Raw genomic sequence first — 54,793 nt, forward strand, 5'->3', positions numbered from 1 at the left:
CCAGCGTTCGTTCTGAGCCAGGATCAAACTCTCAAGTTGAAAGGCACGTATGCCTATCCTTGACGTTGAACCTCTGCACATCTTCAACAGGACCCGGCTAAGGAATTCCTGCTGAAAGTCATCTGTTTGACCGTGCTTCAGTAACCAAAGTTACAGAAGAACCGTACAAACAGTGAAGCTGACACTCTATCATCGGCCGAAGCCTAAGAGCGCGATATGCAAACGTTCGTTCGTCGAAACGAGCCAAACCGCCCACATATCTCTTCAGTAATATCGATGTCAAAAAGCGCAGAGACAAAACGAACCAAGTGCGCCCTAACTTGAACGGCGCGCCTCGCCCGAAATACCTCTAATTTTTTCCAAACTTCCCAGCCATCCGACCGTTCCGTCCGCCCCAACCGCGCCTCAGCGCCGCCGGTGAAGGGGGTTCTAAGGTTATCACCAAGAAGCCGCAAGAGCGAAATGACGAAAAATGTAAAATTTCTGCATCAGCCAACAAAACAAGGTGTTTCACGTTCCAGACTGCCCAAAAATGCGCCGTGAATATCCGAAAATGGCTCCTACCCCCATCACTTTTCGCCCTTTGAGGGTGATGCCGACGATGCAGTCGCAGCAAATCTGGGAGACTCACCCCTTGGAATCGACAACGCGGTGACTCGCTCGACGCCACGAGTCGCCCGTTCGGCGCCCTGCCTCGACAGACGAAAAGAAGAACGAACCAATCCCATCGGGATTGGTTTAAATCACTTGATTATTTGGGAAGTTTGGCTCCGGCGGTAGGGATCGAACCTACGGCCAATTGATTAACAGTCAACTGCTCTACCGCTGAGCTACGCCGGAATATGTGGCGCTGTATAGCTAGGGTGCCAAAACGCTGCAAGAGGGTAAGGACAAGTTTTTTCCACCAATCTTCACAGAGGCTGAAACACAGCATCGACGGACAATACACCAACGGGTTCGATCCGCTTTTGTTGTGTTAAGTCAATAAGGTGGGCCACTACATTGCGCTTTGCTGCGAAATGAAGGCTCGCATCGACATCGGCATAGACCTTTGCGGTGATGCGATCTGCGGTATCTGCGCCCACGATAAGAGCGGACATGATTTGCGCTTCACGCTCTAACCGATGCGCGATCAACCAATCGAGCCGTGCCATGGGATCCTCAATCGGGTCACCATGCCCAGGCAGATAGCGACGCGCGGGAATAGACTGCAGCTTACGACACGACGCCATAAAGTCGGTGAGGTCGCCATCTGGCGGGGAGACAAGCGAAGTCGCCCAGCCCATCACATGATCACCCGAGAAAAGCACATCCTTATATAAGAGACAGATATGGTTCCCCATATGACCCGGCGTGTGAATAGCGCGGAAGTCACCAATAGCTTCACCATCGACGACCGTTCGATCAGGGGCAAAGTCGGTATCGGCCCCCTCCCCCCCTCCGATCGCGCCAACTAGGGTCTGCATCACTTCGCTTCGCCCCGCCATCGGGCCACCGAATGCAACGACGGGTGCGCCGCAGCGATCTGACAGCTGACGGGCCAAAGGCGAATGATCCAAGTGAGAATGGGTCACGATAATCGCATCCACTGGGCGACCATCGATCAACGCCAAAATCGCGTCGAGATGGCTCTCTATATATGGGCCCGGATCGATAACCGTTACGCGGTCGGTGCCTACTATATATGTATTGGTGCCTGTGAAAGTCAGCGGGGAGGGATTGGGCGCGCGAAGACAGATGATATCGGATTGAATCTGGATCATATGCTGCTTTCCTCTACGCTCGTGTCACGATAGCTTTGCCATATGGCAATCGGGTCGATCAAATCTTATCTCCCTCGCGGACTATATGGCCGAGCAGCACTGATCCTGCTGCTCCCGATCATATCGCTCCAAATCCTCGTCTCTGTTGTGTTTATCCAACGTCATTATGATGGGGTGACGCGGCGGATGACGCAATCGGTCAGTGGCGAGATTACCCTGATCCTTGATAGCCCATCCGTGCAGCAAGCCGCGCTCTCTGAAGCGCTCGGGTTTACGCTTTTGTCATCTGAAGCACCGCCCGAAGCTGATGACTATGGATTCTTGGATTTCTCTGGTCGTGCGATGATTGCGACCCTTCGGACCGACTTTAACGACCTACGCGCTGTTGATCTGTCGGATGACACCGAAGTTATGGTTTGGTTTGACCGTTCGGGCGTGAATGGGATCAGTTTCCCGCGGTGGCGGGTGACGGCGTCGAACCCTCACCAATTGATAGTTATTATGATGGTGATGGGGACGTTCCTTACTTTTGTCGCCTACTCTTTCCTGCGCAACCAACTGCGTCCGATCAAACGGTTGGCTCATGCATCCTCTGAATACGGTAAGGGGCGGATTGTCCCCTATTCCCCCGGTGGCGCGAATGAAGTCCGCGCGGCGGGCACCGCTTTTCTCGACATGCGGGCACGAATAGAACGTCAGACCCAGTCGCGCACGATGATGCTGTCGGGCATCAGCCATGACCTTCGCACGCCGCTGACACGGCTGCGGCTCGGTCTGTCCATGGTCGACGATGCCGAGGCGGAACCCATGGTCCGCGATGTAGAAGATATGGAACGCCTGATCGAAGCCTTCCTCGAATACGGGCGTGCCTATGCAGGCGATGCGGCTGAGCAAGTGGATGTCGTCGATTTGGTCACGCGGGTCGTCGACGACGCCCAACGCGGCGGGCAGAATGTAACCCTCTTGCCGATCGATCCAACGCTCAACGATGTTGCCGTGCCTCTGCGCCCTCTGGCCGTCCGTCGTGTCTTGGACAACCTGATTGGCAATGCCTTGCGGTATGGCGGTACCCAAGCTCAAGTGTCGGTCGCCCTCACCGACCGCACGCTCCGCATCACGGTCGAGGATGACGGCCCCGGTATCCCCGCCGACAAACGCGAAGAGGCAATGCGCCCCTTCACACGGCTTGACCCTGCACGGAACCAAAACAAAGGCACAGGCGTTGGCCTTGGCCTTGCCATCGTTGCCGATATCGCGCGCCTGCATGGTGGAGTTTTGCGGTTGTCAGATAGTCCCGCCTTGGGCGGACTCCGCGCCGACATTGTCATGGCACGCTGATATGAAACCAACCATCCGCACCCTTGACCATTTGGTCCTCACGGTCGCAAACATTGAAGAAACCTGCCGGTTTTATTGCATCGGTCTGGGCATGACACGGACAGCTTTCACCACCCCGTCTGGCGAAGTCCGCGAGGCCCTGACCTTTGGCACGCAGAAAATCAACCTCCACAAAGCGGGTGCAGAGTTCGCCCCATATGCTGCCTCCCCTACCCCAGGTTCTGCGGACCTCTGTCTGCTCTCAGACACCCCTCTGGCGGAATGGATTGATCACCTCGCGCTTTGCGGTATCCCTATCACCGAAGGCCCAGTGCATCGCACGGGCGCAACTGGACCAATCACGTCTATCTATATGCGTGATCCCGATGGGAACTTGATCGAAATTTCGAACGCACGCTAAACGCGTTGTGACGCGACCACCTCACACCACGACAACGTTGCCTCGTTTATGACCTGTCTCGACATAAGAATGAGCCTCAACCAGATCAGAAAGTGGATAAACTCGATCAATCACACGGGTCAGGTGACCTTGCTCCATCACGTGTAGAATATCCAAAAGCATAGCCCGCAAACGCTCAGGCTTTTCTAACCCCGTCGCTGCAAATATCGCGCGTTTTTTGCCCACAAGATTTGATAACAAGATCGCAGGCAGCCGCCCCAGCGTTAAGACAGGACAAAGGTAACGACCTGCCTCAGCCAATGCTGGTTTTGCCGCAGAAAATGACGTGACGCCCAAAGTGTCATAGATCACATCATACTCGGCGGCCTGTTTTAGCGCGTCCTCTTGTGTGTAATCGATCACGCGGTTCGCTCCGAGCCTCTCAACATTCCTCACGTTTCGGCCGCTACAAGTGGCCGTCACGTCAGCTCCCATATGCGCAGCGATCTGCACAGCCGCGCTACCGAGGCTCCCTGCCCCGCCCAAGATCAACACGCGATCCCCGCGTTTGACCTGACCTAAGTTGCGCGAGATGTCTGACATCAGCCCTTGTGGGACAGATCATCGGTTCAATCGCAATGATTACGGCTATCATCGCACTGGCATTTTTGCGCGTGCCCCTTGCGTTCGCCCTTATGGCCGTCTCCGTCCTTGGCATCGGTTTCGCTATCAATTGGAATATCGCGTTTCAATTGGTGCCACTTACCATTTCAGATGCAGTCCTGTCCTACGATCTCGCAGTGGTTCCGATGTTCATTCTGATGGGCAACGTTATTTCCAAAACGGGCATTGCGAATGATCTGTTTCGCGCTGCATTTGCCTTTGTCGGTCATGTGAGAGGCGGGCTGGCTCTTTCAACAATGATGGCAGTATTCCTTGTCCTCGGATGCGTCATGGACTCGATGGCAATCATCCTGATTTTCGTCCCGCTCTTCGCGCCGATCGTCGTATCCCAAGGCTTTGATCTGGTGTGGTTTGGTATCATCGTAATCGTTGTCACTGAGATCGCTCTCATCACACCGCCAGTTGGAATGAACGTGTTCGTTCTCAAAGCGGTGCTGCCAGACACGCCAGTATTGACGATCTTTAAAGGTCTTGTGCCATTCATCGCAGTCGACATTGTCCGGCTTGCGCTCTTGGTCGCCTTCCCCGCAATTACCTTATGGCTCGGTGCAACGATGGGATAATCTTACAGCATCCTCTGGAGCCCACTTTGGACCTTGCGCAGTGACGGCAGATAAAGGCCCACCATGGTGTCTGGAGGGTCTTGAGAGATGGCCATGCCGATGTTGAGTGCAGCAACGACGTGGCCTCTGCTATTCGACAACGGGACTGCGAGCGATCGTAGTCCCGTTTCGACTTCTTGGTCGATCACGGCATAGCCCGTTTCACGCGCAGAATGGATCGCATCCATGATCTCATTGGGTTCGGTCAGGCTGAAGGGCGTGCGCGGGGATAGGTCGGAAGCACGCAAAATGTCGAGGCACTCGGCTTCTGGAAGCCCAGCCAGCAAAACCCTACCCAAGGACGTACAATGTGCAGGAAGGCGCGATCCCGGTAAGAGGTTGATCGACATCACACGTCGTTGTGCCGCACGTGCGATGTAGACAATCTCGGTTCCGTCGAGGATCGCAACCGAACAGCTTTTCCCGATTTTGTCAGACAGTTGATCGAGCCATGGTTGAACAATTTGCACCATGGGTAATGATGCCAAAGCTGCCATACCCAAACGCAAAACCCGCGGTGTCAGGGTAAAGAACTTCCCATCATAATGCGCATAGCCTTCGTGCTCTAACGTTAGAAGGCAGCGTCTTGCGGTTGCGCGATCAAACCCAGTTTGCTCTGCAACGTCCGTTATCGTCAGGCGGGCGCGATCCGCCCCAAAACATTCGAGGACCGTAAGGCCCTTAATGAATGATCCAACAATGTCAGTGTTCTTTGCTTTCATAATGCAACCTTTGTTCAAAAGGCGAACATTTGTAAATCCCGCATCTGCCCAGCAAAAAGGCCGCTCGAGGCGGCCCTTCATTTGTTATACACGCTCCAGCGCGATGGCGATGCCTTGCCCCACACCGATACACATCATTGAGAGAGACCGTTTACCGCCCGTTTTCTGCAACTCAAGCGCTGCAGTCCCCGTGATCCGCGCGCCGGACATACCAAGTGGGTGACCAAGTGCAATCGCCCCGCCGTTCGGGTTGACCCGCGCGTCGTCATCCGCGATCCCCAGATCACGGAGCGTCGCAAGACCTTGAGACGCGAATGCCTCGTTCAGTTCGATCACGTCAAAGTCGGATTGCGCGAGTTTGAGACGCGCCATCAGCTTTTTCGCGGCAGGTGCTGGACCAAAGCCCATAATACGAGGCGCAACACCAGCAGTCGCACCACCCACGATGCGGGCAATCGGCGTCAGACCGTATTTCGCAGCCGCCTCAGCGGACGCGATAATCATCGCCGCCGCCCCGTCATTTACGCCAGAGGCGTTGCCTGCCGTTACGGTGCCGTCGGCCTTTACGAACGTCTTCAACCCGCTCAGGGCCTCAAGCGTGGTTGCACGAGGATGTTCGTCAGTATCGATCACTTTGGGATCACCCTTGCGCTGCGGAATGACCACAGGCGTGATCTCTTCGGCGAGGCGACCATTGGCCTGCGCCGCGGCAGCTTTGTCTTGGGACCGAAGCGCAAAGGCATCCTGATCCGCGCGATTGATACCAAAATCTTCAGCCACGTTTTCAGCGGTCTCTGGCATGGAATCCACGCCATACTGCTGCTTCATCAGTGGGTTCACGAAACGCCAGCCGATCGTCGTGTCATAGACAGCATTGTCACGGCTGAACGCAGTGGTAGCCTTGGGCATGACAAAGGGCGCACGCGACATGGATTCAACGCCACCCGCAATAATGATCTCAGCCTCGCCCGACATAATGGCTCGGGCTGCCGTGATGACAGCATCCATGCCCGAACCGCACAAACGGTTCATCGTGGTCCCTGGGACTTCGACAGGTAGGCCAGCCAAAAGAGCCGCCATTCGGGCGACGTTTCTGTTGTCTTCGCCCGCCTGATTGGCGCAGCCATAGATCACTTCGTCGATAGCCGCCCAATCAACCTTCTCGTTTCGCGCCATGAGTGCCTTCAACGGAACAGCGCCAAGGTCGTCCGCACGCACGGAAGACAGCGAACCACCAAACCGTCCGATTGGTGTGCGGATGTAATCGCAGATAAATGCTTCGGTCATATCTCTATTCCTCAGATCTCAGGGACGATCAGATCGGCCACGGGGCCGTCAGTGTGCAATGTGGCACCAGTGACGGCTTGCAGTTCGTCAAACGACAGCCCTGCGACCTTTTCGCGAAGAACGAAGTGACCGTTCTCAATGTCGATTACGGCAAGCGATGTGTAGATGCGTGTCACACAGCCAACACCCGTAAGCGGGAGCGTGCAGGCCTCAAGCAGCTTTGGCGCGCCTTTCTTAGTGACGTGATCCGTCAGGACGGCGACGCGCTTCGCACCGTGAACCAAGTCCATTGCGCCACCCACAGCGGGAACACCGCCAGCGCCGGTCGACCAGTTGGCCAGATCACCATTCTGCGCGACCTCATAGGCGCCAAGGATGGCGACATCCAAATGCCCACCACGCACCATCGCAAAGCTATCCGCATGATGGAAGAACGCGGTTCCCGGCTTGATCGTGATCGCCTTTTTGCCAGCGTTGATACAATCCCAGTCCTCTTCGCCCGCGATCGGCGCTTCACCAAAGTCGAGAACGCCATTCTCAGTATGGAAGATGGCCTGACGCCCCTCTGGCTGGAACTTTGCCACCATTTCTGGAAACCCGATCCCGAGGTTCACATAGGCGCCGTCTTCGATGTCTTGGGCCGCTCTCCACGCGATTTGCGAGTTCGAGAGCTTTACAGTCTGAATATCGGTCATGGGTAAACAGCCTCCGCCCGATTGAGGATTTCTTCTTGCGCGGGGTTCGGAACATGAACCACGTGGTTCACGAAAATTCCGGGGGTGACGACCTGTTCGGGATCAATCGCCCCAAGCGGGACAATCCGTGAGGCCTGAGCGATCGTCACCTTCGCCGCGGTTGCCATCAGTGGGTTAAAGTTCCGCGCTGCCATGCGGTAGGTGAGGTTGCCATGAGCATCCGCAGCCTCTGCTTTGATCAGAGCAAAATCGGCCTTGAGCCAGCGTTCTTGGACATACGAACGACCCTCAAACTCTCCGATCGGCTTACCCTTGGCGAGGTCGGTCCCAAAGCTGGTGGGTGTGTAGAACGCAGGAATACCAGCACCACCCGCCCGAATACGTTCAGCAAGCGTGCCTTGCGGCACCAATTCCAGCTCAATCTCACCAGCGAGATATTGCTCTGTAAACACGCGCGGATCGGCAGAACGCGGGAACGAACAGATCAATTTGCGAACGCGTTTCTGTTCGATCAAGGCCGCAAGGCCAACATGACCATTGCCCGCATTGTTGTTCACGACCGTCAGGTCTTTTGCGCCCTGATCAATGAGAGCGTGGATCAGTTCAATCGGCGCACCTGAGCCGCCGAAGCCACCGATCATCACTGTCGCACCATCGTGGATGCGCGACACAGCAGCAGAAAGGGAATCTAAAGTTTTATCCATGAGGCAGTCCTCCTGCCTCTTCGGTTAAACATCAGATGCACCACAATCCAGAGAATTGTTCATAATTTGAATTTTGTTCAAATTATTATTTCGCAAATTCGGAATGTGAACAAAAAATGCTATTAGATTGATCGAAGGTAGAAATTGAGCGGGAAGCGGGCATTCGCTGCACCAATAGTGGCTCGCAAAAAAACTTGAGCGGCCGTTAAGCAATACCGTTCAACGTGCGCGCTACTTTAGATCATCGAAGCGTGGAAGGCGGCATTTGCTAGAGCGGTGGAGCGCCACATATGGTTGCGCCTCCAGTTTCCCATTCCGAACCTCACTCCACGCTCAAGCTAGTGAGTCTGACAGCGCACAAAAGGAATAGCCGCCCACATTGAAAACGGACGGCGTTCATTTTCTTTAGGCCTTTGGATTGCGCGCTACAGCAACCATCTCTACCCGCATTCCGGGTCGAGCAAGGGCTACGCCACAGGTCGCGCGCGCTGGTGGATTTTCCTTATCAACCCATTCATCCCAGACGGCGTTCATTCCCTGGAAGTCAGCCATATCAGTCAGCCATACCTGAACAGAGGCAATATCTGCTTTAGATCCGCCAAGCTCTGCCATGACGGCATCCATCTCGGCCAAAACTTCACGGGTCTGCACTGTGATATCGCCGGTCAGCGTGGTCGGAATCTGGCCAGCCAAGAAGACAACATCACCAATGGTGACAGCTTCGCTCATTCGAGGGCCGGGATTAAGTCGCGAGAGGGTCATTGATCTTCCTTTAATCGTTATCAGAGGTTCCTGCACCAGCACCGCTGTTACGAGACTGTTCGGTGGCCGGAACGGTTGTGCGCATTGCCAAAGCATCGAGCGCGGCTATCGTATGTGGGGATGCCAGAGCAAACGAAGTCATCGTGCTGTCGGGGTCAAATAGGTCGCCAGATAGGCTCAGGCTGATTGTCGCAACGGATGCAGATAACAAAGCAGATAAGGTCTCAGCATCGGTTTTGATACCCTTGCCCACCACCAGTTTTCTCCCATCCCATTCGATAGCAATAGAACCGCCCATCGTTGCTGCACATTGAGCCATAAACGGGAGGAGCAGAACCGGCTGCCGAACCGGACCAACCTGAAGATGATCATCGTTTGCAGCGAAAATAGAGGTCGCGAAATCTGACAGTGCGGCACCAGTCATCAGCGGGCAAAGAGGTTTGCCGTCTGAGCTGATCCAAAAATCGTTGGACGTGTCTGGCGCATTGACTGTTGGGGCAACGATCGCGGCCAATAGGACTGCTGTCCCGTCGATACCATTCGCACACAGCCAGCCAACGGCATTCGCAGCTTCCTCGGCTATACCCCAACTATATCCAGCGCCGCGTGTTGCTTTGTAGCAAAGCGTCTCTGTCTCTGTGCGGCTCAACCTGAAACCGACCGGAGCATGGGCCGTTGCCGACATGAATTCAGTAGCTTCAGACATGTTCATGCTGCTCCCCCCGCATTTACTTCGAATGGATATGGCGCGCCACTGAACAGGCTGATGCGAACCCATTTATCAGATCGCGGGTCAAAGTGAGTGGCACCGAAAAACGCCAGTTTACACCGCATCAGGTCAATCGGGAGCATGTCGCGGGCAATAAGATTGTCGCGCACTTCAGCATAAGGATGCTTGGAGGCCTGCTGAGCGCGGCGCACCATCAGACGATGCTCAGGATGCGCCAACAAAAACTCAGCGACAGGCGCGGAAGGCGACCATGCCTCTAAGGCGCTATAGAGAGATTTAGCTAAACGTGCGACGCAAAGTGGCTGTTCAAGGTCAGCCCCCTCTTCCGCAAAACGTTCGCCCAGTCGCGGCTCAAGTTTTTCTTCCGAGACGTACCAGAACTGCGCGGCTTGGTCTTCTTGATCGAAATCGATTTCCAGCGCCCATGCATAGTGCTTTTTCAATATGTCCAACTGCGACTGGACGGATACCGCACCATCGATCCGAAACTGTGCGCGTTCATCAGCGCTCATACAATCGGCAAGGCCATCAATAAGATCGCCATGTGGCTCCAGGATGATCGAGACCAGCGCCTCTTGTCCTTCCTCGCTCAGGGTGTGTTCAGCCCACAGCCAAAGGTCGTTCCAAGGCAGGTCGCCGTTAGGCCATATCTCAAGGTGCGTTTTGATAAGAGCCAAGTCACGTCGAAGATCTTCTAATTTCGTGATTTGGATCGGATGCGAGGACTTCCAAGTTCGGGCATTTTCAATCGCGGCATCGAGCGCCCTATGAATATCTGACTTGGTCTTCTCAGTCACAGATGCCAAGGATCTGACCCGCGCAAGCGCCTCTTCGCGCGCAAACATCCAATTGTTGATAAGGATCGGGTGGCGCACCAAAAACGGTGCCATACCGAGCCCTGTCGAATTGCCAACGCCTAAACGACGGCAAAGGTCCATATCGAGAGCTACCGCACGTTCGCCGCCTTTAGATCGTGCGAGGTGATTGACGATATCAACCGTAAACCAGCGTATGAGCCATACCGATAGCATCTCTGCTTGAAATGGCGCTGAAAGCTCAGGTCGCCCTGCGATTGAGGCCCTGTCCGCTGCACCGAACTTACCGGAACCATATACCGCAGTTGTCCGCATCAAATATCCGACAGCGTCGATCTCTTCTGCGTCAGGCTGAACCCCTTGCGCCAGCGCATCGACGACATGTTCAAAAAGACGAACAGATCGGTTTGCGCGGCTCAATGAAAGTTCGCGGTCGGTGATCCGACCTGCCTCTTGATAGGGCACATTTGCTTGCAAACGATCCAGATCTTCTGAAGTTGGCACACCGTCAAAGAGCGTAAATGTCGCGTCCCATGCAGTCGCAATGACACGATCGGACCGCATTTCAGGAGGCAAATCATGGGAAAACGCGACGAGTGAGTAGGTGCGAACAGGACCACGGGCACAGTAAACAGCGCGACCAACACCCTTGGCGTCCACGTCCCAAACGTGCCGATCGAACACCCAACCTTCGGCTTCGACGCGGCGCATGAGGACGCGCAGGAACGACAGTCGCATCGGATGCGCGCTTCCCATACGTGACAAACGCATGACCTGATCTGGGCTCCGGTAGAACTCTGCCGGCGTCCTCGGAGAATGTTCAGTCGCGTGTACCATCATTTGATCCTATTCGAAAAAAGGGATCGGGGGCGGTAGAGATAGTATAGGGCTACCGCCCCCGATGGGGGAGTTATTTGCGGCCGAGGGCCAATGTGATACGTAGCGCGTCCCACAGTGATGGCAGCAATACCAACGATACAGGAACCGCTGTCACAACGATGAAGCTCTGGAGTTTACCAACGCCTCCACCGCCTGTTCCGATCAAGATCAGGGCCATCACAGCCATGGCGATCCCCCAAAACGCGCGGAGTGCAGCCGACGGGTTCTCGTCCGACATCGAAGCAGCGATCACAAAGCTCATGGAGTCCGACGTCGTAGCCACGAAAATCATCGTGAGAACGAGGAACAAGAGCGACAGGATAAAGCCCATAGGCATCGCCTGAGTGATCGCGAGCAGACCGGCAGGCAGGTTAAAGCCTTCGAACGGACCAGAGATTACTCCAGGGTTTGCCTGTTCCAGCGCAATGCCGCTGCCACCAATAATCGTGAACCAGAAGTTCGTGATGATCGGCGCAATGATTGCGAGAAGAATGATGATCGAACGGATCGAACGGCCACGGCTAATCTTTGCAATAAAGATCGCCATCAGTGGTCCGTAGCCTAGGAACCAGCCCCAGAAGAACACGGTCCACCAGCCCAACCAACCCGGTTCACCAAAGAGACCAGCGTCACCGCGGAACATAGCCATGTCGAAGAAGTTCGTGAGATAGGTGCCCATGCCACCAGCAAAACCCGTAAGGATCGAAGATGTCGGGCCAAAGACCAGCATGAACGCCATCAGTGCGAACGCCAGAATAACGTTGAACTTTGACAGAAGCTGGATGCCTTTGTTCAGACCCGAGATTGCGGAAACTGTATAGATACCGGCCAACCCAAGGATCATGATGGCTTGTGTTGCCAATGTGTCAGGGATGCCGAAAAGAGCATTCAGTCCGTAAGACATCTGCAGGCCAAGAAAGCCGATTGGACCAACGGTACCAGCAACAACAGCGATAATGCAGGACGCATCCGCGATGAGACCGATTGGACCATTGATCGCTTTGTCCTTGAACACTGGATACAGCAGCGTGCGCGGTGCAAGCGGCAGACCTTTGTCATAGTGATAGTGCATCATCATGACGGTCGTGAGAGCACCAAGGATCGCCCATGCAAGGAAACCCCAATGCAAGTAGGCCTGCGCCAAAGCTGCATTGGTCCGTGCGGTTTCGTCGGCACTCAGGTCACCAAAGAGTGGCGGCGTCCAAAGATAGTGCGCAATGGGTTCACCCGCTGCCCAGAACACACCGCCACCCGCAAGCAGCGTACACATGATCATCGAACCCCATTGGAAGCTCGTGAACTCCGGCTTGTCCAGATTGCCAAGGACAGCGCGCCCACCGGGGAGGACACATAGGACCAAGCCGATCAGGAACGTCGCTAGCAGCAACACTTGCCAATACAGACCAAAGTACTTCGCAGACCAGTTAAAGCCGGCATCGACCATGGCCGACAGGCCATCGAGGTCAAAAAGTGCCCAAGCACAGAAAAGAAGGATAAATCCGCCTGTAATGGCAAAAAGAGGTTTATCCACCTTGCCTAGGCCGGTGCCTTTGGCACCAGTTTGTGTCGTATCGCTCATCTAAAGGTTCCTCCCCTGAACGACAGTTTCTATTTTTGATGTGAGCCTATTCCGCAGCCCGTGCGACGCTTTCCGATCCACCAGCGGCGGGTCCGAAACTTTTTGCAAAAAACCGGTGCCAGTTGCCCCCCATGACACCGTCAACGCCCGCTTGATCCATGCCAGCGGCACGCAAACCGGATTCAATCGTCCCGAAATCACGATTGTCGTTGAACCATTCCGGCATGGGCGGGAACCCTGGATTGGCCGCACTACCTTCGCCGTAGTCAATTGACTTTGTCCAACGCCCAACGCGCATCCATTCAACGATACTATCGGGCTGGTCCTGACAAAGGTCCGTTCCGATCCCGATATTCCCGTGCCCAATCACATCAGCGGTCCGAACAATCATGTCGCAGAAGCTCTGCAGCGTGCATTTCGATCCGTCGCGCAAATGGTGTGGATAGACAGAAAAACCGAGCATCCCTCCCGTTTCACCCAGAGCCTTCAGGACAGTGTCTGATTTGTTGCGCAGCGCAGGATGCCAATCGTGCGGGTTAGCGTGAGTGATCGCGATCGGTCGGGACGAATATTCAATGGCATGAAGCGTGGAACGCTCACCTGAATGGCTCATATCTACGACCATGCCGACGCGGTTCATCTCAGCGACCACTTCGCGACCCATGCGAGTGAGACCCATGTCTTCGGCCTCGTAACACCCTGTCGCGAGTAGCGACTGGTTGTTATAGGTCAACTGCATAAACCGCATTCCGAGCGTGTGCAGGATTTCGATCAAACCAATGTCGTCTTCCATGCAGGACGGGTTTTGCGAACCAAAGAAGATCGCTGTACGACTTTCTTTCTGGGCCTTCTCGATGTCTGCGGCTGTGCGGCCCTGAAAGATGAGGTCTGGATAAAGTTCGAACCACCGGTTCCACTTTTCAATTTGCAGAACGGTCTCACGAAAGGTTTCGTGATAAGTGATGGTTACATGGACAGCGTCTACATTGCCTTCGCGCAACTGCCGAAAGATCTTCTCGGACCAGTTGGCATACTGAAGGCCATCGATCAGAGGCGCGCGTTTCATGCAGGCTCCCCCGATGCAACATAGGCGGTCTTAACGGTGGTATAAAACTCTGCAGCGTATCGGCCCTGCTCACGCGAGCCAAAGCTTGATGCACCACGACCGCCAAACGGGACGTGATAGTCGGTTCCAGCCGTCGGTAGGTTCACCATGACGCATCCTGCACGCATGTTGGCCCGGAAGTGATTGGCGCGAGCGAGGCTCGTGGTCATGATCCCCGCTGTCAGACCAAATTCGCTGTCATTTGCAATATCGAGAGCATCGGAATATCCGCCAGCTTTGATAACACAGGTGATTGGCGCGAACATTTCTTCACGGTTAATCCGCATATCGTTGCGCGTTCCTGCAAACACAGCAGGCGCCATGAAGTAGCCTTCGGTGTCGCGCTCCAATCTTTGTCCACCACACAGAAGCTCTGCACCCTCGGTCTGACCCAGCGCGATATAATCGAGGTTCTGCTTGAGCTGACCTTCGCTAACGACCGGACCGATCTGGGTCCCTTCTGCCAATGCATGACCCACATTGTAAGCCTGTGCGGCAGCGACGAGTTTCTCAACGAAAGCATCATGAATTTTTTCGTGTACGATCAGTCGGCTTGCAGCAGTGCACTTTTGGCCAGTTCCGCCGAATGCAGCACCAGCGGCATGCGCAACTGCCAAATCAAGATCGCAGTCATCCATGATGATCATTGGGTTTTTCGACCCCATTTCCATCTGGACCTTAGTCATATTCACGACAGCCGCCGCAGCGATACCACGACCAACAGGAACAGACCCAGTAAAGCTGATCGCATCAACTTTTGGGCTTTCCACAAGTGCCTGACCGACTTCGCGTCCAGACCCCATAACAAGGTTGAACAGGCCTGCGGGGATGTCTTGCTTTACGATGATTTCTGTCAGCAGGATCGCGCTCGCCGGGGTCACGTTCGCGGGTTTCCATACCACAGCATTGCCAAAAGCCAGTGCTGGCGCAATTTTCCAAGCTGGTGTCGCGACAGGGAAGTTCCAAGGGCTAACGATAGCGACAACCCCAACCGGTTCGCGGCGCACGTCAATTTCGATACCAAGGCGAACGCTTTCCGCCAGATCGCCCTGATTGCGAAGAACTTCCGCCGCGTAGTAGGTAAAGAACTGACCCGCGCGATAAACCTCTCCTTTGCCCTCGGCGAGCGGCTTACCTTCTTCGCGGGCAACCATTTCACCGATCTCTGCAGAGCGCGCCATCAGTTCTGTGCCGATTGCCATCAGTACATCATGGCGTTTTTGAATACCGGCAGCCCACCAAATAGGTTGCGCAGCACGGGCTGCGTCCAACGCAGATTGCAGCTGCTCCCCACTTGCTTGCGCATAGTGACCGATAAGGTCGGAAAGATCAGAGGGGTTGCGGTTTTCAATCTCGGTTTTGCCAGATTGCCACTGACCATTGATGTAAAGCTGCGTATTCATCCAGAAAGAACCCCTCTATTTCCACTTGCGTTGGTATTGGCAGCACGATTAACTTCAATCAATCTTGAAGTTTTGAACATTTTTTCAGGAAAACTGAATGGCACTGAAATTAGAGATGCTGCGCGTTTTTCAAACTGTCGCAGAACAAGGGTCACTTTCTCTGGCCGCAGCAAAGCTGGGGCGAACGCCCTCTGCGATTTCAATGATGCTGTCGCAGCTCGAGGACGACATTGGCGACCGTCTCTTTGAAACCGATCGAAAAAACAAACTCACCCCACTTGGCGCACTGGTCCTAGCGGAAAGCCGAAGAGCGAACGAGGCGTTCGTGCGCAGCACCGAAGCTATTCGTCGTCACGCAATGTCAACCGCAGGGTTGATCCGGATCGCAGCGGTGCCATCAGCCACTGTAACGCTCTTACCGAACGTAGTGACTTCGTTTAGAAAACACAGACCGGATGTGAGACTGGAAATCAGTGACGTCGATACCGCTTCGGTCGTGAGGCGAGTTCAATTAGATGAAGCTGACATTGGGATCATCTCGTCAGAAACAGACACAGGTCACGACGGCGAAATAATCCTCACGGACGAATTAGGAATCGTTTGCCACAAAGAGTCGGCCATCTCAGCAGCATGGGCAGAAGGCCGGCAGACCTGGGACGTTCTATCGCTTGAACCCTTCATCTCAAACCCACTTTGCTCGATCGTAAAAGCACCAGAAGTTCAGGCAATACTTCTCGAGTGCAACCTAGAAGCCAAGAACACGACGGCTCTCTTGGCGTTTGTAAGAAACAGGATTGGTGCGACGATCCTCCCCAAAAGTGCGATGATCACAGAACCAGATTTAATGTTCCTTTGCCCCGCCAACGATCAAGCGAAACGGCACCTAATCAAAATACACGCCCCCGATCGACAAATGAGCCCCGTCGCTCGGCAGTTTTGGGATCAATTGTAATCTCTCTCACATTCCGTCAAGCGGCACACGCACATCCAATTTTACTTTTACCCAACAGTGCAGATGCAAAACGAATGCCTTCTTATCGCCAAATCAGCAGGCAGCCTGAGCGAATGAAGCTGTAGAATAAAGGGCGGGAAAACGGACGTTCGCTGCGAGCGAGACGAACGTCCGCTTTGGGCCGAAAGTGCCTACACCTTTGGCGGACCCGCTAGACTTTTCAGTCCACAACAGGAAAGGTCGTAATTCACTTTCATATTTATGATCTTTCTCATGACCCAGACATTCCCCCTGCGCCCCACGCCAGTGCATCGCGAAACCATCCCCTCGTTCATCTCTCGCCTGGCTGCGATGCGCAAAACGACAACCCGAAAGTTCGCACTTCATATGGGGACCAGCCTTCGGAAACTGTCTCAAGATGACGACACTGCCCTTGCAGAGCTCGCATATTGGGGCGGTCTATCCGACGCTCAATTTGAAGAAATGAAGTCTTGGACTGGCATGAGCATTGGAGAGGTAAAACAGAGATTTAGAGGTGAGGATCACGGTTCTAGAACGCTTCGAAGCCCACGTGTTCGAGGCTGCCCCATTTGTCTTAGAGAAGACCATGAGGGTAAGAAGGGGACACCTGCAGAGAACATGGCGATGCGAGGCCACTGGCAACTACGAAGCGTCACAGCCTGCATACGTCATTCTCACCCCCTCGTGGTTCTTTGGGAGGCCGGCGCCGTATTGAAACGATAAAATTATCAAGCGCGGATCAACGAGATTGCACCAAAGATATTATCGGGGGCTTTCGATCAGGACACTTGCGAGATTACTGAATTCGATCTCTGGCTCGACACAAAGTTAGACACAGGTGCCGACGACACATGGCTGGCCAGCCAACCTCTCTATGCCTCGCTTACATTCGGTAAATTGCTTGGAGCTGAGGTGGAAAAGCTTAGAGGTCAGACCCTAAAGACAAAGACGCCCAATAGTTCGACCGCAAACAACACGGCCTTCGCAATTATGCGCAAGGGAGAAGCTGCAATCGAAGCGATACTCATTGAGCTTTCCGAGGCCACCCATTCTGGCTTACGGGATAAGAGTGCGACTTATGGCAAGCTTTACCACTCTTTTAACGAACTTTACTGCACGAACCCCGCATTCTCCACTTACCAGAGAATTTTCCGAGATGTGCTTTTGAAAATTTGGGATTTCGATGACGGCGAGATCGTCCTCGGGGAACCACTTCAGGAGCGGATCCTGCACTCCGTCACATCAGCCGCAGGTAAAGTCGGAACAAAACCTCAACTTATGGAAGCATACCTCATTAATGCAGGCGCGCTGCAGCACGACGATAAGCCTCCATTCAATAGAAAAACCTTCGACGCGAAGGAATACATACACATCATTGAAGAGGCCGCCAGCCTTGTGACAATCGGAGATGTGATCAAGACGCTCCATGCCACGAAAGCCGAAGTTGAAAAATTGATCCTTGAGGGGCACATCGTACCGCGCACATCTGATGAAAAAATTTGGAAGAAGTGGAGCGTCAAAGAAGCTACCGAATTCCTGGCATCACTGCAGAAAAATGTGATCCCTTTGCAGGACGCCCAAGGTTGGGAGCGCCTATTGCAATCAAGCAATCGGATAAAGAAACCACTCACTTTCCTGATTGATTTGATCCTGAACGGTGACCTGAAGGTTGGCCGTATGACCGAAGGGTTCAACGGCTTGGTCGTTCAGAAGTCAGACGTAGATAGATTCCGTGATGATATGGTCGATAAACAGACTAAATAATTGCTCACCTCAGGGTCCAGATAGATAAGCAAAATCATATAGATAAACCCAAACTCCCGCCCCAAATCGCCTAAAATAGGCAAAAAAGCGAGCAAGCTTATAGTTTATCAACAGATGGGGAAAAATTGGTAGGCCCGGCAGGATTTGAACCCGCAACCAAAGCGTTATGAGCGCTCTGCTCTAACCATTGAGCTACAGGCCCCCGTTCGCTTGCTACAATCCTGTGCCAGACGCGTCAATGCGGAACGCACATGAATTAATGGCGGATAAACGGTTGTGTATGTGGGGGAAATGGTGGGTCGTGAGAGACTCGAACTCCCGACATCTTCGGTGTAAACGAAGCGCTCTACCAACTGAGCTAACGACCCATGGCGGCGTAAGTAGCCGCAGATTCTCAAAGGGGCAAGACCCCAATGTCATCTATTTTTCAAAAATCTCATGTTGGCCGTTTTTTATCCGAAAAATAACGCCCTGCCCGCCGTCGACCTGGCCAATATCGTCAAGGCTCAGCCCCAACGCTCGCGTCCGCAAGAAGCGCGAGGTAAAACCATGGGTGATAATCACCGTGGGACGACGGATGTGGTCCAATACCTGACCAACACGCTCCCATAGTGCTGGAAAGGATTCCGCATTTGGGGCTCGACGGTAAAATTCGATGAAATGTTCATCTGGTGACGGCGCAGGCCATTTCGCGTCGATCTCTGATCGCGACAGCCCAACCCAATCTCCCATGTGGATTTCGCGCAAACCATCGACGGCGACCACAGGACAACCCGTTGCCTTTGATATCGGTTCAGCCGTAGCCAAGGCGCGACCCTGCGGACTGCTCCACAGATCATGAGTGTCTGGATGAATAATGCCCGCGAGCGTGGCAGCAACCTGATCCGCCTGCGCACGGCCCAACTCTGTCAGTGCCGAATCCAGCCCGCCCTGCATACGCGCAGCGCGGTTCCATTCGGTTTCACCATGGCGGATGATGTAGAGCTCAGGCAGGGTCATGGCGTGACTTATCCACCAAAAAACAAAAGGCGCAACCCGTGGGATGCGCCTTGTATTCTGGTGGGTCGTGAGAGACTCGAACTCCCGACATCTTCGGTGTAAACGAAGCGCTCTACCAACTGAGCTAACGACCCGTGGCGGCGTGATTACCCTTACTCGTCTTCATCCGCAAGAGGGGTTTCCGAAGAATTTCCATCAACCTTCACAACGGGCTTAGACAGTTTCACTTTCGCGATAACAACGGTGCCGTTTGCGGTGTCTTTGGTGCGGTTCACCATGATCTTACCGAAAGGCGGTAGCGACAGTTCTTTGTCCTCGGTCAGCTCCTCGCCCAGTTGGGCAAGGATCGCTTCCAGCGCGGGTTTGACGTCTTTTTTCTTGAGGCCGGAGCGCGCAACGACGCGGTCGATGAATTCAGGTTTCTTCACCACAACAGAGGATGTTTCGCTCTCGGTCGCCTGCGTTGCCTCAGGTACCTCTTGAACGGCTGCGGGTTTGCGTTTGGTGGTTTTAGCGGTGGTCGCCATAATAAATTGCCTCAAATAGATTGATTGTTTCCACCCTAGCAACTCCGCTGATGGTTGTGCAGGGGGTATTCACTTAAAATGATATGATTTTCCAATAAAAAAGGGCGCCTCGCGGCGCCCCTTTCCATTAATGTGCGATGGCCCCTGCCCCATCTTCGCCTTTGGCGAGGGCGCGGGCGGCGGCGGCTTCTTCTTCCGCCTCCTCATCCCATTCGACGGGCACAGGCTCTGCGATCAAAGCATGTTTTAGAACTTCAGACACGTGGGTGACTGGAATGATCTCCAGCCCAGATTTCACGTTGTCTGGGATCTCTGGCAGGTCTTTGACGTTCTCTTCAGGGATCAGCACGGTTTTGATACCGCCGCGTAGCGCCGCCAAGAGTTTCTCTTTCAACCCACCAATCGCAGTCGCATTGCCACGCAGTGTCACCTCACCCGTCATCGCGATGTCCTTGCGGACAGGGATCTGGGTCAGAACCGACACAATCGCAGTGACCATCGCCAGACCAGCCGACGGACCATCCTTGGGCGTTGCGCCATCGGGCACGTGGACGTGGATGTCCAGCTTATCGAAACGCGGCGGTTTCACACCGAGCTGTGGTGAGATCGACCGAACATAAGACGATGCCGCCTCGATCGATTCCTTCATCACATCGCCGAGCTTACCCGTGGTTTTCATCCGACCTTTGCCCGGCAAACGAAGGGCTTCGATCTGCAACAACTCACCACCGACCGAAGTATAGGCCAAACCTGTCACAACACCGACCTGATCCTCTTTCTCAGCGAGGCCAAAGCGGTGACGCGGCACGCCGAGGAAGTCATCGAGGTTCTCAGCCGTCACTTTAACGCGATCAGTTTCCTTCTTCACGATCTTGGTCACGGCCTTGCGGGCAACCTTTGCGATTTCACGCTCGAGGTTACGCACACCAGCCTCGCGGGTGTAGGTCTGGATAATCGCGGTCAGCGCATCGTCCGTGATCTCGAACTCTTTGGCGTGGAGGCCGTGGTTCTTGATCTGCTTAGCCAAAAGATGCTGCTTCGCGATCTCGCGTTTTTCATCTTCGGTGTAGCCAGAGAGCGGGATGATCTCCATCCGGTCGAGAAGTGGACCAGGCATGTTGTAGCTGTTCGACGTCGTCAGGAACATCACGTTCGACAGGTCGTATTCCACCTCAAGGTAGTGGTCCACAAAGGTCGAGTTCTGTTCTGGATCGAGCACCTCAAGCATGGCCGATGCAGGGTCGCCACGGAAATCCTGCCCCATCTTATCAATCTCATCGAGAAGGATCAGCGGGTTCGTGGTCTTGGCCTTTTTCAGCGCCTGAATGATCTTACCGGGCATAGAGCCGATATAGGTCCGACGGTGGCCGCGGATTTCAGATTCATCGCGCACACCGCCAAGGCTGATGCGGATGAACTCGCGCCCTGTGGCCTTTGCAATCGATTTACCCAACGAGGTTTTACCAACGCCCGGAGGACCGACGAGGCACATGATCGGCCCCTTCAGTTTCGCACTGCGCGATTGCACGGCGAGGTATTCGACGATCCGCTCTTTGACCTTTTCCAGACCATAGTGTTCGGCGTCGAGGATTTCCTCGGCGCGACCCAAGTCCTTTTTCACGCGGGATTTCGTGCCCCACGGAATATTCAGCATCCAGTCGAGGTAGTTACGCACCACCGTAGCCTCTGCGGACATCGGCGACATGTTCTTGAGCTTCTTAACCTCAGCGTCAGCCTTTTCTTTGGCCTCTTTCGACAGCTTCGTCGCAGCGATTTTTTCTTCGAGTTCGGCGATTTCGTTCGCGCCGTCCTCGCCATCGCCCAACTCGCGCTGGATCGCCTTCATCTGTTCGTTCAGATAATATTCGCGCTGTGTCCGCTCCATTTGGGACTTCACGCGGGTTTTGATCTTTTTCTCGACCTGCAGCACAGACATTTCGCCCTGCATCAGGCCATAGACCTTTTCCAGACGTTCGCTGATCGGCAACGTTTCTAGCAGTGATTGTTTCTGCTGAACATCAACGCCCAAGTGCCCCGCCACGAGGTCCGCCAATTTCGCAGGCTCAGTCGTGTCGCTGACTGCGGCCAGCGCCTCTTCGGGGATGTTCTTTTTGATCTTCGCGTAACGTTCGAATTCTTCGCCAACCGACCGCACGAGGGCCGCCAATTCGTCCTCGGCACCCGGAATTTCGATCAGTTCGTCGGCCATCGCTTCAAAGAAGCTGTCGTTCTCGACAAACTCTGTGATCCGAACGCGTTTCTTACCCTCCACGAGTACCTTTACGGTGCCATCGGGCAGTTTCAGCAATTGCAGCACATTCGCCAGAACACCCGTCTGGTAAATGTCCTTTGTGGTTGGATCATCCTGCGAAGGGTCAATTTGGCTCGACAGCAAAATCTGCTTGTCGTCCTGCATCACTTCTTCGAGTGCCCGCACCGATTTCTCACGCCCGACGAACAGCGGCACGATCATGTGAGGGAACACAACGATATCGCGCAGCGGTAGGACGGGATAGGAGGTGCTGAAGGTTTCTTCCATGCTCTTGTCCTTTTTTTGGCAAAACGATCAGGCCCCGCATTTCGGCAACCGCAATCGTTTCCACTAGAGGATACAGATGGGCCGAAGCGACCCCAGTTTCAAGCATCCCCGTTTATTCCAATGTGCCTTTTGCCGCGAACGGGGGCAAGGGCCAGTTCCGTAAAATACCGCCCTTTCGCCCTTTGCAGGACACATTCATCGGCAACCCATAGGGGATTACTTCTGATTTCATTACCCCCGAACGGGATAGGCTAATCATATGAAAGAGTTCCTGGGCCATCATTATCGTCGCGTGGCATTCACGGCTGTCTTCACGCTTTTTGGCGCAATTTTGATATCTGGCCCAACTATGGCTGCGCTCTTGGCTGGCCTCGCTGCCGCCATTGCCGCCCTTTACATGGTCTTTGCCATGCCCAAATATCGCAAAGCCTGCGAAAGCGGCGCGGCGGGTTTGTTTGTCGCCGCACTGATCCCGATCCCTGCGGACGCCCTCCCCCCTGCCATCGTCGGCCTCGCGTTTCTCTCTCACAGCATTTTGTATGGCCATTGGTCAGACGCCCTCGGCCTCAACCTCTCGGTTTTTGCGCATCACAAAGGCGAACTCGGTGGCCAAGCCGAAGACGTTTGGATCAGCCTTGTCCCCGCCGAAGGCCACCCGTCCGATTTCTGGAACCCAGACCTAATCGACTACAACCGCGATCCCGAAGACCCTGACACAGTCTACCTACGATTCCGCGACGAAACAGGGCTGGCCGAAGAAATGACGCTGACCTTTGTTGCGAAGACCACAGGGAACTATTGCCGCTATTTCCTCGAACGCGAAGAACCCCTCGGCCGCGACGACATGACCGTGACAATCACTATAGCAGAAATCGACGACGCCCTCTGTCTCGTCGAGACACAGATCGAACAAGACGCCCTCCCCCCAAGGATCGCCCTCGCCCGATGGTTCGACAATCAAATCGGGATGGGCATCGACGGCGTGTCCGCCGCGCTCAAGGGAAAACGTGCGATGAAACTGCAGCCAAAACCGAAACTGACCGCCACAAGATACGCATAGTAAATATGGATTTAAGGCCGAGCGTTGCAAAGCCCTACACAACCGACCTAAAATTTTTCCCAAAAATCAATTATTTAAACTACACTAATTAACCCAGACGACTATACGTTAGTGCACTAAACTATCTAACCTTGATCGTATGAAATGCGCGCCAGATTAAACGATAGGTAAAGAGGCTTCCGAATTCTCCATGACCTCTATTACCCTTGACGATATGCTCGCTGTAGCGACGCCCCAGGATGTGTTGGAGAAAGTTGAGTTAACCAATTCGCCCGTCCTCGACCAATTGGCGCGGAGCTGTGCTAAAGTCACAAAACGCCCGCATGTTAACATTGTTCTCTACTCCGCAGACGAAGTGTACACGATCGGTAGCTACAACCCCGTCTGTATGCGAATGAAGCGGACTCTTTACGGACCGATCCTGCAACAGCCGATTGTAGAACTGTCTGATTTCGTTCTGGAAAGCACCAATTCGGATCCGCAAACGATAGCCCAGATGAAATCGTTCACTATGGCGACCATCAACGTCGCTGGTGAGACGGTTGGCGGTATCAGCGTCCACGATTATCAGGACTGCGCCGCCCTCACAGAGTCGCAGAAGGACTTCCTTGTTCAAGCCGCCCAGCTTGCTGCCTGCGTGGTCGAAACCAAAGCCAGATTAAAGACTACGCTCATGAACGCCTTTAGTCTTTCGAACTTTTAGAACGGACGATCATGGACATCCTAGAACTGCTCAGCAATGCCGATAGCGAAGACGAGCTGATTAAAGTCGGGATCAGTCCAGGCGAGCACTATAATAACATTGCTTCTATGTTTGCCTATGCGACGGGCGCAAATATGTCAGCGTTCTGGCTTGTCCTCAAAGGCAACCAAATGCTCCTCGGATCACATAACACACCCTCACCGCTACCAGAGCCGCCTTTTTTGCATCGCGACTTAGCGGGTAAGGTCCTTTACGAACCGATCTCGGACGAAAAGGCAGCCGTGATTAATTACCCGCTGATCAACGGCGAATTGGCCAGCATGCGCAGCGGATATTACCTCGACATCACCTATAAAAAACAAAAGGTAGGCTATGTCGCGATGGCCTTTGAAACTCGCGTCGGAGAGCCATCGCCCGAAATGGTCGACACCCTATTCTCTCTGCGCGACCTAACGATCTCTGTCCTTCAAGGACGCGCAAATGCGCGCAAGATCCTCGGCGAAATGCAAGCTGTGGTGCGATAAGCCCTAAACGGGTTCAATATCGCCCTCAGCACGCTGCGCATGGAACGCGGCTTCCCAGGCGGCAAAGCGACCCTCGGCAATCGCGTCGCGCATGCCCTGCATGATCTCTTGGTAGTAATGCAGGTTGTGCCACGTCAGCAGCATCCCCGAAATCATCTCTCCGGCGCGGAACACATGGTGCAAATAGGCGCGGCTGTAGTTTCGGCACGCAGGGCACGTGCAATGTTCATCGAGCGGACGCGGATCGTCCTGATGGCGGGCGTTTTTGATATTCACCTGTCCGCGACGGGTCCAAGCCTGCCCCGTGCGCCCCGACCGAGACGGCAGAACGCAGTCCATCATATCGATCCCACGTTTAACCGCGCCCACAATGTCGTCAGGCTTACCAACGCCCATGAGGTAACGCGGCTTATCGGTCGGCAGGTAATCAGGCGCATAGTCCAGAACGCCGAACATGGCCTCCTGCCCCTCACCCACGGCAAGTCCGCCCACGGCATAACCATCAAAGCCGATATCGACCAAAGCCTTGGCAGATTCCTCGCGCAGATGCGGCGTCACCCCGCCCTGCATAATCCCAAACAGAGCATGCCCCGGACGGTCGCCAAAAGCATCGCGGCTCCGCTGGGCCCACCGCATCGACAGTCGCATCGATTCAGCGACACGCTGATCATCGGCAGGCAGCGCAGGACATTCGTCAAAACACATCACAATGTCAGAGCCGAGGAGTTTTTGGATTTCCATCGACCGCTCTGGCGTCAGGAAATGTTTCGACCCGTCAACGTGGCTGCGGAAGGTTACACCCTCTTCGGTCAGCTTCCGAAGATCCGCGAGAGACATCACCTGAAACCCGCCGCTATCGGTCAGGATCGGCTTGTCCCAGTTCATAAACTTGTGCAGCCCGCCCAAACGATCAATCCGCTCCGCCGTCGGTCGCAGCATCAAATGATAGGTATTGCCCAGAAGGATATCCGCACCCGTCGCCGCGACGCTTTCGGGCATCATCGCCTTTACCGTGGCCGCCGTCCCAACGGGCATAAAAGCAGGTGTGCGAATATCGCCGCGCGGCGTGTGGATCACACCTGTGCGGGCCTTGCCATCAGTTGCGTTCAGGTCGAATGAAAAACGGGTCATATCTCTCTCCGGTCGGACCGTGTGCTGATACGCCGTTCCGAGCCAGATGAAAAGATGATCAGGCGCTGTAGGCCGCGGTTAGATCGTTCAGCATTGCCTTGATATTCGAATGTTCCACCAAACTGGACATTACGATCTCGGCCCAGAGTGACGCAATCTCTGCGGCCTCGTCGGCGACCTCTTCGGCTGGCCGCTCAAACCCGATGGTGATTTGACCAACCACCACCGCCATATCGACCAATGGGATGGCCATGACAGACCGACAGTTTCCCGCAACGCCATTGATCATTGGATGATCTGGATGAGCATTTGGGTCCAAGTCTAAAAGGAAAATCTTCTCTGCATTGGTCAGGCGGGTTTGATCGAGCATCACAACATTGCTCGGAACCTTATGCCCACCGATCATCATGTCCTCGTTATCGGGCAGATACAGCCAAATCGCGCCGTGATCGCCATCGACCGAAAGGGTCGCAATCCTAGCGGCACGATCATAGCTCTCGGTCCGTTGGATCCCCAATTCCGCCAATTTCGCCCGAGTGCTCTCTGCTGTAATGATACGGGTTCTCGGCATGTCACGCTCCGTATGAGACAGGTTCGGAATGCAATTGATAGGCGATGAATTTCAACCGTGCCCGACGGATGACCAGTTCTTGTGCGGTCTGCGCAAGGTCCTTCAAAACAGTCCGCTGATTTTCCGTCAACGGGTCAAGGACACGCGGCGAATGCACCGCTATGCCCCCAATCGATTGGCCCTGATACGTCATCTCACACAACGCCAACGCGCGAACATCAGGCGCCAATGCACTGAAGTTGTTACCCAATTTCAACTGACAAATCGCATCTTCGTATTCCGCGAAACCATCTTTGAAATCGTAGTCGGGAACGGTGCGACGAACCTGGATGCGTTTGAGGTTGTAGCCACCGATAACGACGACTTCGTTTTCCCAACATAAATACACGCTCGCCGCCGCACGATGCGAAGACATCCCTGCAAAACGAGCGATATCGTCAAAATCACCAAAGCGTTCCATCTGGAGCTGACGAAGAGCCCCAGCAATTCCATGTCGCGACACAAACCCGTCGAAAGACAATGCAAACATATCTCTACCCTCACCAGTGGTTAATATTTACCAATAAGTTGTGGCGGAAATAGGGAGAATCTCAAAAAGTTGTAGCGATCTATTTCACAATGCTACTCTGGCGCGAAATTTATTGCTACCACAGAAACAATAACGGCGCATTGCTGGTCTTTACCCTGACGGGATTAAAACCTATATGAATGGTCAGGAATTTACAGGGCCGTGACATGACTGACTCTCAAGCCAAACTCGAAGGCACACCGCTGATCGAACCATCGACAACCGACCACCCGCTCTATGACGGCGTGGTAGAGGCGTGCCGCACCGTGTTTGACCCCGAAATTCCAGTGAATATCTTTGATCTTGGTCTGGTCTATACGATCAAGATTAATGACGAAAATGATGTTAAGATCATCATGACCCTCACCGCCCCCGGCTGCCCTGTGGCAGGCGAGATGCCCGGTTGGCTCTACGACGCGATCAGCCCCGTGGCTGGCGTTAAGTCCGTCGACGTGGAACTGACATGGGAACCCCAGTGGGGCATGGACATGATGAGCGACGAGGCCCGTCTCGAACTGGGCTTTATGTAAGCTGACCGCCCCGCTGCAAGGGGCAAGGAGAGACCGATGTTCGGCATTCCTGGCAAACAGGCCGTAACCATTACCGACCGCGCTGCGGCGCAAATCGCGAAACTGATGGCCAAGGATGGGCATCAAGGGCTGCGCATTGGCGTTAAAAAGGGCGGCTGCGCGGGCATGGAATACACCATGGACTACGTGGACGAGGTGAACCCGCTCGACGAGGTCGTCGAACAGGGCGGCGCCCGTGTCATGATCGCACCGATGGCGCAGATGTTCCTCTTTGGGACAGAGATCGACTACGAGGTCTCGCTCCTCGAATCTGGGTTCAAATTCAAAAACCCGAACGTTGTGGATGCCTGCGGCTGCGGCGAGTCGATCAAATTCGACGAAAACCTCACGCAATCGGAATGAGCATTTCTGACGAAGATATCGCATTCGCTCACGAACTCTACGCGGGCGTCGGAAAAATCACGCATCGGAAAATGATGGGTGGGCTGTCGATCTATGCGGACGGCCAGATTTTCGCGATCATCAATGCCGAAGGTCGCTATTACCTCAAGGCCTCTGGCGACTTTGCCGAGGCTCTTGCCGCCGAAGGTTCAGAAAAGTTCCGCACCGAAGATGGCCGCGAAATGAATTACTGGACCCTGCCCGATGACGCGCTGGACGATCCAGATCTTGCCTCTGACTGGGGTCGCCGCGCCCTACGCGCGCTTTAGGTGCAGGTAAGTTTCATCGAACCGTTTCTGCAAATGATCAACGGCACGGATCACTTTGCCTGACCCAATCGGCGCAACATTGGTGTCGTGGTTCGGGTTAAAGAACAGCGGCACCGAAATTCGTTCATGATCCTGACCCACCACACGGTGCGGGGTCGCAACAACACGACCATCGGTCCACATTTCCAGCATCTCACCAAAGTTGATGATGAAATCACCGGGTTCCGCGCTGACCGCGATCCAACCACCACCGCGCTGACGCACCTCCAACCCATCCGACCCGTCCGTGGCAAGAAGCGTCAGGCAGCCATAATCCGTATGTGTGCCGATGCCAAAATCCTTTTCGGTCGCCCACTCGGGCCGCTCTGGGTAGAAATTCCCGCGCAACAGCGCCATTGGAGTGGAGAATTTATCGGTGAAATATTCCCGATCTTCGCCAATCGCACCCGCAACCGACTTCAGTAAATCAAGGGCAAAACCCGTCGCATCGCGGTAATAGTCGCGCAGAAGATCGGCAAAACCAGCGGGCGTTTCGGGCCACTGGTTCGGCGCATAGGCCGACACCTTGGACAGAGGATCACCAGCAGGCAATTCCAAACCACAATCAAAAACCTGTTTATAGTCAGGGTTCGCATCAGGATCGACCTGTTCAGATCCCGCCGCCCCCCATCCACGGTTCGATCCCGTTTTGGCCATATCCACCGCTTCTTTGGCCGCGGCTGGCAGATGGAAAAACTGGCGGTAGCCTTCGATGACCTCGCGCACGCGATCACCTGAAATCGGCGTGTTGTAGATGGTCAGGAACCCGACATCCGACGCCCCTACTCGCACATCCGCGATGGCCTTTGCATGGCCCTCGTGCGCGGGATCAATCAAGGCTGCGGCGTCAATACGCGGGATCATGGCACTCTCCGGTTTACGTTGGGGCGCGTTTTTTAAGATATGGCCAGCGAACGCAAGGGCTTTTCCATTCTCGCGGCATTTGCTAACCCTAGTTCAACCATATTTGAGGAGACCCCCATGCGCCGCAAACTCGCCGCCGGAAACTGGAAAATGAACGGAACCGGAGGCAGCCTGGCAGAGGTCACCGCCCTCGCTGCGGCCTACCCTGCGCCCAAAGTGGACCTCCTCCTCTGCCCGCCGGCTACGCTTGTTGCGCGTATGGCTGACACGGCGAAGGGCAGCGCGATTGCGGTTGGTGGTCAGGACTGCCACGCGAAATCGAACGGCGCACATACAGGCGATATCTCTGCCGAGATGCTGATTGATGCAGGCGCGTCCCATGTGATCCTCGGCCACTCTGAGCGCCGCACCGACCACGGTGAAACAGACGCCATCGTTCTGACAAAATCAGAAGCCGCGATTGCCGCTGGCCTGATCGCTGTGATCTGCATCGGTGAAACGCTCGACGAACGCGAAGGCGGTAAGACGCTTGATGTCGTCGGCACGCAACTCTCTGGATCGACCCCCGATGCTGCGACAGGCGCGAATACCGTGATCGCCTACGAACCCGTTTGGGCGATTGGCACGGGCAAGGTTCCGACCCTCGACCAAATCGCCGAAGTGCACGGCTTTATCCGTGCGGAACTGGTGAAACGGTTTGGCGATGCGGGCAATGCGTTCCGCGTGCTCTACGGTGGCTCTGTAAAACCTTCAAACGCGGCAGAGATTTTCGCGGTTCAGGATGTGGACGGTGCCTTGGTCGGTGGCGCGAGCCTCAAGGCCGCAGACTTTGGCGGGATCATCGACGCGCTCGAAGCTGCCGTTTAACATACCCTACCCCATCCAATGAAAAACGGCGCCCCGAGAGGCGCCGTTTGTCGTTTTAGCGGACCACAATCTCTGGTCCCATCAGACTGGTCGGCAAGACCGTCGAAATCCACGGGACGTAGGTGATCAGGATCAAGAAGACAAAGAGCACAGCAAGGAACGGCAGTGCGGCCTTGACCACTTTCATCATCGGCATCCCTGCCACGCCCGAGGTCACAAAGAGGTTCAGACCAACGGGCGGGGTGATCATGCCGATCTCCATGTTCACGACCATTATGATACCGAGGTGGATCGGGTCGATGCCCAGTTCCATCGCAATCGGGAACACCAGCGGCGCCACGATCACGATCAGACCCGACGGCTCCATGAACTGACCACCGATCAGCAAGATCACGTTTACCATGATCAGGAACATGATCGGGCCAAAGCCAGCGTCGAGCATCATCCCTGCGATATGCTGCGGGATTTGTTCGTCGGTCAGAACGTGTTTCAGGATCAGTGCGTTCGCGATGATGAACATCAATGTGATGGTCAGCTTACCGGAGTCGAGCAAGGTGCGACGGGTGTCCTTGTGAAAGAACGCCATGACCAAAGCCTGCGGTTTTTTCCACAGCGGGATCGCACCGTTTTCGTCCGCCAGAGGGCCCATGTCGCGGTAGATAAAGGTCGCAACGATGAACGAATAGATCGCAGCAACTGCAGCAGCCTCGGTCGGGGTGAACGCGCCACCTTTCCAGTAGAACAGGCTCGCACCATCTTCAAAGCGGATCCACGGGTGGCCATAGATACCGCCCATAATGATCACGATCAGCAACAAGCCCCAGAGCGCATCTTTGAACGACGCGCCGATCTCGCCCCAGCCCTGCCATTCGCCCTTGGGCATGTTTTTCACACGCGCCATGACGTAGATGGTGACCATGAGCATGACGCCAGCCAAGATGCCCGGGATCACACCAGCGAGGAACATACGACCAACCGATACGTCGGTCGCAGAGGCGTAAACCACCATAACGATCGACGGCGGGATCAGGATGCCCAAGGTGCCCGCGTTACAGATCACGCCTGCCGCGAATTCCTTGGTGTAGCCAACCTGACGCATCGCTGCGATCACGATGGAACCAATCGCAACCACGGTCGCAGGCGAAGAGCCCGACAGAGCCGCGAACATCATACAGGCGAACACGCCCGCAATCGCCAGACCGCCCTGCATGTGACCCACACAGGCAATCGAGAAACGGATGATGCGCTTTGCCACGCCACCCGTCGACATGAACGACGATGCGAGGATGAAGAACGGGATCGCCAAGAGCGTATAATGCCCCGCCATCGCTTGATACATCGACTGCGCCACAGAGGCGAGCGAGGTCTCAGAGAAGAACAGCAGGAACAGGATCGACGAGAAGCCCAGCGATACCGCAATCGGCGCGCCCAAGAGCAACAGCCCGACGATCATCAAAAAGAGGAGTGCGACGGTCATCGGATCAGTTCTCCTTGTTGAGGGCCGCGACTTCTTCGACGGCATCCTCGGCTTCGTGGCTGACGATCAGCGAACCGTCACCGGCCTTGATCAGACGCAGGGTGGCTTCGATCACACGAACAACCATCAGGAATGCGCCGAACGGCAGAATGAAATACGGAACAAGGCGGGGCATCTTTTCGTAGGGTTCGCCTACGTTAAAGGTGTTCTCCAGCCAGCCTTGCAGGAACGGGATCGGGATCTGTTCGGTTTCATACCAACCTTGATCGCGGGTGTTTTCGAACCCTGTAGGGAACCAACGCCCACTCGTCGCGTCAAAGCCCGCAAACGGTGCCCAGTAATCCCAAGCCCCTTTGAGCAAAAGCAGCATATACGCCAAGGTGATCAGAGCCGCCGCCAACGACATAACGAACCGAACACGCGGGTTCACGATCGCCAAAATAGCGTCCACGCCCAAATGCATCGTCACCTTGAAACCATAGCTGATGCCAAACAACACAAGCCACGCAAACAGGATCAAAACCAGCTCAAGCCCCCAGATCAACTGAGAGTTAAATGCATATCGCAGCACCACGTTCGCAAAAGTCACCAATGTCATCAGCCCCAAGAGGAGCGCGATAAAGGTTTCTTCGAATTCGTGGATTGCCCGCGATACGGGCCCCTTGGGCACATACTTTGTCGCCATGACAGTCCCCTACACCATTGGATGTAAAAAAGGCGGGCACCAATGCAGCGCCCGCCGATAGAGTTGGGCCAGCCAAAGCCAGCCCAGATAGATTAGCCGCCAAACTGAGCGTTGAATGCCTGTGCAGCGTCGATGTTCTCTTGGCCTACGTCCTCAAGGAACTTCGCCCAAACTGGCTGCATCGCATCAACCCAAGCCTGACGCTGTTCTGGTGTCAGAACGCGGATTTCGCCGCCCGCATCGAGGATCGCCTGACGTGCTTCTGCGTCGACTTGGCCAACAGCAGCGTTACGCTCGGTGGTCACTTCGTTAAAGATGGTCATGAACTGATCACGGGTTGCCGGATCAAGGCTGTCGAGCCAGTCAACCGAAGCCACAACGAGGTAGTCGAGAACACCGTGGTTGGTTTCAGTGGTGCCGTCCTGAACCTCAAAGAACTTCTGACCGTAAACGTTCGACCAGGTGTTCTCTTGACCGTCAACAACGCCAGTTTGCAGCGCGCCGTAAACTTCGGAGAATGCCATCGGCTGCGGCGATGCGTTCAGCGCTTCCATCTGCGCAACCAGAACGTCAGAGGTCTGAACGCGGAATTTCAGGCCAGCTGCGTCCTCTGGGGCGATCAGCGGAACGTTCGCCGAGAACTGCTTCAGACCGTTGTGCCAGAAGCCCAGACCCTGCAGGCCGCGGCGCTGCATGGAGTCGAGCATTGCCTGACCAGTGTCAGACGACTGGAACGCGTCAACGGCTTCGATGTTCACGAACATGAACGGAAGGTCGAAGATGCGGAATTGCTTGGTGAAGGTTTCGAACTTCGACAGTGACGGTGCTGCGAGCTGAACGTCACCCTGGAGCATTGCTTCGAGAACTTGGTCATCGTTGTAAAGGGTCGAGTTCGGGTAAACTTCGACGCACATGGTGCCGTCCATCTCAGCGTTTACACGCGACTGGAGCAGGCTCGCAGCGATCCCCTTGGGGTGCTTGTCGGAGTTGGTCACGTGCGCGAATTTGACGACGATCTCGCCTTCGTCACAGCCCATCGGGTCAGCGTAAGCAGCGTTTGCAGCAACAGCCAAAGCAGCGGCAGATACCGCGTATTTCATGAATTTCATTTGTTCCTCCCAAAGGATATTCGAACGCCCAATGAGGGCGGGTGGCATTAAAAAGCGTCAGCTAGGCAGACCACGCAAGGCTATATTGCGCAGGACGCATGCGTCCAAATTAACCTATTGTTTACAATAAGTTGACAGCAGTCAACTTTCGCACACACCCATTCTGCAGATGCAAAGTGGCGGAAATCCACACACACCGTTAGCGCAAGATGTGCGGAAATCCGCACACCCCCGAACACTGGGTGAATCACCAAAACGAGATCAGTCTGTGATCAATCGCGGTAAAGCTCCGCTTTAATCGCGTGCTTTGCCAGTTTGTCGTAGAACGTTTTGCGCGGCAGTTTCAGATGCTTCGCCGCAACGGTCGCATTGCCGTTGTGACGGGTCAGCGCGGCGATAATCAGCGACCTTTCGACCTGCGCCATTTGCTCTGCCAGCCCCAGTTCTTCGGTATGCGCCCCTTCGCCATCCGACAACCCCATCGCAAAACGCATTGCCGCATTCATCAGCGACCGCGCATTGCCCGGCCAATCCTGCGCCATGAGTTTCGAAATCACATCAGGCGTGATCTCTGGTACGGGAAGGTCAGATTGTTCGCAGGCGATATCGACGTAGTGACGGAAGAGCACTGGAATATCTTCGGGGCGCTCCCGCAGGGGCGGAATGCGAATGGTTGCCGCCTGCAACCTGTAGAACAAGTCAGGCGAAAACCGTCCCTCCTCTGCCTCTTTGGCGAGGTCGGCATAGGTTCCCGCAATGATGCGAGGCCGATCATGCCCCTCCATCGCATCAAGCAGCGCAAATTGCGCGGCGGGAGACAACCGCAACACCTCATCCAAAAAGATCGACCCATCGGCCGCATCTCTCAGCGCGACGGCGAGCGTCTCCCCCGTCATAGAGGCAGCAGAGAATTTCAGGAACGGCGCATTCGACCCAACGGACAAGAGGTGCACCACCTCTGCCATCTTGGCCGTCCCAACCCCCGGTTCGCCTGTGATCAGCACATCCGCCGTGGTCCGCGCCACCGCCCTAGCGGCCTCTCGCATTTTGTGTGAATGTTCCGATTGCCCACGCAACAGCCGCGCCGCCGCATCGCCCGTCTCAACCTCGCGGCGCAGACGACGGTTCTCTAGGATCAGGTTTCGGGTTTTAAGCGCACGTTCAACAGTGGCGAGCAAATCCTTGGGGGAACACGGTTTTTCCAGAAAACTAAACGCCCCACCAGAAATGCCACGCACCGCCATCGGCACGTCAGCTTCACCCGTCAAAAGGATCACGGGCAGTTCACGGTCGACCGATTGCGCGAATTCCAAAAGCTGGAACCCGTCCTTACCGGGCATCCGAACATCGGTGACGACGACACCATTAAACGACTTCGCGATATGGTCTTTGGCCTCAATAAACGACCCTGCAAGGATCGGTTTCAGATCCGCCAGTTCGAGCGTCTGCCCCAGCGCCTCGCGCACTTCTTTGTCGTCATCGACCAAGAGAACATGTCTCGCGCTCATGCTGCGTCCCGTCCTTTTGTAGCGTCTAATTCAACGGTGAAAATGGCACCGCCATCGGGATGATTGCGACCACGGATCGCGCCACCGAAACTCTGCACCAGACCATAAGAAATCGAAAGGCCAAGGCCCATCCCTTCAGCGGCGCCAACCTGTTTGGTCGAATAGAACGGGTCAAAGATTTTCTCAGGTTCCGCAATCCCTGGACCTGTGTCACGTACCGACACCGTCACACGATCCCCCGCGATGACGTCGATATGTACGGCCTTATCGTCTTGACCTTCCATCGCGTCGATGGCGTTGGAAATGAGGTTCAGCACCACCTGTTGCAATCGCACTTCCCCTGCCCTGACCCAAATCGGAGCCTCCGTTTTCTCCCAGTGCAGAACAGCGCCTTCCTGACGCGCTTTGGTCGCTGCCATCTCCATCGCGGCTTCAATCGCGGCGCCAACCTCAACATCGGTGAGCGGTTCGCTCTCTTGACGAGAGAAGGCCCGTAGATTGCGAATGATGCGACCCATACGACGGACCAATTCGGAAATACGGTTCAGGTTTTCGGCGGCCCGTTCAGGGTTTCCCCGTTCAAGGAACGCCTCGGCATTTTCAGCGAAGGATCGGATCGCCATGAGCGGTTGGTTCAGTTCATGACTGATGCCAGCCGACATTTGCCCCAAGGCCGACAGTTTGCCCGCCTGCACCAGATCATCCTGCGCCTTTTTCAACCGCGCCTCGGCAGCGGTCCGTTCGGCCACCTCACGACGGAGGTTCACGGCGACCGCCTCTAGCTCTGATGTGCGCCGTTTCACCCGCGCCTCAAGCAATTGGTTCGCCCGCGCCAAAGTCCGCCGCCGTTCGGTCGCCAGAAACAGCATCGCGCCAAACGCAAGAGACAACGCCGCCGCCACCACAGCCTGAAGCCCTGCGATTTGTCGTGCAGGGGCCACGTCCAGCAGTGCCTCCCCCGTCAAACCAACGGTTGGCATGCTGAGCGTCAGATGCAGCGCTTCATTCGGAAGGTAACGCCCACCGTCGATTGACCAGATATCATGCGGGCCGCGCATCCTGCTGTCGTAGTCAAAAAACGGCGCGATGTCGTCGGCGCGGTAGTCATCGCTGTCAGCCACAGCGGTAATGTCATTCGATCGCGAACGGAATACCAACTCGGAACGGTTCGACACAAAGACAACGTCCAACTCATCGGTGAACAGAACCGCAGGACGATCGCCACGCCACGAGGCCTCGATCGCCTCAACGTCGACGGTGACGGTCACTGCGCCCACAACGGGGCCTTCGGGACTGAACACGGGCGAGGTAAAGGTGAACACACGCCGCCCGAAGGGTTCGCTGAAATAGTGATCGACGCCCAGTGCACCGCTCATCGCGCGTTTAAACCCGTATCGGTCGACCTGCGGCGCAGCGATCCCACGGGCGCTGGCCAGAACGTCGCCAGCCGTGTTCGACACCGTCACATCGAGCGCACCCGTTTTATCGGCAATCTGCGCCAGCGTGGATTTCGCGTCCCATCCTGCCAAGGCGACGCCGACGACAGGATGATCTGACACGAGAGCCGCGAGTTCACGAAAACTCTGCAACTCGCTGGTCAATCGGTCTGCGGCCAAGGCCAGATCCGATCGCCCCCGTCGCGCCAATTGATCCAAGGCCGCGCCGTAGCCCCACCACCACACAGCCCCCGTCAATACACCCAAAAACCCTGAAAACAGGGCCACGGCAATTAGACGGTGAGAGAGGCTCGAACGCATTGGGGCAGAGTAGAAAATCCCGCTTGTCTTGACCAGAGAGGATCGTCAAAGTTGCGCCATGCAACGTTTCGACCAATCCCCGACTGACCCCGATTTTGTCCAAAACCCTTACCCGCTTTACGATCAGATGCGTGCTGCTGGCGATTTGGTCTATTGGTCCGACTACGATAAAGTGTGCGCGACATCCCACAAAGCCGTGACGACAATCCTCAAGGATCGACGGTTTGGCCGCGAGGCGCCCGCCGAATTCGCCCGCGCCGTCCCCGAGCATCTGCGCCCCTTCTATGACATCGAAGCGCATTCGATGCTGGAACTTGAACCGCCACGGCATACAAAGCTGAGGGCACTGGTTATACGGGCGTTTACATCGCGTGGAATTGCGTCGTTGGGGCCGATGATCAGTGAATTGGCGAACGATTTGATTGATCAGTTCCCTGACGGGCCGTTTGACATCATCGACGCCTTTGCGCGACCCATCCCTGTGATCGTGATCTGCCGATTGCTCGGCGTGCCAGAGGATCGCGCCTCTGACCTGTTGCGGTGGTCGAACGATATGGTCGCGATGTATCAGGCCCGCCGCACCCCCGCGATTGAAGCGGCCGCTGTCGCTGCAACGCTCGAATTCCGTGCCTTCCTGACTGATTATATCGCGGCTCGGCGGAAGGCCCCGAAATCCGACCTACTGTCCGACCTCATCGCAGCAGAGGCCGAGGGGGAAAAGCTGACCTCGGACGAATTGATCGCGACTGTGATGGTGCTGTTGAACGCGGGGCATGAGGCGACGGTTCATACGTTAGGAAACGGCATCAAGGCCCTGATTGAAAATGGCAAACCTGATGTGACACCTGCAACCGCTGAAGAAATCCTGCGCTTCGATCCGCCGCTCCATATGTTCATGCGTTGGGTCTATGAGGACGTGACGCTCTTTGGTCATGATTTTAAACGCGGGGATGAGGTGGGTTGTCTGTTGGCGAGCGCGAACCGCGATCCTGCAGCCTATCCTGACCCCAACACGTTCCAAGCTGATCGCAGCGGCCCCGTGAATGCCAGCTTTGGCGGTGGCATCCATTTCTGCGTCGGTGCGCCGCTCGCACGGATGGAAATTCACCTCGCGCTTGATGCCCTGTTCACCCGCCGCCCCGACCTACGGATGACAGAGCCCGCGACCTATGCGGATCTCTATCATTTCCACGGGCTAGATCGGCTGATGGTTACAACGGCAGCTCAAGCGTCGACTTGATCTCTTCCATCGACAACAGCGCTGTCACGTTGTGGATGCGCACCTCTGAAATCAGAGCCTGATAGAATTCGTCATAAGCGCGGGCGTTTTTCACGCGGACCTTGAGGATGTAGTCGATGTCCCCCGCAAGGCGGTGCGCCTCTTGAACCTCGGGGCGGGCCTGCAACGCGGCGAGGAATTTGCGCTGCCAATCGGCCTCGTGTTCGCTGGTGCGGATCAGGACAAAGAAACAAGCCTCGAACCCAAGAGCCTCTGCATCCAGAAACACCGTCTGACGACCAATGATATTGGCCTCTTTCATCTTGCGGATACGATTCCAAACAGGCGTCTTTGAAGACCCAACATTGCGGGCAATATCGTCGAGCGACTGCGCCGCGTCGGCCTGAAGCTCCTTGAGGATTTTCCGATCCATATCGTCTAACCGAAACGCCATTCTGTATTCCCCGCTGGATTGGAACAAACGTCACCACTGGACGCACATGGCGAACATACGTCCTTATTCATCGGACGCAATAGGCAAAAAGGGGGATATTATTCTATATATCCGTGTAGAAACCGGAGCGTCCCATGCAGCACTTTCCAATCTTCCTATCGGTGACCCACCGCCGCATCGTCCTGACGGGCGGTGGCGAGGCGGCACTGGCGAAATTGCGTCTCTTGCTCAAGACTGAGGGCAAGATCACTGTTTTCGCAGATGCCCCGCATCCTGACCTTCTGCGCATGGCGGCTGAGGGTCGCCTCTCGCTGGTTCAGCGGGCGTTCGATTACGGCGATACGCTCTGCGCACGGTTGGTTTATGCCGCGAACGAAGATGCCGTCGAAGACGCCCGTGTCGCACGGATTGCCCGCAGCGAGGGTGCGATCGTTAATATCGTGGACGATCTGCATGGGTCAGACTTTATCACGCCCGCGATTGTTGACCGTGATCCTGTAACGATTGCAATCGGCACCGAGGGCGCAGCCCCTGTTCTGGCGCGCGCGATTAAGGCCGACCTTGAGGCGCGTTTGCCATCCAACCTTGGTCTTTTGGCACGGGTGGGAAAGGCGTTCCGTCATGCGGTGGACATTCTACCGATGGGCCGCAAGCGTCGCGATTTCTGGGCGGATTACTATTTCAACACGGGTCCCAAGGCTGTTGAGACAGACGGTGAAGCTGGTGCGCAATCGGCGCTTGAGGCCACTCTAGATCATCACGTAATGGCAAAGACCCGCGACGGTCATGTTGACCTCGTTGGTGCAGGTCCAGGTGATCCAGAATTACTGACTTTGAAGGCTCGCAAGGCGCTGGATGAGGCCGATGTTGTAATCTACGACCGTTTGGTTGCGCCTGAAATCCTCGAACTGGCCCGCCGTGAGGCGATCATGGTCGATGTGGGCAAAGAGGGTTTCGGTGTTTCGACCTCTCAGGACGACATTAACGATCTGATCGTTGAGCATGCGAAAGACGGCCACCATGTTGTTCGCCTCAAATCAGGTGATCCAACTGTCTTTGGCCGTTTGGACGAAGAAATCGAGGCGATTGAGGCGGCTGGGATCAGCTACCGCATTGTGCCGGGCATCACCGCTGCCTCTGCCGCTGTTGCGCAAATCGGGCAGAGCCTGACGAAACGCGGCCGCAATGGATCGGTTCGGCTGCTGACGGGTCACGATATGAAAGGCTTTGCCGAACAGGACTGGCGTGGTCTGGCCCGCGACGGCGAAGTCGCCGCGATCTACATGGGCAAACGCGCCGCGCGTTTCGTTCAGGGCCGTCTGTTGATGCACGGAGCATCGGCTGACACGCCTGTCACCATCATCGAAAACGTCTCTCGCCCTCAAAGCCGCGTGATCGCCACAACATTGGCCGAGCTAGAGCCGACCATGTCGTCCTCTGGCCTCACTGGCCCTGCCCTCACCTTTTATGGACTTGCGCCGCGTCACGCGGTTCAGGTCGCCCGCTCTCTACCGCAAAAGGAGGCCGCACAATGAGCCGCCGCTTTACCCCAAAAGTGATTACCGCAAACCTTCTCCTTGATGGGGATGCTGTCTGGCTGACCGCCGATGACCGCTGGTCGAAGTCGATGCTTGATGCCGAGCTTATTGAGGACGAAGCCCACGCTGACATCCGCATCCTCTTTGCCAACGGTCAAGCAAACATCGTCGTCGGTCCGTACCTCGCTGATGCGAAGGCTGGTCCGAACGGCCCCGAACCGACCCATTTCCGCGAAGAATTCCGCACCCGTGGCCCGTCCAACTATGCCCACGGCAAACAAGTGGAGCTGAACTAATGTATAAGTATAACGACTTTGACGAAGCCTTTGTCCGCTCTCGCGTTGCGCAATTCCGAGATCAGGTGGAACGCCGCATTGAGGGTCAACTGACCGAAGACGAATTCCGTCCGCTCCGCCTGATGAACGGTCTGTATCTGCAGCTGCACGCCTATATGCTGCGGGTTGCGATCCCCTACGGCACGCTCAACAGCCGTCAAATGCGCCATCTCGCGATGATTGCGGAAAAGTGGGACAAGGGCTACGGCCACTTCACCACCCGTCAGAACATCCAATTCAACTGGCCGAAACTGCAGGACGTGCCTGATATCCTCGAGGCATTGGCCGATGTGGAAATGCACGCGCTGCAAACCTCGGGCAATACGATCCGCAACGTCACGGCTGACCACTTTGCTGGCGCTGCCGCCGATGAAGTTGCAGACCCGCGTCCTGTGGCTGAACTGCTGCGTCAGTGGTCCACCGACCACCCAGAGTTCCAGTTCCTGCCGCGTAAGTTCAAGATCGCTGTCACTGGCGGTGAACAAGACCGCGCTGTGACCAAAGCGCACGATATCGGCATCCGCATCGTCCGTAATGCTGCAGGCGAGATCGGTTATCAGATCATCGTCGGCGGTGGTTTGGGCCGCACCCCGATGATCGGTAAGGTTATTCGTGACTTCCTCCCCAAAGAAGACCTGCTGCCCTATGTTGAGGCCGTTGTGTCTGTCTGGAACCTGCTGGGTCGTCGCGACAACAAGTATAAAGCACGGATCAAAATCACCGTGTTCGAGAACGGCTTGGACGAATTCGCTCAACTTACGGATGAACGTTTCGAACAAATTCGGGCGGGCTTTACGGGTGTTGATCAGGAAATTCTTGCAGAAATCGAACAATTTTTCCGTGAGCCTGCGTATGCGTCTAAATCTAAAGGTGTATTCGACGCACGCTACGCGACCGACCCTGCGTTCCGGTCTTGGGTCGACACGAACCTGAGCGAACACAAGGCAGATGACTATGCAATCGTCACCATTTCGGTGAAAAAGCACGGGGCAACTCCGGGTGATGCGACCGCTGACCAGATGCGGGCGATGGCCGACCTTGCCGAGGCCTATGGTCACGACGAACTGCGCATCAGCCATGAACAAAACGTTGTTCTGCCTCATGTTCACAAGGCCGACCTTCCCGCGATCTATGACGCGTTGAAAGTAGCTGATCTGGCAACCGCGAACGTTGGCCTGATCTCTGACATCATCGCTTGCCCTGGCATGGACTATTGCGCCCTTGCGACCGCACGTTCGATCCCGATCGCACAGGAAATCGCGCAGCGTTTTGACGACCTGAAGCTGGAACATGACATTGGTCCGCTCAAGATAAAAATCTCGGGCTGCATCAACGCCTGTGGTCACCACCACGTTGGTCACATCGGTATTCTTGGCCTTGATCGCGCTGGGGTTGAAAACTACCAGATCACACTTGGCGGTGACGGCACCCAAGACGCGGTCATCGGCGACAAAACGGGCCCCGGCTTTGCGGCTGAGGAGATCACCAACGCAATTGAACGGATCGTTATGGCTTACCTCGCCCTGCGCCAATCGCCTGCTGAGACGTTCCTCGACGCGTATAAGCGCCTCGGCCTAGAGCCGTTCAAAGCCGCACTCTACGAGGAGGCAGCAGCCCATGCCGCTGAGTGAACCCGTCCAACAACGGGTTGACGCTCTGAATGCCCGCTACAAACACCACAGTGCAACTGCGGTTCTCGAACATGCGCTAAAGGACGCTCAAGTCGGTAAAACGGCGATGGTGTCGTCCTTTGGGGCAGAGTCCGTCGTGCTTTTGCACCTCGTGTCCGTCATCGATAACACGACGCCCGTGTTGTTTATCGATACCGAAATGCTGTTTGCCGAAACGCTGGCTTATCAGCAGGAACTGACCGAAAGGTTGAACCTGAAAAACCTTCAGATCATTCGTGCGGCGGATAAGGCAAAGCGGATTGAAGACCCTGATGGCACGCTGCATCAGTTCAACACCGATGCCTGCTGTAACCTGCGCAAAACCCAGCCGTTGCAAGACGCGCTCAAGGGCTATGACGCATGGATCACGGGTCGGAAACGGTATCAGGGCACCACGCGCGCTGCGCTCGAGTTCTTTGAGAACGAGGACGATCACAGGATCAAGATCAACCCGCTCTGCCATTGGGATGTAAACGATCTTCAGGATTATATGACCGAAAACCGTCTGCCGCGTCACCCGCTGGTCGCCCAAGGCTATCCGTCCATCGGATGTGCCCCCTGCACCAGCCCCGTGAAAGAAGGCGAAGACCCGCGCGCTGGTCGCTGGCGCAACTCGAATAAAACCGAATGTGGCATCCACATCGTAGATGGCAAGGTCGTGCGCAACGGCCAAGCCGCCTAAGGAGACTGACATGACTGTAATCGTCACCGATACCGGCTTTGCCGCCGATGACCACAACGCACCGTTCACTGCATTGGGTGAGGCTTCGGGTGAAACCGCGATCCTGATCCCGTCGAACACCAATCCTGCCGATTTGCCCAAGGCGCTCTCTGCCTCGGTCATCGCGGTCGAATTCCCGTCCTTTGCGGACGGTCGCGGGTTCACCCTTGCGGCACAACTGCGCCGCCTCGGGTTCAAAGGTCGCCTCCGCGCCCAAGGTCACGTGATCTGCGAACAATATGCCATGGCCCGCCGTTCGGGCTTTGACGAGGTCGCGATCAGTGACGAATTGGCCGCACGTCAGCCTGAAAACCTGTGGCTGACACGTGCAAATTGGCAGGCAAACGATTATCAGGCGCGTATGCGGGGCTGAATTGCCCTTTCCTGACACAGATCAAAGTTTAATGATGGATTGGGCTTTAAGCCGCCCATATGACAGATATGACCGAACAGACACTCGTGAAAGACGCCCCCGTGAAAGAAGCCGCTGCAAAGCCACACCTGCCTGACGCCCAAGTCGTCACAGAGGTAAAGCACTACACCGACCGCCTGTTTTCGTTCCGCTGCACCCGTCCTGCATCCATGCGGTTCCGTTCGGGCGAGTTCGTGATGATCGGCCTCATGGGTGATCCTGATCCTGCGACAGGCAAACAAAAGCCGCTGTTGCGCGCGTATTCCATCGCCTCGCCGTCGTGGGACGAAGAGCTGGAGTTCTATTCGATCAAGGTTCAGGACGGCCCGCTGACCTCGAAGCTTCAACACATCAAAGTCGGTGATGAAGTGATCTTGCGTCCGAAACCCGTTGGCACGCTGGTGCATGATGCGCTGCTGCCCGGCAAACGGATTTGGTTCTTTGCGACTGGCACCGGCTTTGCGCCGTTCGCGTCGCTCTTGCGTGAACCACAAACCTACGAAGACTACGATGAGGTCATCATCACCCACACCTGCCGCGAAGTGGGCGAACTGAAATATGGTCACGACCTGATCGAAAGCCTGAAAACCGACGAGTTGTTGAACGAGGTGATCGGTGACGGCTTCTGGAAGAAAATCAAGTACTACCCGACCACCACTCGCGAAGAGAGCCCGAAAATGGGCCGCATCACCGACCTGATGCGCAAGGGCGAAGCGTTTGAGGATCTCGGCGTGCCGCAGATCAACCCGAACGACGACCGCGCGATGGTCTGCGGCAACCTCGCCTTTAACCTCGAGATCAAAGACATGCTCGAGGGCTACGGTCTGGTTGAAGGCGCGAATTCGAACCCACAGCATTATGTGGTTGAAAAAGCCTTCCTCGATTGATCGGATCGAACGAAAAACAAAAGCCCGCCAATTGGTGGGCTTTTTTAATTTCAGGCCTTAGCCCTTCATCACATTGTCCAGCGCCCGAAGCTGCGCCAATAGCCCCTGCAGCTGTTCGATCGGCACCATGTTCGGGCCATCAGACGGCGCATTGTCGGGGTCTTCGTGCGTTTCGATGAACAAGGCGGCACAGCCAACCGCAACTGCAGCGCGTGCCAGTGGCGGCACCATACGCCGATCACCGCCCGAGGAATTACCGTTACCGCCTGGTTGCTGCACCGAATGGGTCGCATCAAATACGACAGGATAGCCCGTCTCGGCCATCGTCGGCAGACCACGGAAATCGCTGACAAGCGTGTTATAACCAAACGACGTGCCACGCTCGCAGAGCATGATGTTGGTGTTGCCCGTGCTCTCAATCTTAGCGGCGACGTTCTTCATATCCCAAGGCGCAAGGAACTGCCCCTTCTTCACGTTGATCGCCTTGCCCGTTTCACCCGCAGCCAACAAAAGGTCGGTCTGACGGCAAAGGAATGCTGGGATTTGCAGGATATCGACGAACTCAGCCGCCATCGTGCAATGGTGCGTCTCGTGCACGTCGGTGATGACAGGGCAGCCGAACTCGTCGCGAATTTTCGACAGGATCGTCAGCCCCGCCTCTGCGCCAATCCCGCGCTTTCCACCCAGCGACGAACGGTTGGCCTTGTCATACGACCCCTTGAACACAAACCCCGTGCCCGTCGCCGCACAAGCTTCAGCAATTTTTTCAGCCAACATACGTGCATGATCAAGGCTCTCGAGCTGGCACGGCCCCGCGATCAGCGCGAACGGCAGATCATTGGCAACTTCTACATTTCCGATTGTAACGCGATGCATGGGGCTCTCCTTGGCTCGACTTAGCCCCGATATAACCACGCATCACGCTTAGGTCCATCGCCCCTGCCTTTGTGCCGAAAATATCCCGGGGGTTTGGGGGCAGAGCCCCCTTACCCGGCCACCATCCGCAGTGCCTTTGCCCGTGCAGGTGGGATCGCGCGGATTTCGAGGCCGGTGAAAACATGCAGCGTATTCAGGTCATTATCGACCACTGCGTGATCGCTCACCCAGCCGCCCATCAGCAGATAGGTCTTGAGCAACGGTGGCATCCCCAGCATTGCCCTTTTGCGGTCGAGGGGCCTACGCAGACGTTCTGCCGCGAAACGGATCACTTTAGGCGCTTTGACCTTGGGCAACCAGCGCATCGGCGCGATGTGCTTTTCGGCGAGCATATCAAAGGCATCTAGATAAGCCTCAGCCTCCGTGCCCCAGAAGGACGAACAGCCGAATAGCATCTCGACCCCGTTGTCATCGACAAAGCGGGTCATGGCACCCCATGCGACCCGCAGAATGTCGGGGTCTTTGTGGTCGGGGTGAATACAGAACCGCCCCATCTCGACCATCGGACCGTCAAAGGCCTTGAGCGCGGAGAGTTCATAATATTGTGCGGAATAACTCTGCCCGATCTCAGCACCACCAGAGAGCGGCATCAGGCGGAAACAGCAGACCAGTTCGCCTGTGCGGGTATCCTCGACCAGCATATGCTGGCAGCGGGCGTCGAAATCATCGGCTTCAATCCCGTCGTCCTGCCCACCGTCTGCTGTAAAACAAGCATAGCGCAAGCGCTGCGCGGCCTTCAGGTCTTGATCAGTTTCCGCCAGTCGGGCCGCATAGCGACCCTTACGCAACATCACCCGCATGGGATCACCCTCTGCACTCATGCTCCCGCCACCATAGGCGCGGGATGTAACAGGTATATTGATCCTGAACGGTAAAGCCGCAATGCGATTTTAATCGGAGCCAAAGATGTCAGCAGCGTTGAAGCGACCGATCGAGCCGAGCAGCTGACGCAGGAACACGTTGTCACGCAGATTGTCGTCGGTCACACGGCGCGACAGCGACACCACCTGACCATCGTTGAGGCCAAAGGTTTCGATGTTGCGCGCAATCCCACCTGCGTCAAATGTCACAGCAACGACCGTGCGGTCGATTTCTTTGGGGGGCATCGCACCGTAGTGGCGCATTTGGTAGGACACGTAATAGAGCCCGCCATCCTCAAGCACGCCACCCATCGTCGGGCGGCCCAGTTTTTCAATGACAGAATCGCGGGTGTCGCTGCCGAGGGTGACGGTGGCGATGGCCTCTGCCTTGGGTGCAAAGCCGTGGTTAGCGACCCGCTCAACACAGCCCGACAGACCGGCGACCGCAGCCACAGTAGCGACCACGAAAACACCTTTGCGGATGATGCGACCTGATTTGAACATACCTGCCCCCTTGTATCGCCTGCCCGAGCCTTTTAATCCGCTTACATCACCACAGACCCGAAGTTCAAGGATTGAAGCGCCATGGAGACCTCTAAGACCACATTACGGTTCGCCGATCTTCCCAATCGCGCCGATACGACCTTTGCGATTGAACCCGATGCCGCGCAACGTGCGGAAATCGCCGAAAGCCTAGGAATCCCTGCCATTCGCAAGCTGCGGTTCAACGGATTGATCCGCGCCGAGGGCAAACACGACTGGGTTTTGTTCGCTGATCTGGGCGCGACGGTCGTTCAGGATTGCGTGATCACTCTCGAACCTGTGACCACTCGGATCGACCAAAAGATCAAACGCACCTACCTCAGCGACATCGAAGATCCGCTGATCGGTGAAGTCGAGATGCCCGAAGATGACACAGTTGAGGAACTTCCAGCCACGCTGAACCTCGTTGATGTCATGACCGAAGCGCTCGCGCTCGCCCTGCCCGACTTCCCGCGGGCCGATGGCGCAGAGCTGGGCGAAGCTATTTTCACAGAGCCAGGTGTGGCCCCGATGCGCGACGAAGACACCCGTCCGTTCGCGGGTCTATCTTCGCTAAAAGATGCGCTTGAAAAGAAGGACGAATCTGGCGCATAAGCCCCCTCATCAAATGGGGTTGAACATTTGCGGATTCGCAGTATGTTCGCGACCTCTTTCGAACGAGGGTCGACAGGCCGCGTCATATCTACTATGACGCCCACGAACTTCACCGAGATAACGAAACAACGGGCCCTGCGCCCCTTAGATAATAGGTAGAGACATGGCCGTTCAGCAGAACAAAGTCTCCAAATCGCGCCGCAACATGCGCCGTGCACACGACGCTCTGGTTGCAGCAAACCCGAACGAATGCCCGTCCTGTGGCGAACTGCGCCGTCCGCACCACGTATGCCCGTCCTGTGGCTCGTACGCTGACCGCGAAGTCATCGCTCAAGCGAACGACGTCGATCTGGACGAAGACGCAGCCTAAGGGCTTGCCATTACGGGTGGGGAATTGACGGGATGGATACGTCCAAAACCGCCTCGAAATCCGTAGTGCTGTCAATCGACGCCATGGGTGGCGATAAAGGGCCTGCAGCTGTTGTTGCGGGCCTTGCGTATTTCTTCGAAGAAGAACCGCTCGCCAAAGTCATTCTTCACGGTGATGAAGCCGTGCTTGCGCCGCTCGTTGAAAAGCGTCGCCTGTCTAAACGTGTGACCATCCGCCATGCAGAGCGGGCTGTGACCATGGATGACAAACCCGCACAGGTTCTCCGCAATTCCAAAGGCACCTCTATGCTTGCCACCGTTGACGCGGTGCGCAGTGGTGAGGCCGATGCTGCCGTGTCATGCGGCAACACTGGGGCGCTGATGGCGTTGTCGATGTTGCGTTTGCGCAAGGCCGAAGGTGTGAACCGTCCGGCCATCGCTTGCCTCTGGCCCTCGCGGAACCCCAACGGGTTCAACGTGATGCTTGATGCAGGGGCCGATATTCGCGCCGACGAAGACGACCTTTTGACCTACGCGCTGATGGGCACCTCTTATGCCCGCAACGGCATGGGCCTCACTCGTCCGCGCGTTGGTCTATTGAACGTCGGAACCGAAGAACACAAAGGTCGTGCCGAACTTAAGGTCGCGCATGAACTGATCGGTGCCGCCGCTGAAAAGGGCGAATTCGAATACATCGGTTTTGTCGAAGGTGGCGATCTGCCTTCTGACCGCGTTGATGTGATCGTGACCGATGGCTTTACCGGCAACGTCGCGCTGAAAACAGGCGAAGGCACCGCCCGCCTGATTTCCGACGCCCTAAAAGAATCGTTCACACATTCGATCTGGTCCAAACTGGCCGCAGCTTTTGCTTACACATCGCTGAGCCGTTTGAAGAAAAAGATCGATCCACGCAATGTGAATGGTGGTGTCTTCCTTGGCCTGAACGGCACTGTGGTCAAAAGCCACGGTGGAGCAGACGCCAAAGGCAACGCAGCCGCATTTAAACTGGCCTACACGCTGGGTCAGAACCGATTTGCTGACAAACTTGCGGCACGGGTTGCATCTGCGGCCACCCTCCCCCAAGATATCCTCCACGAGGGTGAGCCGGTCCCGACCTCCGGCCAAGAAGGCGAGCAAAACTAAATGACGATACGCGCTGTTGTAAAAGGTGTCGGGCACTACCTGCCCGAGAACGTTGTTCCCAACAGCTACTTCGAAGACAAGCTCGACACGTCCAGTGATTGGATCGTTTCGCGTTCTGGCATCGAACGCCGTCATTTCGCCGCCGAAGGCCAGACCACATCCGACCTAGCCACCAATGCCGCCAAAGCCGCGCTGGAAAACGCGGGTCTTACGGGCAATGACATCGACGCGATTGTTCTGGCGACCTCGACCGCTGATCTGACCTTCCCGTCGGCAGCAACTATGGTGCAGCACAACATCGGCAACACCCGTGGCTTTGCCTTTGACCTTCAAGCGGTCTGCGCTGGCTTCGTCTTTGCCCTGACTAATGCGAACGCGCTGATTCAGGCAGGTTCTGCGAAACGTGTACTGGTGATTGGCGCCGAAACCTTTAGCCGCATCATGGATTGGCAAGATCGTGGCACCTGCGTTCTCTTTGGCGACGGTGCTGGCGCGTTGATCCTTGAGGCCCAAGAGGGCACGGGTTCGACCGATGATCGTGGCATCCTGTCGACCGACTTGAATTCTGACGGCAGCTACCGTGACCTCCTCTATGTGGATGGTGGCGTGTCGACCCAATCGACGGGCGTTCTGCGCATGGAAGGCAAAGAAGTCTTCCGCCACGCTGTCGAAAAGCTGGCTCAGACCGCGCATACCGCCTTGGATAAGGTTGGCCTCGGCTCTGACGATGTGGACTGGGTTGTGCCGCATCAGGCGAACATCCGTATCATCCAATCGACCGCGAAAAAGCTGGGCGTTGGCATGGATCGTGTTGTTGTGACCGTTCAGGATCACGGCAACACCTCGGCGGCCTCGATTCCTCTCGCACTGTCAGTTGGCGTGGCGAACGGACAGATCAAAAAAGGCGATCTGGTCGTAACCGAAGCCATCGGCGGCGGACTCGCTTGGGGTTCAGTCGTCGTACGGTGGTAAAGAGCCGCTGAAACTGCGATCTGCAAGTCGTTGTTATTGACTCCTAAATTGCGCTCTGCCTAAGCTTCTGAAAACCTCAGGGGGATGAGATGTCTGAAAAAACACTGACACGTATGGATTTGGCCGAAGCTGTCCACGCTGAAGTGGGCCTGTCGCGCAACGATAGCGCAGAACTGGTCGAAAGCGTGCTGACCCATATTTCCGACGCATTGGTTCAGAATGAAACTGTGAAAATCAGTTCATTTGGCACCTTCTCGGTCCGTGAAAAAGCGGCTCGTGTCGGTCGTAACCCCAAAACGGGCGAAGAGGTTCCGATCTCTCCGCGTCGTGTGCTGACCTTCCGTCCGAGCCACTTGATGAAAGACCGCATTGCGGCTGGCAACAAAGGCTAATTCCCGATGAAGAAGTCGCATGACGCCTTTCGCACCATCAGCGAGGTGTCAGAGCTATTAGATACGCCCGCGCATGTTTTGCGGTTCTGGGAAAGCAAGTTTTCCCAGATCAAACCCGTGAAACGTGCGGGCGGTCGACGTTACTATCGTCCCCAAGACATCCAACTGATTGCAGGGCTGAAACAGCTTTTGCACGGTGATGGCCTGTCGATCAAAGAAGCTCAGAAATTGCTGCGGGAACAAGGCATTAAGCATGTTGTCGGGATAGGCAGCGATGCAACGACCGAGGTGGAAACCCCCGTTGCCGCCACAGCGCCAGAACCGGTGATCGAGGCCCCCGTGGCAGAGCCTGTGGCGGATGCATCCGCGCCTGTGAAGGCCGCCAAGAAGCCGTCGAAAAAAGACGTCGAGTTGAACAAGCGCGATGAAACCGCTGCGATTGGCGACCTCTTTAGCGCGTTTGATCCGCAGTCGAACGTTGTGCCATTGCACGCACCACAACAGCCTATCGTCCCTGTCCCTGCACCGACGGGCTCCGTGTCGATCCTGACCGCGATTTCCCATGCCGACGCCTCTAAAGTGGCCAACAAAAGCGCCAAGATCGAGCCACTCTTGGCACGACTATCTGACGTCCACGCGCGGATGCTGAAGGACTGATCATTGCCTCACAACACAGCACTTGTCTTTGACCTCGACGGCACGCTGATCGACAGCCTGCCCGCGATCTCTGGCTCTGTGAATGCCATGCTCGCTGACATGGGATGCAGCGCCCTGCCCGTCTCACAGATTCGCGGGTTCATCGGTAAGGGCGCCCCGAACCTCGTTAAACAGTCGATCGCGGCGGCAGGGCTGCCTGAGGATGACTTTGACACCGCCCTGAGCACAATGATGCGCCATTACGAGGCGGCACATGACGGCAATATCCCGTTCGACCACATGGTCGGCACACTGGAGGGCCTTCGCGCTGCAGGCTACGCCTTGGGCATCTGCACGAACAAACCGAGCGCCGCGACGCAAGCTGTTCTGGACCACCTCGGTCTGACGGACCTCTTTGACGTTGTGATCTCGGGTGACAGCCTGCCCCAGCGCAAGCCGCACCCTGCGCCGCTCCACGCGGCATTCGACGCGATGGGCCGCGCAAACCGCATCTATATTGGCGACAGCGAGGTCGATGCCGAAACGGCCACCGCAGCAGAGGTGCCCTTTGTCCTTTTTACCGAGGGCTACCGCAAAGCGCCCATTTCCGACCTCACCCATGCGGCGACATTTGACGATTTTCGCGCCTTGCCGGAAATCATTGCCTCGCTGCAATAATTCGTGGCCTTGCCCCTTGCCCTTATCGGCAAATCGGGTATTTAGGCCTCCACGTCGGGCTATAGCGCAGCCTGGTAGCGCGTCCGTCTGGGGGACGGAAGGTCGCAGGTTCGAGTCCTGCTAGCCCGACCAACAAAATCGCCCGCCCGCTCTGGGCGGGCGTTTTGCTATGGGAGGCAAAGATGACCGGTGTACTGCCCAGCCAACGTATCCGTGACCTGATGCAATCGGGCGCGATCACGGCGACGACTGACTACGTAGACGGACAAATCCAACCTGCGAGCCTCGATTTGCGCCTCGGCACAGTGGCTTACCGCGTCCGCGCCTCGTTCCTTGCGGGCGAAGGTCGTACCGTGGCCGATCGCCTCTCTGAATTTGAAATGCACCGCGTGGACCTCACGAATGGCGCTGTTCTGGAAAAAGGCTGCGTCTACGTCGTCCCCTTGATGGAGAGCCTCGCCCTGCCCGATGGCATCCAAGCCGTTGCCAACGCGAAATCCTCCACAGGTCGCCTCGATCTTCTGACCCGAACCATCACTGATGGTGGCGTTGAATTTGACCGCATCGCGCTTGGTTATACGGGTCCGCTCTATGCTGAGATTTGCCCGCGCTCTTTCTCGGTCCTTGTCCGTCCAGGGATGCGCCTGAACCAGATCCGCTTCCGCGCAGGTCAAGCCGTGCTGTCGGATGACGAACTCCGCACGCTACACACTGAGACCCCGCTGGTAAACGGTGAGGCGGTGATTGACGACGGTCTGGGCTTCTCGGTTGACCTCGCGCCTGCATCTGGCACCCTCGTCGGTTACCGTGCAAAGCCGCATACGGGCGTGATCGATCTGGACCTGCTGAACCACTATGACCCCAGCGAATACTGGGAAGAAGTGCACACAAAAGACCGCAAGATCATCCTCGATCCGGGTGCTTTCTACATCCTCGTCAGCCGCGAGGCCGTCACCATCCCGCCGATGCAAGCCGCTGAAATGGCACCCTATTTGGCGATGGTTGGTGAATTCCGCGTCCACTACGCTGGCTTCTTTGACCCTGGTTTCGGCCATGCGGAGGCTGGTGGTCAAGGCTCCCGTGGCGTCCTAGAGGTTCGCTGCCACGAGGCCCCCTTTGTCCTCGAACACGGTCAGGTCGTTGGCCGCCTTGTTTATGAACAAATGGAGGCCCTCCCCGATCAGCTCTACGGTCGCGAGATCAAATCGAACTATCAGGGACAGGGTTTGAAACTCTCCAAACATTTCCGCGCATAACCAACTGGGGCTGCGATTTCGCGACCCCAATCAAAAGACATATTTACATATATTAATTTGAATATATGAATAAGGGGCTGCAACCAAAGGAGCCCCTAATGGCCTATACCGAAAAATTCCAAGCCATGTCCGACGCCGCTCGCGCCCGCGTGGACGAAGTCGCCCCCGAAGACGTTGATGCCCTGATCGCCGGCGGTGCCATCGCGCTCGACATCCGCGATCCCGACGAACATGCCAAAACCCATATCCCCGGCTCGATCAACATCAGCCGCGGCAAGCTGGAGATGAACGTCGAAGGTATCATCACCGACCTCGACGCCACCATTCTTTGCTACTGCAACGCCTACAACCGTGGCGCTCTCTCAGCGGCAAGCCTGCGTGACATGGGCTATTCCAATGCAAAATTCATCGGCGGCGGCCTGAATGCATGGAAAAAATTGCACGAAGAAGCCTGATGCCTTTGTGCTGAAAATATCCCGGGGTGCGGGGCAGCGCCCCGCGACCTCACCCTTTAGCGGAACCGCGAAATACCGCGAATGACCCGCGTGGCTTTGCCAATCCGCCCTGTCATCTCACCGATCTGACGGGAACGCGCCCGTGCATCTGGCGTGTCATTGCGATTGCCCGTGACCTTTGCCCAGAGCCGTTGAAACACGCCGCGTTGACGTAGGACGCGCATCAACAGGCGCATCACCGTCCGCATCATTTGATCTTGGTTCATTGCTGATCCTTTGCTGCCTCAGGGACAGCCTATCACAACCCAAAGGCGCACGACATCACTCTTCGATGAACAGATCGCCCTGATCATCATCCTCGTCATCCTCACCAGACAGTTGCCCCATTCCTGGCGGCGGACGGTTATCCAATAGGCCCGCAGACCGCAGTTCTTTGAGCCCAGGCAGGTCGCGCGCGCTCTCTAGCCCAAAGTGGTCGAGGAACTCTTGTGTCACCACAAAGGTGACAGGTCGACCCGGTGTCATCTTGCGGCGGCCAAAGCGGATCCACTCCATCTCGATCAACTGGTCGATTGTTCCGCGCGATACGGACACGCCACGGATTTCTTCGATCTCGGCGCGTGTGACGGGCTGGTGGTAGGCAATGATCGCCAGCGTTTCGATCGCCGCTCGGGACATCTTCCGCACTTCGATCGTTTCTTTCTGCATTAGATAGCCTAGGTCAGGCGCAGTGCGCAGCGCCCATGTCTCCCCGACCCGCACAAGACGGACGCCCCGCCCCTCGTAGCGTTTGCGCAGGTGGGCGATGGCCTCGGCGGGATCGCAGCCATGCGGCATCCGTCCTTCCAGCTCACGGATCGTGACGGGTTCAGAGCTGGCAAAGAGGATCGCTTCGACCATGCGCTCTTGTTCACCAATCGGCGGCGCGTCAAAGAGGCTGATCTCTGCCTCTTCGGTCTCGATATCGCGGTGTGTGGCTTCAGTTTCGTCAACCATCGCGTGGCGCTCTCCTACGGATCTGGATCGGGGCAAAGGTTTCGCCCTGCCGCAATTCGATCTTGCCTTCTTTGACCAATTCCAGCGTTGCGGCAAAGGTCGCAGCCGTGGCGGAACGTGTCCGCATACTGTCGCCCTGCCAGCCATCTGGCATATACATCACCAGATCGGTCCATTCTTTCGCGTAGCCAATCAGCGGCTTCATCCGCTCTAACGCGCGCTCCATCGTGTCGATGTGTTCGCGGTCAAAGACAAAGGGACGGAATTCGTCCTTGGTCCTGATCCGCGCATAGCCCTGCATGAGGTCCAAAAGCGTCGCCGTATAACGCACCGACCGCACACGTTCGACATCCTCTGGGATACCGCGAGCAAAGAAATCACGGCCCTTTTGGTCCCGCGCCATGAGGTTTGCCGCAGCGGTCCGCATCGCCTCTAGCCGTTCCAGCTGGAACGCGAGGTGCGCGGCGAGCTCTTCACCCGATGGGCCTTCTTCGGTCGGATCTGGGGGCAGCAAGAGGCGTGATTTCAGGAATGCCAGCCACGCCGCCATCACAAGATAATCCGCCGCCAGTTCGAGCCGCAGTTCCTTGGCCTTTTCTACAAAGGCCAGATACTGCTCTGCCAGCGCGACCATCGAAATCTGCAGAAGGTCGACCTTTTGCGTCCGCGCAAGCGTCAGCAAGAGGTCGAGCGGCCCCTCGAACGCGCCCACGTCAACAACCAGCGCCTCGGCGGCAAGGCGCTCTGACACGCTCACGCGGTCGGTGTTGAATAACTGCTGCTGTTCGGCCATGCCGTCCCTACGCTAATAGCGCGTTAAGTTCGGCTTCAATCGCTTCGATGTCAACGGGTTCTGGCGTTTTCCGACAGGCCATCGCCGCCTCTGCGCGGGTCATTGCCGCCTCTGACATTTGACCACAGGTTTTGGCGATTGCCTCCATCTCTGCGGCTTCACCATTACAGTGGAGCACCACATCGCAGCCTGCTTGCAACGACACCAGCCCACGATGATCGACGGTGCCATTGAGAGCCTCCATCGAAATATCGTCGGTCATGAGAAGGCCGTTGAACCCGATATCCTCGCGGATCAGGCGGATCATATCAGGGTTTTGCGTCGCGGGTCGCTCGCCCATCGCGGGGTAAACGATATGCGCTGACATGCCCAAGGGCAGATCGTTCAGCGCCCGAAACGGGGCAAAGTCATTGATGGCGGCTTCGTCCAAAGCAACATCCGCGACAGGCAGGCCAAGGTGGCTGTCCACCTTCCCGCGCCCATGTCCGGGCATGTGTTTGAGGATCGGCAAAACGCCCCCTTCTAGATGCCCCTCTGCGCTGGCCCGCGCATTGGCGATGACCGTCGCGGCATCGGTGCCGA

The 54,793-nt window shown here is 56.1% G+C and carries 61 protein-coding genes and 5 tRNA genes (1 of these 66 cut by a window edge); 30 read left to right on the forward strand and 36 right to left on the reverse strand.

Annotated features, from left to right (window positions below; genetic code table 11):
* Positions 1-765 precede the first annotated feature (765 nt).
* Positions 766-840 (reverse strand) — tRNA-Asn (locus AC1QQ2_RS01595).
* A 71-nt stretch (positions 841-911) separates the two neighbouring features.
* A complete protein-coding gene (locus tag AC1QQ2_RS01600; protein WP_479711829.1) occupies positions 912-1,763 on the reverse strand; it encodes an MBL fold metallo-hydrolase in 852 nt (283 codons plus the stop codon).
* A 42-nt stretch (positions 1,764-1,805) separates the two neighbouring features.
* On the opposite strand from AC1QQ2_RS01600, the gene AC1QQ2_RS01605 reads away from it, so the two are divergent.
* Complete coding sequence (locus tag AC1QQ2_RS01605; protein ID WP_479711830.1) at positions 1,806-3,101, forward strand: ATP-binding protein; 1,296 nt, start codon at positions 1,806-1,808, stop codon at positions 3,099-3,101.
* Between the two features lies 1 nt (position 3,102).
* A complete protein-coding gene (locus tag AC1QQ2_RS01610) occupies positions 3,103-3,501 on the forward strand; it encodes a VOC family protein (protein WP_479711831.1) in 399 nt (132 codons plus the stop codon).
* 21 nt (positions 3,502-3,522) lie between these two features.
* Here AC1QQ2_RS01610 and AC1QQ2_RS01615 read toward each other — a convergent pair whose 3' ends face one another.
* A complete protein-coding gene (locus AC1QQ2_RS01615) occupies positions 3,523-4,083 on the reverse strand; it encodes an NAD(P)-dependent alcohol dehydrogenase (protein WP_479711832.1) in 561 nt (186 codons plus the stop codon).
* Between the two features lie 35 nt (positions 4,084-4,118).
* On the opposite strand from AC1QQ2_RS01615, the gene AC1QQ2_RS01620 reads away from it, so the two are divergent.
* Positions 4,119-4,727, forward strand: coding sequence for a TRAP transporter large permease subunit (locus AC1QQ2_RS01620; protein WP_479711833.1), 609 nt, complete (start codon positions 4,119-4,121; stop codon positions 4,725-4,727).
* A gap of 2 nt (positions 4,728-4,729) precedes the next feature.
* Here the strand turns inward: AC1QQ2_RS01620 and AC1QQ2_RS01625 are convergent, their stop codons facing one another.
* The 10 genes from AC1QQ2_RS01625 to AC1QQ2_RS01670 all read right to left on the reverse strand — a co-directional run bounded on the left by AC1QQ2_RS01625 (position 4,730) and on the right by AC1QQ2_RS01670 (position 15,447).
* Complete coding sequence (locus AC1QQ2_RS01625; protein WP_479711834.1) at positions 4,730-5,488, reverse strand: IclR family transcriptional regulator domain-containing protein; 759 nt, start codon at positions 5,486-5,488, stop codon at positions 4,730-4,732.
* An 84-nt stretch (positions 5,489-5,572) separates the two neighbouring features.
* Positions 5,573-6,775 (reverse strand): 3-oxoadipyl-CoA thiolase, encoded by a 1,203-nt coding sequence (gene pcaF / locus AC1QQ2_RS01630; protein WP_479711835.1) that lies wholly within the window; start codon positions 6,773-6,775, stop codon positions 5,573-5,575.
* Positions 6,776-6,786: 11 nt separating this feature from the next.
* Complete coding sequence (locus tag AC1QQ2_RS01635) at positions 6,787-7,470, reverse strand: 3-oxoacid CoA-transferase subunit B (protein WP_105235219.1); 684 nt, start codon at positions 7,468-7,470, stop codon at positions 6,787-6,789.
* The gene (locus tag AC1QQ2_RS01640) at positions 7,467-8,174 is read right to left on the reverse strand and encodes a 3-oxoacid CoA-transferase subunit A (protein ID WP_479711836.1); all 708 of its coding nucleotides are present in this window, start codon (positions 8,172-8,174) and stop codon (positions 7,467-7,469) included. Before AC1QQ2_RS01640 ends, AC1QQ2_RS01635 begins: the two co-directional genes overlap by 4 nt.
* A gap of 405 nt (positions 8,175-8,579) precedes the next feature.
* Positions 8,580-8,936 carry a RidA family protein gene (locus AC1QQ2_RS01645; RefSeq protein ID WP_105235221.1) on the reverse strand — a complete coding sequence of 119 codons (357 nt, stop codon included), beginning with the start codon at positions 8,934-8,936 and terminating at the stop codon, positions 8,580-8,582.
* Positions 8,937-8,946: 10 nt separating this feature from the next.
* Positions 8,947-9,642: a DUF3726 domain-containing protein gene (locus AC1QQ2_RS01650; RefSeq protein WP_479711837.1), complete on the reverse strand. Its 696-nt coding sequence runs from the start codon at positions 9,640-9,642 to the stop codon at positions 8,947-8,949.
* A gap of 2 nt (positions 9,643-9,644) precedes the next feature.
* Positions 9,645-11,252, reverse strand: a complete 1,608-nt coding sequence (locus AC1QQ2_RS01655) for a hypothetical protein (RefSeq protein WP_479711838.1) — start codon at positions 11,250-11,252, stop codon at positions 9,645-9,647.
* 139 nt (positions 11,253-11,391) lie between these two features.
* Positions 11,392-12,939, reverse strand: coding sequence for a BCCT family transporter (locus AC1QQ2_RS01660; protein ID WP_479711839.1), 1,548 nt, complete (start codon positions 12,937-12,939; stop codon positions 11,392-11,394).
* Positions 12,940-12,985: 46 nt separating this feature from the next.
* Positions 12,986-14,005: a membrane dipeptidase gene (locus AC1QQ2_RS01665; protein ID WP_479711840.1), complete on the reverse strand. Its 1,020-nt coding sequence runs from the start codon at positions 14,003-14,005 to the stop codon at positions 12,986-12,988.
* A complete protein-coding gene (locus AC1QQ2_RS01670; protein ID WP_479711841.1) occupies positions 14,002-15,447 on the reverse strand; it encodes an aldehyde dehydrogenase family protein in 1,446 nt (481 codons plus the stop codon). The genes AC1QQ2_RS01665 and AC1QQ2_RS01670 overlap by 4 nt, the downstream gene beginning before the upstream one ends.
* Before the next feature lie 97 nt (positions 15,448-15,544).
* Here AC1QQ2_RS01670 and AC1QQ2_RS01675 point away from each other — a divergent pair, with 97 nt between their 5' ends.
* From AC1QQ2_RS01675 to AC1QQ2_RS01685, 3 genes are all read left to right on the forward strand, one after another.
* Entirely contained in the window at positions 15,545-16,399 is an 855-nt protein-coding gene (locus AC1QQ2_RS01675; protein ID WP_479711842.1) for a LysR family transcriptional regulator, read from the forward strand.
* Between the two features lie 273 nt (positions 16,400-16,672).
* Positions 16,673-17,143: a TniQ family protein gene (locus tag AC1QQ2_RS01680; protein WP_479711843.1), complete on the forward strand. Its 471-nt coding sequence runs from the start codon at positions 16,673-16,675 to the stop codon at positions 17,141-17,143.
* Between the two features lie 189 nt (positions 17,144-17,332).
* A complete protein-coding gene (locus tag AC1QQ2_RS01685) occupies positions 17,333-18,184 on the forward strand; it encodes a hypothetical protein (RefSeq protein WP_479711844.1) in 852 nt (283 codons plus the stop codon).
* A gap of 126 nt (positions 18,185-18,310) precedes the next feature.
* Here AC1QQ2_RS01685 and AC1QQ2_RS01690 read toward each other — a convergent pair.
* The 6 genes from AC1QQ2_RS01690 to lon form a co-directional block, all read right to left on the reverse strand.
* Positions 18,311-18,386: transfer RNA gene (locus AC1QQ2_RS01690), tRNA-Ile, on the reverse strand.
* A 90-nt stretch (positions 18,387-18,476) separates the two neighbouring features.
* Positions 18,477-18,552 (reverse strand) — tRNA-Val (locus AC1QQ2_RS01695).
* A 52-nt stretch (positions 18,553-18,604) separates the two neighbouring features.
* On the reverse strand, positions 18,605-19,183 hold the full coding sequence (locus AC1QQ2_RS01700) for a histidine phosphatase family protein (protein WP_479711845.1): 579 nt from the start codon (positions 19,181-19,183) through the stop codon (positions 18,605-18,607).
* 58 nt (positions 19,184-19,241) lie between these two features.
* Positions 19,242-19,317 (reverse strand) — tRNA-Val (locus AC1QQ2_RS01705).
* 18 nt (positions 19,318-19,335) lie between these two features.
* A complete protein-coding gene (locus tag AC1QQ2_RS01710; protein ID WP_479711846.1) occupies positions 19,336-19,710 on the reverse strand; it encodes an HU family DNA-binding protein in 375 nt (124 codons plus the stop codon).
* 127 nt (positions 19,711-19,837) lie between these two features.
* Positions 19,838-22,249: an endopeptidase La gene (gene lon, locus AC1QQ2_RS01715; RefSeq protein WP_479711847.1), complete on the reverse strand. Its 2,412-nt coding sequence runs from the start codon at positions 22,247-22,249 to the stop codon at positions 19,838-19,840.
* 349 nt (positions 22,250-22,598) lie between these two features.
* Between lon and AC1QQ2_RS01720 the strand changes: the two genes are divergently transcribed.
* The 3 genes from AC1QQ2_RS01720 (at position 22,599) to AC1QQ2_RS01730 (ending at position 24,536) form a co-directional block, all read left to right on the forward strand.
* Positions 22,599-23,309, forward strand: a complete 711-nt coding sequence (locus AC1QQ2_RS01720; protein WP_479711848.1) for a hypothetical protein — start codon at positions 22,599-22,601, stop codon at positions 23,307-23,309.
* Positions 23,310-23,499: 190 nt separating this feature from the next.
* Entirely contained in the window at positions 23,500-24,012 is a 513-nt protein-coding gene (locus AC1QQ2_RS01725; protein ID WP_479711849.1) for a hypothetical protein, read from the forward strand.
* A gap of 11 nt (positions 24,013-24,023) precedes the next feature.
* The gene (locus AC1QQ2_RS01730; protein WP_479711850.1) at positions 24,024-24,536 is read left to right on the forward strand and encodes a hypothetical protein; all 513 of its coding nucleotides are present in this window, start codon (positions 24,024-24,026) and stop codon (positions 24,534-24,536) included.
* A 3-nt stretch (positions 24,537-24,539) separates the two neighbouring features.
* Here AC1QQ2_RS01730 and tgt read toward each other — a convergent pair whose 3' ends face one another.
* Genes tgt through AC1QQ2_RS01745 form a run of 3 tightly spaced genes read right to left on the reverse strand, consistent with a single transcriptional unit; the run spans position 24,540 to position 26,767 of the window.
* On the reverse strand, positions 24,540-25,667 hold the full coding sequence (gene tgt / locus AC1QQ2_RS01735) for a tRNA guanosine(34) transglycosylase Tgt (RefSeq protein ID WP_074038977.1): 1,128 nt from the start codon (positions 25,665-25,667) through the stop codon (positions 24,540-24,542).
* Positions 25,668-25,725: 58 nt separating this feature from the next.
* On the reverse strand, positions 25,726-26,238 hold the full coding sequence (locus AC1QQ2_RS01740) for a hypothetical protein (protein WP_105235236.1): 513 nt from the start codon (positions 26,236-26,238) through the stop codon (positions 25,726-25,728).
* A gap of 1 nt (position 26,239) precedes the next feature.
* A complete protein-coding gene (locus AC1QQ2_RS01745) occupies positions 26,240-26,767 on the reverse strand; it encodes a hypothetical protein (RefSeq protein ID WP_479711851.1) in 528 nt (175 codons plus the stop codon).
* A gap of 206 nt (positions 26,768-26,973) precedes the next feature.
* On the opposite strand from AC1QQ2_RS01745, the gene AC1QQ2_RS01750 reads away from it, so the two are divergent.
* Genes AC1QQ2_RS01750 through AC1QQ2_RS01760 form a run of 3 tightly spaced genes read left to right on the forward strand, consistent with a single transcriptional unit; the run spans position 26,974 to position 28,046 of the window.
* Entirely contained in the window at positions 26,974-27,336 is a 363-nt protein-coding gene (locus tag AC1QQ2_RS01750; RefSeq protein ID WP_067548726.1) for an SUF system Fe-S cluster assembly protein, read from the forward strand.
* A 36-nt stretch (positions 27,337-27,372) separates the two neighbouring features.
* Positions 27,373-27,738: a HesB/IscA family protein gene (locus AC1QQ2_RS01755; RefSeq protein WP_105235238.1), complete on the forward strand. Its 366-nt coding sequence runs from the start codon at positions 27,373-27,375 to the stop codon at positions 27,736-27,738.
* On the forward strand, positions 27,735-28,046 hold the full coding sequence (locus AC1QQ2_RS01760; protein WP_105235239.1) for a TfoX/Sxy family protein: 312 nt from the start codon (positions 27,735-27,737) through the stop codon (positions 28,044-28,046). Before AC1QQ2_RS01755 ends, AC1QQ2_RS01760 begins: the two co-directional genes overlap by 4 nt.
* Here AC1QQ2_RS01760 and AC1QQ2_RS01765 read toward each other — a convergent pair.
* Entirely contained in the window at positions 28,032-28,949 is a 918-nt protein-coding gene (locus AC1QQ2_RS01765) for an isopenicillin N synthase family dioxygenase (protein WP_479711852.1), read from the reverse strand. The two genes, AC1QQ2_RS01760 and AC1QQ2_RS01765, sit on opposite strands and share 15 nt — an antisense overlap.
* 117 nt (positions 28,950-29,066) lie before the next feature.
* Between AC1QQ2_RS01765 and tpiA the strand changes: the two genes are divergently transcribed.
* Positions 29,067-29,816 carry a triose-phosphate isomerase gene (gene tpiA, locus AC1QQ2_RS01770; protein ID WP_479711853.1) on the forward strand — a complete coding sequence of 250 codons (750 nt, stop codon included), beginning with the start codon at positions 29,067-29,069 and terminating at the stop codon, positions 29,814-29,816.
* 55 nt (positions 29,817-29,871) lie between these two features.
* Here tpiA and AC1QQ2_RS01775 read toward each other — a convergent pair whose 3' ends face one another.
* The 5 genes from AC1QQ2_RS01775 to AC1QQ2_RS01795 all read right to left on the reverse strand — a co-directional run bounded on the left by AC1QQ2_RS01775 (position 29,872) and on the right by AC1QQ2_RS01795 (position 36,352).
* Positions 29,872-31,293, reverse strand: a complete 1,422-nt coding sequence (locus AC1QQ2_RS01775; RefSeq protein WP_479711854.1) for a TRAP transporter large permease — start codon at positions 31,291-31,293, stop codon at positions 29,872-29,874.
* Between the two features lie 4 nt (positions 31,294-31,297).
* Positions 31,298-31,978 (reverse strand): TRAP transporter small permease, encoded by a 681-nt coding sequence (locus tag AC1QQ2_RS01780; protein ID WP_249946270.1) that lies wholly within the window; start codon positions 31,976-31,978, stop codon positions 31,298-31,300.
* Between the two features lie 92 nt (positions 31,979-32,070).
* Positions 32,071-33,087 (reverse strand): DctP family TRAP transporter solute-binding subunit, encoded by a 1,017-nt coding sequence (locus tag AC1QQ2_RS01785; protein ID WP_479711855.1) that lies wholly within the window; start codon positions 33,085-33,087, stop codon positions 32,071-32,073.
* 272 nt (positions 33,088-33,359) lie between these two features.
* Positions 33,360-34,595 (reverse strand): sigma-54-dependent transcriptional regulator, encoded by a 1,236-nt coding sequence (locus AC1QQ2_RS01790; RefSeq protein ID WP_479711856.1) that lies wholly within the window; start codon positions 34,593-34,595, stop codon positions 33,360-33,362.
* Positions 34,592-36,352 (reverse strand): sensor histidine kinase, encoded by a 1,761-nt coding sequence (locus AC1QQ2_RS01795; protein ID WP_479711857.1) that lies wholly within the window; start codon positions 36,350-36,352, stop codon positions 34,592-34,594. Before AC1QQ2_RS01795 ends, AC1QQ2_RS01790 begins: the two co-directional genes overlap by 4 nt.
* A 58-nt stretch (positions 36,353-36,410) precedes the next feature.
* On the opposite strand from AC1QQ2_RS01795, the gene AC1QQ2_RS01800 reads away from it, so the two are divergent.
* The gene (locus AC1QQ2_RS01800) at positions 36,411-37,592 is read left to right on the forward strand and encodes a cytochrome P450 (RefSeq protein WP_479711858.1); all 1,182 of its coding nucleotides are present in this window, start codon (positions 36,411-36,413) and stop codon (positions 37,590-37,592) included.
* Here the strand turns inward: AC1QQ2_RS01800 and AC1QQ2_RS01805 are convergent.
* Positions 37,564-38,025 (reverse strand): Lrp/AsnC family transcriptional regulator, encoded by a 462-nt coding sequence (locus AC1QQ2_RS01805; protein ID WP_105235248.1) that lies wholly within the window; start codon positions 38,023-38,025, stop codon positions 37,564-37,566. The two genes, AC1QQ2_RS01800 and AC1QQ2_RS01805, sit on opposite strands and share 29 nt — an antisense overlap.
* A gap of 134 nt (positions 38,026-38,159) precedes the next feature.
* On the opposite strand from AC1QQ2_RS01805, the gene cysG reads away from it, so the two are divergent.
* From cysG to AC1QQ2_RS01835, 6 genes are all read left to right on the forward strand, one after another.
* A complete protein-coding gene (gene cysG / locus AC1QQ2_RS01810; protein ID WP_479711859.1) occupies positions 38,160-39,560 on the forward strand; it encodes a siroheme synthase CysG in 1,401 nt (466 codons plus the stop codon).
* On the forward strand, positions 39,557-39,859 hold the full coding sequence (locus AC1QQ2_RS01815) for a DUF2849 domain-containing protein (RefSeq protein ID WP_105235250.1): 303 nt from the start codon (positions 39,557-39,559) through the stop codon (positions 39,857-39,859). The genes cysG and AC1QQ2_RS01815 overlap by 4 nt, the downstream gene beginning before the upstream one ends.
* Entirely contained in the window at positions 39,859-41,529 is a 1,671-nt protein-coding gene (locus AC1QQ2_RS01820; protein ID WP_479711860.1) for a nitrite/sulfite reductase, read from the forward strand. Before AC1QQ2_RS01815 ends, AC1QQ2_RS01820 begins: the two co-directional genes overlap by 1 nt.
* A complete protein-coding gene (locus tag AC1QQ2_RS01825; RefSeq protein ID WP_249946277.1) occupies positions 41,516-42,250 on the forward strand; it encodes a phosphoadenylyl-sulfate reductase in 735 nt (244 codons plus the stop codon). The genes AC1QQ2_RS01820 and AC1QQ2_RS01825 overlap by 14 nt, the downstream gene beginning before the upstream one ends.
* A 10-nt stretch (positions 42,251-42,260) precedes the next feature.
* A complete protein-coding gene (locus AC1QQ2_RS01830; protein WP_479711861.1) occupies positions 42,261-42,662 on the forward strand; it encodes a DUF934 domain-containing protein in 402 nt (133 codons plus the stop codon).
* A gap of 68 nt (positions 42,663-42,730) precedes the next feature.
* Positions 42,731-43,588 carry a ferredoxin--NADP reductase gene (locus AC1QQ2_RS01835; protein ID WP_105236362.1) on the forward strand — a complete coding sequence of 286 codons (858 nt, stop codon included), beginning with the start codon at positions 42,731-42,733 and terminating at the stop codon, positions 43,586-43,588.
* Positions 43,589-43,645: 57 nt separating this feature from the next.
* Here the strand turns inward: AC1QQ2_RS01835 and kdsA are convergent, their stop codons facing one another.
* The 3 genes from kdsA to AC1QQ2_RS01850 form a co-directional block, all read right to left on the reverse strand.
* Positions 43,646-44,464, reverse strand: a complete 819-nt coding sequence (gene kdsA, locus AC1QQ2_RS01840; RefSeq protein WP_249946280.1) for a 3-deoxy-8-phosphooctulonate synthase — start codon at positions 44,462-44,464, stop codon at positions 43,646-43,648.
* 110 nt (positions 44,465-44,574) lie between these two features.
* The gene (locus tag AC1QQ2_RS01845) at positions 44,575-45,324 is read right to left on the reverse strand and encodes a GNAT family N-acetyltransferase (RefSeq protein ID WP_479711862.1); all 750 of its coding nucleotides are present in this window, start codon (positions 45,322-45,324) and stop codon (positions 44,575-44,577) included.
* 90 nt (positions 45,325-45,414) lie between these two features.
* Complete coding sequence (locus AC1QQ2_RS01850; protein WP_479711863.1) at positions 45,415-45,888, reverse strand: outer membrane protein assembly factor BamE; 474 nt, start codon at positions 45,886-45,888, stop codon at positions 45,415-45,417.
* 81 nt (positions 45,889-45,969) lie between these two features.
* Here AC1QQ2_RS01850 and AC1QQ2_RS01855 point away from each other — a divergent pair, with 81 nt between their 5' ends.
* The 10 genes from AC1QQ2_RS01855 to AC1QQ2_RS01900 all read left to right on the forward strand — a co-directional run bounded on the left by AC1QQ2_RS01855 (position 45,970) and on the right by AC1QQ2_RS01900 (position 52,422).
* Positions 45,970-46,521: a YceD family protein gene (locus tag AC1QQ2_RS01855; RefSeq protein ID WP_105235257.1), complete on the forward strand. Its 552-nt coding sequence runs from the start codon at positions 45,970-45,972 to the stop codon at positions 46,519-46,521.
* Between the two features lie 163 nt (positions 46,522-46,684).
* Positions 46,685-46,891 carry a 50S ribosomal protein L32 gene (gene rpmF / locus AC1QQ2_RS01860; protein WP_067548783.1) on the forward strand — a complete coding sequence of 69 codons (207 nt, stop codon included), beginning with the start codon at positions 46,685-46,687 and terminating at the stop codon, positions 46,889-46,891.
* A 32-nt stretch (positions 46,892-46,923) separates the two neighbouring features.
* Positions 46,924-48,033, forward strand: coding sequence for a phosphate acyltransferase PlsX (gene plsX / locus AC1QQ2_RS01865; RefSeq protein WP_105235258.1), 1,110 nt, complete (start codon positions 46,924-46,926; stop codon positions 48,031-48,033).
* On the forward strand, positions 48,034-49,005 hold the full coding sequence (locus AC1QQ2_RS01870) for a beta-ketoacyl-ACP synthase III (RefSeq protein ID WP_479711864.1): 972 nt from the start codon (positions 48,034-48,036) through the stop codon (positions 49,003-49,005). It abuts the gene before it with no gap.
* Between the two features lie 89 nt (positions 49,006-49,094).
* Positions 49,095-49,397 (forward strand): integration host factor subunit alpha, encoded by a 303-nt coding sequence (gene ihfA / locus AC1QQ2_RS01875; protein WP_105235259.1) that lies wholly within the window; start codon positions 49,095-49,097, stop codon positions 49,395-49,397.
* A 6-nt stretch (positions 49,398-49,403) separates the two neighbouring features.
* Positions 49,404-50,054 (forward strand): MerR family transcriptional regulator, encoded by a 651-nt coding sequence (locus AC1QQ2_RS01880; RefSeq protein ID WP_479711865.1) that lies wholly within the window; start codon positions 49,404-49,406, stop codon positions 50,052-50,054.
* Positions 50,055-50,057: 3 nt separating this feature from the next.
* Complete coding sequence (gene gph, locus AC1QQ2_RS01885; protein WP_479711866.1) at positions 50,058-50,711, forward strand: phosphoglycolate phosphatase; 654 nt, start codon at positions 50,058-50,060, stop codon at positions 50,709-50,711.
* 55 nt (positions 50,712-50,766) lie between these two features.
* A tRNA-Pro gene (locus AC1QQ2_RS01890) sits at positions 50,767-50,843 on the forward strand.
* A 50-nt stretch (positions 50,844-50,893) separates the two neighbouring features.
* The gene (locus AC1QQ2_RS01895; protein WP_479711867.1) at positions 50,894-51,967 is read left to right on the forward strand and encodes a 2'-deoxycytidine 5'-triphosphate deaminase; all 1,074 of its coding nucleotides are present in this window, start codon (positions 50,894-50,896) and stop codon (positions 51,965-51,967) included.
* Between the two features lie 98 nt (positions 51,968-52,065).
* Positions 52,066-52,422 (forward strand): rhodanese-like domain-containing protein, encoded by a 357-nt coding sequence (locus tag AC1QQ2_RS01900; protein ID WP_438987539.1) that lies wholly within the window; start codon positions 52,066-52,068, stop codon positions 52,420-52,422.
* A 56-nt stretch (positions 52,423-52,478) separates the two neighbouring features.
* Here the strand turns inward: AC1QQ2_RS01900 and AC1QQ2_RS01905 are convergent, their stop codons facing one another.
* The 4 genes in view from AC1QQ2_RS01905 to AC1QQ2_RS01920 are tightly spaced (at most 55 nt apart) and all read right to left on the reverse strand, a layout consistent with a single transcriptional unit that may run on beyond the window.
* Positions 52,479-52,688, reverse strand: coding sequence for a hypothetical protein (locus tag AC1QQ2_RS01905; protein WP_479711868.1), 210 nt, complete (start codon positions 52,686-52,688; stop codon positions 52,479-52,481).
* Between the two features lie 55 nt (positions 52,689-52,743).
* Entirely contained in the window at positions 52,744-53,418 is a 675-nt protein-coding gene (gene scpB / locus AC1QQ2_RS01910) for an SMC-Scp complex subunit ScpB (protein WP_479711869.1), read from the reverse strand.
* A complete protein-coding gene (locus tag AC1QQ2_RS01915) occupies positions 53,411-54,211 on the reverse strand; it encodes a segregation and condensation protein A (RefSeq protein WP_067548813.1) in 801 nt (266 codons plus the stop codon). Before AC1QQ2_RS01915 ends, scpB begins: the two co-directional genes overlap by 8 nt.
* A gap of 7 nt (positions 54,212-54,218) precedes the next feature.
* A protein-coding gene (locus AC1QQ2_RS01920) for a glycoside hydrolase family 3 N-terminal domain-containing protein (RefSeq protein WP_479711870.1) crosses the window boundary here: on the reverse strand, positions 54,219-54,793 show its 3' portion. Its footprint extends 412 nt past the window's final position; only the last 575 of its 987 coding nucleotides appear in the window; its start codon lies off the right edge, out of view; the stop codon is at positions 54,219-54,221.

The sequence above is a fragment of the Aestuarium sp. genome (genome assembly GCF_023253315.1).
In the GTDB taxonomy this organism is placed as follows: domain Bacteria; phylum Pseudomonadota; class Alphaproteobacteria; order Rhodobacterales; family Rhodobacteraceae; genus Marivivens; species Marivivens donghaensis.

Bases quoted from the DNA above. Each gene is read 5' to 3' on its own strand.
- AC1QQ2_RS01600 (WP_479711829.1), bottom strand. From the start codon at position 1,763: ATGATCCAGATTCAATCCGATATCATCTGTCTTCGCGCGCCCAATCCC.
- AC1QQ2_RS01605 (WP_479711830.1), top strand. From the start codon at position 1,806: ATGGCAATCGGGTCGATCAAATCTTATCTCCCTCGCGGACTATATGGC.
- AC1QQ2_RS01610 (WP_479711831.1), top strand. From the start codon at position 3,103: ATGAAACCAACCATCCGCACCCTTGACCATTTGGTCCTCACGGTCGCA.
- AC1QQ2_RS01615 (WP_479711832.1), bottom strand. From the start codon at position 4,083: ATGTCAGACATCTCGCGCAACTTAGGTCAGGTCAAACGCGGGGATCGC.
- AC1QQ2_RS01620 (WP_479711833.1), top strand. From the start codon at position 4,119: ATGATTACGGCTATCATCGCACTGGCATTTTTGCGCGTGCCCCTTGCG.
- AC1QQ2_RS01625 (WP_479711834.1), bottom strand. From the start codon at position 5,488: ATGAAAGCAAAGAACACTGACATTGTTGGATCATTCATTAAGGGCCTT.
- pcaF (WP_479711835.1), bottom strand. From the start codon at position 6,775: ATGACCGAAGCATTTATCTGCGATTACATCCGCACACCAATCGGACGG.
- AC1QQ2_RS01635 (WP_105235219.1), bottom strand. From the start codon at position 7,470: ATGACCGATATTCAGACTGTAAAGCTCTCGAACTCGCAAATCGCGTGG.
- AC1QQ2_RS01640 (WP_479711836.1), bottom strand. From the start codon at position 8,174: ATGGATAAAACTTTAGATTCCCTTTCTGCTGCTGTGTCGCGCATCCAC.
- AC1QQ2_RS01645 (WP_105235221.1), bottom strand. From the start codon at position 8,936: ATGACCCTCTCGCGACTTAATCCCGGCCCTCGAATGAGCGAAGCTGTC.
- AC1QQ2_RS01650 (WP_479711837.1), bottom strand. From the start codon at position 9,642: ATGTCTGAAGCTACTGAATTCATGTCGGCAACGGCCCATGCTCCGGTC.
- AC1QQ2_RS01655 (WP_479711838.1), bottom strand. From the start codon at position 11,252: ATGCGTTTGTCACGTATGGGAAGCGCGCATCCGATGCGACTGTCGTTC.
- AC1QQ2_RS01660 (WP_479711839.1), bottom strand. From the start codon at position 12,939: ATGAGCGATACGACACAAACTGGTGCCAAAGGCACCGGCCTAGGCAAG.
- AC1QQ2_RS01665 (WP_479711840.1), bottom strand. From the start codon at position 14,005: ATGAAACGCGCGCCTCTGATCGATGGCCTTCAGTATGCCAACTGGTCC.
- AC1QQ2_RS01670 (WP_479711841.1), bottom strand. From the start codon at position 15,447: ATGAATACGCAGCTTTACATCAATGGTCAGTGGCAATCTGGCAAAACC.
- AC1QQ2_RS01675 (WP_479711842.1), top strand. From the start codon at position 15,545: ATGGCACTGAAATTAGAGATGCTGCGCGTTTTTCAAACTGTCGCAGAA.
- AC1QQ2_RS01680 (WP_479711843.1), top strand. From the start codon at position 16,673: ATGACCCAGACATTCCCCCTGCGCCCCACGCCAGTGCATCGCGAAACC.
- AC1QQ2_RS01700 (WP_479711845.1), bottom strand. From the start codon at position 19,183: ATGACCCTGCCTGAGCTCTACATCATCCGCCATGGTGAAACCGAATGG.
- AC1QQ2_RS01710 (WP_479711846.1), bottom strand. From the start codon at position 19,710: ATGGCGACCACCGCTAAAACCACCAAACGCAAACCCGCAGCCGTTCAA.
- lon (WP_479711847.1), bottom strand. From the start codon at position 22,249: ATGGAAGAAACCTTCAGCACCTCCTATCCCGTCCTACCGCTGCGCGAT.
- AC1QQ2_RS01720 (WP_479711848.1), top strand. From the start codon at position 22,599: ATGGCTGCGCTCTTGGCTGGCCTCGCTGCCGCCATTGCCGCCCTTTAC.
- AC1QQ2_RS01725 (WP_479711849.1), top strand. From the start codon at position 23,500: ATGACCTCTATTACCCTTGACGATATGCTCGCTGTAGCGACGCCCCAG.
- AC1QQ2_RS01730 (WP_479711850.1), top strand. From the start codon at position 24,024: ATGGACATCCTAGAACTGCTCAGCAATGCCGATAGCGAAGACGAGCTG.
- tgt (WP_074038977.1), bottom strand. From the start codon at position 25,667: ATGACCCGTTTTTCATTCGACCTGAACGCAACTGATGGCAAGGCCCGC.
- AC1QQ2_RS01740 (WP_105235236.1), bottom strand. From the start codon at position 26,238: ATGCCGAGAACCCGTATCATTACAGCAGAGAGCACTCGGGCGAAATTG.
- AC1QQ2_RS01745 (WP_479711851.1), bottom strand. From the start codon at position 26,767: ATGTTTGCATTGTCTTTCGACGGGTTTGTGTCGCGACATGGAATTGCT.
- AC1QQ2_RS01750 (WP_067548726.1), top strand. From the start codon at position 26,974: ATGACTGACTCTCAAGCCAAACTCGAAGGCACACCGCTGATCGAACCA.
- AC1QQ2_RS01755 (WP_105235238.1), top strand. From the start codon at position 27,373: ATGTTCGGCATTCCTGGCAAACAGGCCGTAACCATTACCGACCGCGCT.
- AC1QQ2_RS01760 (WP_105235239.1), top strand. From the start codon at position 27,735: ATGAGCATTTCTGACGAAGATATCGCATTCGCTCACGAACTCTACGCG.
- AC1QQ2_RS01765 (WP_479711852.1), bottom strand. From the start codon at position 28,949: ATGATCCCGCGTATTGACGCCGCAGCCTTGATTGATCCCGCGCACGAG.
- tpiA (WP_479711853.1), top strand. From the start codon at position 29,067: ATGCGCCGCAAACTCGCCGCCGGAAACTGGAAAATGAACGGAACCGGA.
- AC1QQ2_RS01775 (WP_479711854.1), bottom strand. From the start codon at position 31,293: ATGACCGTCGCACTCCTCTTTTTGATGATCGTCGGGCTGTTGCTCTTG.
- AC1QQ2_RS01780 (WP_249946270.1), bottom strand. From the start codon at position 31,978: ATGGCGACAAAGTATGTGCCCAAGGGGCCCGTATCGCGGGCAATCCAC.
- AC1QQ2_RS01785 (WP_479711855.1), bottom strand. From the start codon at position 33,087: ATGAAATTCATGAAATACGCGGTATCTGCCGCTGCTTTGGCTGTTGCT.
- AC1QQ2_RS01790 (WP_479711856.1), bottom strand. From the start codon at position 34,595: ATGAGCGCGAGACATGTTCTCTTGGTCGATGACGACAAAGAAGTGCGC.
- AC1QQ2_RS01795 (WP_479711857.1), bottom strand. From the start codon at position 36,352: ATGCGTTCGAGCCTCTCTCACCGTCTAATTGCCGTGGCCCTGTTTTCA.
- AC1QQ2_RS01800 (WP_479711858.1), top strand. From the start codon at position 36,411: ATGCAACGTTTCGACCAATCCCCGACTGACCCCGATTTTGTCCAAAAC.
- AC1QQ2_RS01805 (WP_105235248.1), bottom strand. From the start codon at position 38,025: ATGGCGTTTCGGTTAGACGATATGGATCGGAAAATCCTCAAGGAGCTT.
- cysG (WP_479711859.1), top strand. From the start codon at position 38,160: ATGCAGCACTTTCCAATCTTCCTATCGGTGACCCACCGCCGCATCGTC.
- AC1QQ2_RS01815 (WP_105235250.1), top strand. From the start codon at position 39,557: ATGAGCCGCCGCTTTACCCCAAAAGTGATTACCGCAAACCTTCTCCTT.
- AC1QQ2_RS01820 (WP_479711860.1), top strand. From the start codon at position 39,859: ATGTATAAGTATAACGACTTTGACGAAGCCTTTGTCCGCTCTCGCGTT.
- AC1QQ2_RS01825 (WP_249946277.1), top strand. From the start codon at position 41,516: ATGCCGCTGAGTGAACCCGTCCAACAACGGGTTGACGCTCTGAATGCC.
- AC1QQ2_RS01830 (WP_479711861.1), top strand. From the start codon at position 42,261: ATGACTGTAATCGTCACCGATACCGGCTTTGCCGCCGATGACCACAAC.
- AC1QQ2_RS01835 (WP_105236362.1), top strand. From the start codon at position 42,731: ATGACCGAACAGACACTCGTGAAAGACGCCCCCGTGAAAGAAGCCGCT.
- kdsA (WP_249946280.1), bottom strand. From the start codon at position 44,464: ATGCATCGCGTTACAATCGGAAATGTAGAAGTTGCCAATGATCTGCCG.
- AC1QQ2_RS01845 (WP_479711862.1), bottom strand. From the start codon at position 45,324: ATGCGGGTGATGTTGCGTAAGGGTCGCTATGCGGCCCGACTGGCGGAA.
- AC1QQ2_RS01850 (WP_479711863.1), bottom strand. From the start codon at position 45,888: ATGTTCAAATCAGGTCGCATCATCCGCAAAGGTGTTTTCGTGGTCGCT.
- AC1QQ2_RS01855 (WP_105235257.1), top strand. From the start codon at position 45,970: ATGGAGACCTCTAAGACCACATTACGGTTCGCCGATCTTCCCAATCGC.
- rpmF (WP_067548783.1), top strand. From the start codon at position 46,685: ATGGCCGTTCAGCAGAACAAAGTCTCCAAATCGCGCCGCAACATGCGC.
- plsX (WP_105235258.1), top strand. From the start codon at position 46,924: ATGGATACGTCCAAAACCGCCTCGAAATCCGTAGTGCTGTCAATCGAC.
- AC1QQ2_RS01870 (WP_479711864.1), top strand. From the start codon at position 48,034: ATGACGATACGCGCTGTTGTAAAAGGTGTCGGGCACTACCTGCCCGAG.
- ihfA (WP_105235259.1), top strand. From the start codon at position 49,095: ATGTCTGAAAAAACACTGACACGTATGGATTTGGCCGAAGCTGTCCAC.
- AC1QQ2_RS01880 (WP_479711865.1), top strand. From the start codon at position 49,404: ATGAAGAAGTCGCATGACGCCTTTCGCACCATCAGCGAGGTGTCAGAG.
- AC1QQ2_RS01895 (WP_479711867.1), top strand. From the start codon at position 50,894: ATGACCGGTGTACTGCCCAGCCAACGTATCCGTGACCTGATGCAATCG.
- AC1QQ2_RS01900 (WP_438987539.1), top strand. From the start codon at position 52,066: ATGGCCTATACCGAAAAATTCCAAGCCATGTCCGACGCCGCTCGCGCC.
- AC1QQ2_RS01905 (WP_479711868.1), bottom strand. From the start codon at position 52,688: ATGAACCAAGATCAAATGATGCGGACGGTGATGCGCCTGTTGATGCGC.
- scpB (WP_479711869.1), bottom strand. From the start codon at position 53,418: ATGGTTGACGAAACTGAAGCCACACACCGCGATATCGAGACCGAAGAG.
- AC1QQ2_RS01915 (WP_067548813.1), bottom strand. From the start codon at position 54,211: ATGGCCGAACAGCAGCAGTTATTCAACACCGACCGCGTGAGCGTGTCA.